Source organism: Bacillus sp. SCT118 (genome assembly GCF_058566435.1).
The window spans coordinates 173015-230685 of sequence record NZ_CP191225.1; the positions used below are offsets into that span (position 1 = coordinate 173015).

The window sequence follows — 57671 nt, forward strand, 5'->3', positions numbered from 1 at the left end:
CTTTTGCCTGCCCGCGGACCGCTGCTTTCCATCGTCAAAAGCTGACCGATGTTGATGAGAATCGTATCAATTTGCTTTGGCATGTCATCACTCCTTTATTTTTGCATCGGCACGATAATGTCCTGTTCCTTCGCTACTTCAACGGCACGTTCATAACCCGCATCCGCATGACGGATAATGCCCATTCCTGGGTCGCTCGTTAAGACCCGCGCGAGCCGCTCGTCAGCCAGCTCACTTCCATCGGCCACTGCAACCATGCCGGCATGCAGGGAATAGCCCATTCCGACGCCGCCGCCATGGTGGAAGGAAACCCAGCTTGCACCCGCCGCCGTGTTGACAAGCGCATTTAGCACAGCCCAATCACCGACAGCGTCACTTCCGTCCTTCATCGCTTCTGTCTCCCGGTTTGGAGAGGCGACAGACCCGCAGTCCAAATGATCTCTCCCAATAACGACAGGCGCTTTTAGCTCCCCGGTTCTAACCAGCTCGTTAATGGCGAGGCCCATCTTTTTTCGTTCTCCATATCCAAGCCAGCAAATACGGGACGGCAAGCCTTGGAAGGTGACTTTTTCCTGTGCCATATCAATCCAGCGGTGAAGGGCTTTATTTGTCGGGAACAGCTCTTTTAATAACGCATCCGTACGGTAAATATCTGCCGGATCTCCGGAAAGCGCCGCCCAGCGGAACGGCCCTTTTCCTTCACAGAATAAGGGGCGGATGTAGGCAGGGACAAACCCCGGAAAATCGAAGGCATTCTCCAGCCCTTCATCCTTTGCGACTTGCCGGATATTGTTGCCGTAGTCAAATACAATAGAGCCCTTTTGCTGAAAGGCCAGCATGGCTTCGACATGTTTTTTCATGCTTTGCTTCGCAAGGCGCACGTAAAGCTCTGGATTGTCTTGACGCAAACGGTCAGCTTCATCAAGTGAATAGCCCTCGGGAACATAACCGATTAAAGGGTCATGGGCAGATGTCTGATCTGTCACAATATCAATTTTGACGCCTCGGTTCAAAAGTGTGTGATGCACCTCAGCTGCGTTTCCGAGAAGTGCAATGGACAAAGGTTTTCCTGCCAGCTTTGCCTCTTCAGCCCAAGCTAGGGCTTCCTCAATCGATGCTGTTTTTCGATCGCAGTATTTTGTTTCGATCCGCTTGTCGATGCGTTTTTCGTCAACCTCGACAGCAATGACGACGCCTTCATTCATCGTGACAGACAGCGGCTGTGCGCCTCCCATTCCGCCGAGACCCGCTGTCAGCGTCAATGTTCCTTTTAAGCTGCCTCCAAAGTGCTGTCGCGCCAGCTCAGCGAAGGTTTCATAGGTTCCTTGCAATATGCCTTGTGAGCCAATGTAAATCCAGCTGCCAGCCGTCATCTGTCCGTACATCATTAACCCTTTTTTCTCAAGTTCATGGAAATGCTCCCAGTCTGCCCACTTCGGAACAAGAACAGAATTTGCTAGGAGCACGCGCGGGGCCTGCGGGTGTGTACGGAACATGCCAACGGGTTTTCCGGATTGCACGAGTAATGTTTCATCATTTTTTAATGTTTTCAAGGAATGCTCAATGGCGTGAAAAGCGTCCCAATCCCGTGCGGCTTTGCCAATCCCGCCATATACGATGAGGTCTTCCGGCTTCTCGGCGACTTCTGGATCAAGGTTGTTTCGAAGCATCCGAAGCACTGCCTCTTGCTCCCATCCTAAGCATTCAAGCTCTGTTCCTCTGTTGGCACGGATTGATTTTTTTACATCAGTCATATGTTCATCCCCCTTAGTTCTTTATTCTGATGATCAGGTATTAAAGATTCTTTCTTCAGCCAGTCAGTCAAGCGTTCAATGTCATAGGAAAAAACACGGTCCTGCTGAATGGACGGCACGACTTTTCTCATTTCCTGAAAAAGCTGTTTCGTATAGGACGCTGCATGTTCTATGCCTCTGTATTCAACCGCCTGCAATGCACAAATGGCTTCGATCGCAATGACTCTCCTTGTATTTGCGATCACCTGATAAGCATGCCGAGCGGCGATGGTTCCCATGCTGACATGGTCCTCTTGATTGGCGGATGACGGAATGGAATCTACACTTGCAGGATGGGCCAGTGTTTTATTTTCAGAAACGAGTGAGGCCGCGGCGTACTGCATGATCATTGCACCGGATTGCAGACCGGGATGAGGGCTCAGGAACGGCGGCAGGTCATTCAGCTGCGGATTCACAAGTCGTTCGATCCTGCGCTCTGCGATATTCGCAAGCTCTGATATTGCGATTTTCAGAAAATCCATGGCAAAGGCGATCGGCTGTCCGTGAAAGTTTCCGCCGGAAATCACTTTGTCACCGTCATTGAAAATGAGTGGATTGTCTGTAGCTGCGTTCATTTCAATCTCTAATTTTTCTTTGACATAGCCTAGTGTCTGCCAAGTCGCACCGTGTACTTGCGGAATACAGCGCAATGAATAGGCATCCTGAACCCGCAGTTCTCCCTGGGAGGTTGTCAGGCCGCTGTCAGATAGATAAAAGCGAATTCGTTCTGCGACATCGATCTGCTCCTGATAGCCGCGTGCTGAGTGAATATCCTCGTCAAATGCATCGATAATTCCCCGCAAACCTTCAATCGTTAAGCTGGCAATTCGCTCTGTTTGATAGGCTAGTTTCTCAGCTTCGATGTAGGCGACCACCCCCATTGCAGTCATGGCCTGAGTCCCGTTAATCAAGGCAAGCCCTTCCTTGGATGTCAACGTTACCGGTTGAATACCTGCTTTTTTCAAGCCTGTCATTGCCGGCATTCTTTCCCCCTCAAAAAAGACTTCTCCTTGTCCGATCAGCGCAAGCGCCAGGTGGGAAAGCGGCGCCAGATCTCCGCTTGCGCCAAGTGATCCCTGCTGGGGGATGACAGGATGGACGCGTTTATTTAAAAAAGCAAGCAACTGTTCGATCAGCTCAGCGCGTACACCGGAAAAGCCTTTTAACAGCGCATTGGCGCGCAAAAGCAGCATTGCCCTGGAAACACACTCAGGAAAAGGGTCGCCGACTCCGCAGGCATGAGAAAGGATTAAATTTAGCTGCAGCGCCGCCGAGTCTTCTTTCTGAATCAGGACATCGCTGAATTTGCCAAATCCGGTGTTGATGCCGTAGATTGTCTTTTCGTCGCGTACAATCCGTTCCACTGCCGCTCTGCTTTTTTTCACGCGCTCCATACTTTCCTCGGAAGCCGCTGCCTCCTCAAAATCAAACAGCACACGAGCGACGTCGGCTGTTGTCAATGAAGAACCGTCTAAAGTCACCATAAGCCCAACTCCTTTTTCTTTACTTTGGTAAAGCGCCCATACAAAAAGGAGCTATGCTGTGAACATCTGTTTTCACGCATAGCCCCCTATCGTCTAAGATCTATGGGCTGTTTCATATGTGATTAATTCCAACACCGAATGTCTCGTGCTCAAGACCTTTAATCGGCGCCCCGATTGTTCCGTAAAGCGAGACAGCAATCCAATCGCCTTCCGCTTCACTTTCATAAGGATTTCCCCTCAAAACGGCAAACCTCAAGCCCACCGTCCGAAGCAGCGATCCCAGCAGCATTTCACCTCTGGTCACGCCATGCAAAGCCTCCATCGTTGCATGATAAAGCGCATGTGACTCCCGATAACCCTCAGATTGAATGACACCGCTCTTTTTGGAAGCGGTTTCAATTGCGGCTACTACTTTATGCGCGTCCATTGATCCTACCTTGCCAAGACAGACCTTCCATCCGTCTCGCTCCAGCTCCTCAACCTGCGTACTCTCTTCCGCCTCATTCAGCAGCAGGAGAACAGACAGCCGGCCGATCCGACGCTCTTTGTGCAGTGTCATATGAATCACTCAATTCCTAAAAATTCTGATAACTATTAACTGAGTATTATATTAATTGGTTCAGCAGCAGAAGTCAAAAGGTTTTTTACAGTCTTTAACAAGTTAGATTGCTATTGTAATAGCGAGACACAGAAAGCCGCACATTGCACACGAATACCCAGACAGAAGTGCAAGCGGCCGCTGTCATATTGCTGACAATGAGAGGTAAAATGCCAAAAAGAGGCGAAGTTGCCGGAGAAAAGTCGACGACTTTACAAGACCGGACAAAGCGTTCATTACGTACGTAAATGAAGAAACAGAAGTAATTGAAGAAGGAGAAACGGCAAAAGGGTTGAACTATGAATAGAGGATATGCAAGCAGCAGTTCTGTGCCAAACAGACATCAGTCTGACAATGTAAGAGAACAGTGAGAAATCACCTATCTGTTTGAATATGAAAACATGCGGCTGTTTTAATAGGCCGGTGTTTCTTCATAGAGAAATGTAAGCGCTTAAAAATTTAATAAAAAAGAGAGGCGAATTGTTTAGATGTTCAACCGATTGTTCCGTGTATGTTTTCTTGCAGCTCTTATCATGGCCTTCACCCTGCCAAACTCCGCTAATGCACAAAAACCCGTATTTAAAGAAGTCAGCGTTCATGATCCTTCCATCATTGAAACAAATGGCACCTTTTATGTTTTTGGATCTCATCTCGCTTCAGCAAAAACAAATGACCTCATGCAATGGCAGCAGCTGACCAACAGCGTAAGCAACGACAACCCACTTATCCCGAATGTCTATAAAGAATTAAAAGAAACCTTCGAATGGGCGCAATCCGATACTCTTTGGGCGGCTGACGTCACGCAGCTGGCGGACGGCAAATACTACATGTACTACAACGCCTGCCGCGGCGACTCGCCTAGGTCCGCCATGGGTGTTGCCGTCGCTGACAACATCGAAGGGCCATACAAAAACAAAGGCATCTTTTTGAAATCAGGAATGGAAGGCACAAGCAGCGATGGAACACCGTATGACGCAACCAAACATCCGAATGTCGTCGACCCGCATACCTTCTTTGATAAAGACGGAAAGCTGTGGATGGTGTACGGATCATACTCAGGCGGCATTTTCATACTTGAAATGAATTCAAAAACGGGCTTCCCGCTTCCTGGGCAGGGATACGGGAAAAAACTGCTCGGCGGCAACCACAGCAGAATCGAAGGCCCGTATGTTCTCTACAATCCAGACACCCAATACTACTACTTATACCTATCATATGGCGGTCTCGATGCAACAGGCGGCTACAACATCCGTGTGGCCCGCTCCAAGAAACCGGACGGCCCTTACTATGATGCAGAAGGCAATCCAATGCTCGACGTCCGCGGCAAGGAAGGCACATTCTTCGACGACCGTTCCATCGAACCATACGGCGTCAAACTCATGGGCAGTTACACTTTTGAAACAGAAAATGAAAAAGGCACCGGGTACGTCTCACCAGGCCACAACTCCGCATACTATGATGAAAAAACCGGGCGTTCCTATTTAATCTTCCACACCCGCTTCCCGGGCAGGGGTGAAGAACACGAAGTCAGAGTCCACCAATTGTTCATGAACAAAGACGGCTGGCCGGTAGCAGCGCCATATCGTTATGCGGGCGAAACACTGAAAGAAGTAAAACAAAAAGATATCACAGGAACATACAAACTCATCCAGCACGGAAAAGACATCTCAGCCGACATCAAAAAAACCATCAACATCCAGCTCAACAAAAACCACACCATTTCCGGGGAAATGACCGGAACATGGAAGAAAACCGGAAAAAACACAGCCGACATCACGTTAGAGGGGAAGAAGTATAACGGGGTATTTTTACGCCAGTGGGATTCGGTGAGAGAGAAGAACGTCATGACGTTTAGTGTGTTGAATGGCAGCGGTGAGGCTGTTTGGGGATCTAAATAAGATGGAGAAGCGCCTTCGAGGGAAGGCGTTTTTTCATTGCTTCTTTACTTTAGAATCCATAGTATTAATATGAGGCGAGAAAAATATTTATCAGAAAGGGAGAAATCTATTGAAAAAAACAATCAAAGTTGCTGCAGCAGTAATTCAAAACGATAAGAATATGATATTATGTGCACTTCGTTCGCCAACCATGTCTTTGGCTAATCTATGGGAGTTCCCAGGAGGGAAACTTGAAGAGGGAGAGAATGCACAAGAAGCTCTTGTGAGGGAAATTCATGAGGAGCTTGGTTGTAAAATTGAAGTCGGTGAAATTATCGCTGACATTCATCACGAATATGAGAAAATCATTATAAATTTGATTTCTATTCAAGCGAAAATTATTGAGGGTGAACCTTTTGCCAAAGAACATTCGGAACTCAGATGGGTGCCCGTGAGTGAACTTGAGTCACTTGAATGGGCACCTGCTGATATTCCAACTGTTAATTTATTGAAAAATGAAACAAAGGGGACCTGTTAATTGTCAATGATTATAACTTTCTTCATAGTAATTTTGGTCATTGCTCTAATAATTTTACTTTCTAAGTATATTATAAATAAAACATTCTTTTTCATTGAGCTTATTAGTAACTATTTGTTTAGGAAATATAAATTAATTGTTTCTACAGGTTATAATCCAATTAAGAAATATATTAGATTTTTGAAGGTTAGTGAGATTATTTTTATAATACTTACATTCATTTTCTTAATAACAACTCTTATGTGGATTATAAAATTCAACACTTCTAAATATTTATATATTTTTTTAATATCAGCTGCTATTGTTATCTTTTATACAATTTTTATTGGTAACTTCAATTTAAATATAAAGAAACAGTTAGATAAAAGCAGCTATAAATATGTTAGCCCAATAGAAACTTTAATAAAGAAAATAGATAAAGAAAGTTATATCTACACGCGAATGAAAGTATTAGTTGAAAGTTTGTTAAGTTTTTATATACATCTACTTATTGTATTTATTTTATATAGTTTCTCATCTTTATTTACGGATATACCTAATACCATTCGCTATGTTTTTTGGATGTCCTTACCATTTGGTTTAGCTAGTTGGGTATATTTTTCTACTTTCAACAGTGCTAAACAAGATGTGCGAAGAATTATGATTTATATTATATTATTAATTATAACTATTAATAAAAGTTACGAAGATTTTAAAATTCTACTGAATTTAGAAGGCCAAAACAAATCTATTGATTACTTTAGTTTCTTAATATTAACTGTTTTTACGGCATTAGATAGACTTCTTAAAAGCGTGAAAGATGATTATAAAAACTTTAAAGATCCAAAAAAGAGTTGTAAATGTAACAAAGCTACTTAAATAAGCATCTTGCCAACAATTGCTTCTTTAATTTATTAAATCAACATACAAGTTTTCTGGGACAGACTGATGGAGCTTCCATATTACATTCATAGGTTTGTCCCCATTGCTTGATACGTAATCAACTTTACCTAGATAAATAAAAGGTAAGGTGATGTCATGCATTTCGCTAAATTTACGCACGAAAAGATGTATTTTATATTCTTTTTGTCTATGGTTAATAAAATTCTGACCTACAGGAGAATCATGTGATGTTTGATTTTGACTTTGCCAGTGAAAATGATGGGGATCTATAAAGTAATCTTTATATAACAAATGGTCCTCAACTTTTTTAGATTTATTTAATGTAATAAAAATTAAGTAGTTATTGTTAACTCTCCTTACACCTTCTCGCCACGTTCCCTCTTGATCAGTTGATTGAAATAAATGTATGAGTTCATTTCTAGTATATGTTTGATACAAGGTGAGTTGTAGTTCACTAGATAAAAGTGCTTCTAAATTATTCATGCGTCTAAATTCGGTTAAACCATACTGGATACGCTCCTTAATATAAGGACCAAACCGAGGATGGCATAAACGTTCAAAAATATTTAATTGTAGTATAAACGTATTTTCCTCCACTGTACCAAAACTCCATTGTTGTTTCTTATGTGGTGTGGATAAACGCTCCATAGATCGTTTAATCAAGTTGTCGTGTATATTAGTATTTTTGATTTTTAAATGAAATGTATCTTCTAAAGACTTTTTAACATCCTCTACAGTGATTCTCTGTATATTAAATCCACATTGTAACAATAATAAATCATAGGGCCACTTAATCGGAAACTGTTGCTCTAACCAGGATACCATTCTTAAAACTAACGTATCATTTAATACTTCTTTATCTAAAGAATGAAGGTCATCCATTTTTCTTTTCGTTTCGACCCAAGACTTATATTTTTTTATAAAAAAGGTAAGACCTGGAGCTTGATCTGAATAAAGAAAATCAAGTAGCTCTGGAGAACGCCCAATATCTCGTTTAAATTGATAATATAATGTTTTTAGCATGGCAGCTGAATTTAATTTAATACTATCAATTTTGTGTAAAATCTCTTTCTTCGTTACAGATGCAAGATCTACATAAGATCCACCTGGTAAGTCTGCAAACTCATGGGTAACCGCAACTCGTAATGAATCTTTATCAAAGGATTTTTGGCTAGTTTGTCCGGAAAGGGCTAGCGGTATAACAAACGATTTTTGATAGTTTCCTATAAAATCAAGTACCGTTACAAACTCTTTATCATCAGTCTTTCTTAATCCTCTTCCTAACTGTTGAATAAATATGGTTGGTGATTCAGTCGGTCTCAAAAAAAGCAGTAAGTTTAATTTTGGTATATCAATGCCTTCATTAAAAATATCTACTGTAAAAATCAGTTCTAAACTATGATGCGGATCTTCAAGTTCTCTAATCACTTTCTGACGTTGTGCTGAGGAATCTTGCCCTGTTAAATAAGTTGTATGGAATCCTAATTGATTAAATTCTTGGCTCATATATTGGGCATGTTCAACGTTAGTACAGAAGCCCAATCCACACATTCTTTCTCCGTCGAAACCGTACATATTTATCATCTTTATTACATAATCGACCCGCTCATGATTTTTCAAATGATTAACCAATGAACGTTCATCGTAGACCCCGTTTGTTATTTTCACTTTATCGTAATCAACAGTATGGTCCGGAATACCAAAATAATGAAATGGGGCAAGCAATTCAGCTTCTAACGCATCTCGAAGGCGGATTTCATAGACAACATTATGATTGCAGATTTCAAGTACATCTTTACCGTCTAAACGTTCTGGAGTTGCAGTTAAACCTAATAAGAATCCAGGTTTAAAGTAATTCAACACTGATTGATAGGTAGAGGCTTCTGCATGATGAAATTCATCAATGGCAATGTAATCAAATTCATCTGGTGCAAACCGTTTTAATGTTTCTTCTTTATACAAGGTTTGAACTGTGCTAAATAAAAACCTTTTATTCCATTCTTTTTTCGATCCAGTTAACAATCCAAAGTTATCATGGTCATTTGTGACTTTTTCAAATGTTTCAATGGCTTTAGTTAGTAACTCCTCACGATGAGCAATAAAAAGATATTTTTTTGGTTGATATTCGGAAAAATCAAATGCTGCAAGATATGTTTTCCCTGTACCAGTTGCAGCGATAATAACAGCCCTTTCCTCACCTTGTTCTCTCGTTTTCTTGAGGTTTTTAAGCGCTATTTCTTGCATGGCATTAGGTTGTATTTTTGTTTGGTAAAGAGAGTTTTGAGAGACGAGAGACGCGCTCATTTTGTGATTAGCTGCTTGAAATTCTTCATAAGCTTTTAAGAACTGGTCATCGACCGGTTGTGTTTTTTCGACCCATACTTTATTAAAGACATCTTTTGTTTGTTGAAAAATTGGAAGATATTTTGTATCTGGTATTCTTGCATTTAGCTCATACCCAGTGGTCAGAGCGGATTGCGAGAGATTTGATGATCCAATAATGACACTATGTTGCCCTGAAAGACGTTCAAATAAGTAAGCTTTTGTATGAAACGATTGACTGTAATCATTTACAATTCTCAAGTCGACATTTTGAAATTTCATGAGCTGTTTAAGGGCTTTAGGTTCAGTAATTCCCATATATGTTGATGTGATAATACGTACTGGCACATTACGCTTATTAAGCTCTTGTAATGGTGGAATAAGAAGTTGGACGCCAGACCATCTTGTAAAACTGACCATAAAATCCACACGATCAGCAGTTAACATTTCATTCTTTAATGCTTTAAAAAAATTATCATCCGCTCTATGGTTTCCGAGTAGATTCAACCGTGATAGCGAAAAGTGCTCTGACACAGGAAGATCCAGGTCACCTACATGATAAAGAACTGAAGAAAGTGGTATTGCAAAGGCAGTATCATTACCAAGATCAGAAGATATTTTTTGGGTTAATTCAACCGCCTGATTATATTGTCCGTGATGAACAAGCGTTTTGATTTTTTCGCCAAATTGTTTTGCTATATGTAAAGTTAAAATTTCTGTATATTCTTTCGGTAAAACAGGCTGAAAACGATGTTCTACTGGATAAAGCTTGTGCTTTTCTTGCAATTCTTCATGAAAACCACTGTTTTTTTTCATTTTTCTCTCTCCATATTTAGATAGATATCCTAATTTTATCATTATTATTGACTATAGGTAACAGATATTTGTAAATGGCATCGCGAATCAAATGAGGACGATTGTACCCGATCTTAAAGTCCTGTGTAAGCAGGATTTTATTCGCAAGAAAGTCGAATGAAAAGGATAATAGATAAATATACTTATTTATATTCTGTGTAAGACAAATCCTTTTACCTATTTATCCAATATGACCCATCATGTAATATGAAAATAGTCTGTATTGTAAAGAATTGACACAGTTTGATAGAAACACGAGGTGTTGCGGCATGCATAGTGAAATGTTGTTACATTCGGTAAAAGCCGACTTACATGAAAAGCAGGAACAGATCCATCAATTAAAACGAGTGCTGCACGAAATTAGGCAAATCAAACACGATTTCTCTGAGGCCCAGCATCTCATTCACCGGCCTCATCTTAACCGGGAGGCATGGAGAGGAACACATGCTCAGCGGTTTGAAGATATTCGTGAAGGAATGAACAAAGCATATCAGCAAATCAAAAGCGATCAAGTCAGCGGAATCATCGAAAGCATAGAAGGAAAAATCCACTCATTAGAGGGCGATGTGTATTCTATAAGACGCCAAATCACGAGGATAGAGCATGAAATAGAGAAGGAAAAACATAAAAAGTGAGGTGAGCACAAATGGCACAGGAAATTAAAATGGTGTATGGCACAGTGAAGCAAGGGCTTTCTCAGCTCAAGAATTCAGCTGAACTCAAGTCCTCCTTGCCCGGCCATCTCTCAGGCAGAAACCATTTGAATGTTGTGAAGTCCATCGAGCAATTAAATAAGGACATCAAAGAGCTCACTGAAGCATATGCGTCTGTTCTGGCCAAGCATATCGCACAAACGGAAAGCGCGGTAAACGCCATGAAGGAAACGGACGAAAACATATCATCTTCCATGAAATAAAGCGCGGGAGGACAAGGGATTGAAAACATTAGATGTCCACGCTCTTCACGAGGGCATTCAGCATACGATTGAGAAACTGGACAAGCAAAAGCAACAGCTGGAGAAGCTGGAAAAAAGCGTTGAGCATCTGGCAGGCATGAAGGATGCGCTGAAAGGAAAAGGCGGAGATGCCATCCGGACCTTTTACGAGGAGTGCCACAAGCCTTTTCTCCTTTTCTTTGGCATGTTTATCGACGAATACAAAAAAGTGCTGAAACAAACACAGCATGCGATTTCCTCTGTAGAATCTGACTCCCATGGCATGATTGCAGAGGCTTTTCTCTCACACGATGCAAGACACGGGGTCAAGCATGCACGAGAAGTGACAGAACAGCTCACAGACGCAGTGAATCGCCAGACATCAGCCATTGATCACATCGTCAGCCTGCCGACAGTCAATGATTCCTTTTTTCGGATGGAAACAGAACAGGCTGAGCGACTGATTTCGGACACCCTGAATAAGCTCTTTCAATTTGACGGCCAGCAAACCCAAGCACTAGAAACCGCAAAATCAGATTTTCAAACGATGAAAAAATACATGGATCAGCTCGAAACGATGTACACAGGGCCGAAAATTGAAATCACAGGCTACAAAACCGGCTCTATTTTGAAATCACAGGAAGAAGAAAACATCAACCAAACCTTCGGCGGCATTAACTCTCAAATGAAGCAGCCGGATGATTCACCGATGGAGATGATGCTGAAGAAACTGGAGAAACATAAGCAATCAAACGTTGATTCTGTGATGATGGATGACAAACAACAGAAGATCGAGCGCGAGATTCATGCTGATGATAGTAATTTAACTGTATTACAGAAAGAAGCAGCAGCACACCCGAAAGTCTATGGAGACATACGGGTGATAAATGATAAAATATATAATCATAAAGGATTAAAAAAGATAGATACGATAGAAGTGATTGACGAACTAACTCGTGATACTGCAAGCATCGACTACGTCGGCGGCAAATATTATATATATGAAAACGGCCAAATTGTGAGAGAACTCTACGCTGGAGGGAAAAAGCGGCTAGAAGAAGTGTCTTACATTCCAGAGGATAAAGTAGGCGGAGCTAAGCCAATTGATTCGTTTCTTGCCGGAACTCAATATGAATTTATTGAGTGGGTAAGCCCTCAGGGTGCTGTTAAAAAATTGGCGGTCCGAGGCGGGAAGCGTGTTGTCACAGATGTGGCTAAACATGTTGCGGGGAAGGAAAGTAAGGGTGAGGTTAATAAGGTTGCTTCAAAGGGTGCGAGTGAAGGTAAGAAATTGGTATCTTCAAAGACGGTTATTAGCTCAGATATGGAAGCGAAAATATTGGAAGGACAACGTAAAGTTCCAAAAAATATTTTAATAGGTGGACATTCCTCAAGTATAAACAACGCTAATGATAATTTCGCAGTGGAAGTACTATCTACTAATGCAGATGGGACGAAAAGTGTTATGTTTACTAAGCAATTTGTAGATGGTAATATTTCTAAAATTAAAAAGAGTACATTATTTCCGGAATCGTGGAATGATGATCAGATTCTTAAGAGTATTATAGAGGTTGGAAATACACCACCTATATCTACAAGGTTGAGGGATAGATCAACTTGGCATAGAGCATCAAAAAATGGAGTGGAAATAGATGTTATCAAAAATGGTGACGAGGTAACTAGTGGTTACCCAACAGGAAAGGTAAATGCGCCTCGTCCATCAGGTTTTTGAGATGTAAATTGAAAGGTGATAAAAAATGTATAGAGAATTGGATAATCTTTTATCTGCTGAAACAACTGAGGACTCATGGTACGATGATGGTTGTATAATTGCAAGTGATATATTGTCAGACTTTAGAGCAGATGATTGGGGAAAATTAAAAAACGAAGCACTTACTAAACCTTTGGAATGGCAAAAAAAACTGGCATACTGTATGGATAATAACGGAAGTTCACATGAATTTTCAATATTACTATCACTACTTAGTATTGATAATGAAGAGCTATTTGAGGTATGCATAGATTCTCTAAGAAGCTTTGTGACTCCCGAGAGTAAACAAATGATATTGAACGATCCATCCATACTTCAGAGAATAAATGATAAGTTGCCAAAAGCAAGTGCCCCAGTAAAGAAAATACTTGAAGACTTCCTTGAGAAGGTTCATTCTTAATAATTTGTTATAGAATTGTTTATACAACAATGCTTAAAAGTCAATGATAACTTTTTAAAGCTTATTCTCACACAGTGATGTGAAGTGGAATAAGCTTTTCCTATTGCAGGATCAGCTTATAATTTTAAAGACTCAGGTAAAATAACCACAAGGAAGAGATAGATGGTGTATACAGTTGAGATAATCAAGAAAAACGAATTTGAATGTAACTGGATTACATTGTTTATTAGTAGGCAGTTTAAGTTAATTTCTTCACAAGAAGTAACAAATTATGCGGTTAATTATCTAGTGAATAATCCTAATATTAAAGATGAGAATATCTTTGAATTGGCGTGGGAACAAACTGAAGAAAGAGCAGATGCATTATTAGACCACATAGTCTCTAATAGCCGTTCTGAAGTCTTGAATAGAGAGTATCATAAGTAGTTATACACTGTTTTGAAGAATATATAATAATTCTTCTGATGATAGTATGTTTAGCGACATTGAAAACATTGCTTATATGTTTAACACAACTGAACATATGAACAATTTTTTTAGAACTGTATCGCCTGTTTTCTATTATCCTTCTGATTTGAAATATACAGTAAAAGAACTACTAAAAGAATTTTTGGAAACTGAGAGGAAAATAATTTCTAATTAATTATGATTGGGAAATACTCATTATATTGCTTGCGTTACCTCACACCATCTACCGGTGAATAAGAAATAACGGAGATAGTATATTGCTCAGATATAAATATGCAATTGAATATATAGATGATTATGATGAAGTCATTTTGGATTTGGAAAAAGAGAAAATACTTAAAAATGGTTACCTTATTAGTAATTCGTTAGGATCTGATATATTTAGTGATTTCGATAGCATAAAGGAAGAAATTGAACAATTATTAAAAGTATTGTCTGGGGAATTACCAATATTCGAAAGTGGCGGGAATTTAAATTTAATTAGTTCTGATAAACATAAAACAGTGATTGAAGATATTTTCGCAGATGAAGATGAAGGAGATTGTATATGCACAATAGAGACGGTGGAATATACCAAGATCATTTTAATCTGGGCAAAAGAAAGTATTAAGTACAAAAACAAAAGAGGCGTTCTATCAGCAGAAGAAGCTGATGAAAGAATAGGTTGGATAAAAGAAAAGTGGAGTGAATTGAATTTTACTAATTGAGGAATAAACAGTGGCGGTATACATTTTATTACTAAAAGAATATGAAGATAATGAAACTGTGGTTTACAAATTGGGGCCTCATGAAAATACTATGGGCAAAATGAAATTAAATAAAATAATTAGGGAATTTTCAGAGTTAGAAGAAATTAAAGACTTCCCGTCAACATTTTATTTTGATCGAGCTGCACATAGATTAGCAGTTTGTTTAGTAAAAGAAGAGGGTGTATTTCCAGAAAAAACGGCTTTTGAGTCTTAGCAAATAATGAAGCTTTTATTGACAACAATGCCCTTCAAGGTTTTAATGCATTCAATATAATAAAAATCAAAGAGGTTCTCCTATGATATATAAAGCACTTATTAAAGGACTTGATCCACATATAGAAGAGGAAGTGATACTCGAAATTGAAGGGGTTGAATTCACAGGTTTTTCATCTGTCTGTCCTTATGAAATTGAAGTGGGGAAAAAATATCCTGTGTTAGTTGGTTTTACGATTTTGGATGAGTTAGTTATTCGTGAAAGTATAGAAAAAACAAAAGAATTAGAACGGATTGGTTTAGGATATCAATATTATATTAGGGGGGTTTTACAAGAGGATTCAATTGATGCAGGAATCGTTCTTACTGATGAAGATGAGTATTTTTCTGAATATCCTTATTTAATTGGGAAAAATGTTGAGATGAAGGTTGACAGGATAAGGAATTTTTAAGGGAGGCTGTTTAAATATAAAAAGTAAAATGATTATAAAAATGGAAACTTAAATTTTTTTATGAGAAGGCTTTGTTCTTGGACATAATCAGAAAAAATTATGAAGGAAACCTTGATTGACACTGCCATAAATAATAGCTGAAGAAATACATAAGGTGATTGTAGAGAGTGAAGAAGATAGATGAGAAATTTTTATTGAGAAAAATAAATGAATCATTATTAATCATTCAGATTGTTTTGCCCCTAGCAGGAATCGTTCTAACTATCACGACAATATGGTTAGCAAATACCAATCAAGTTAACGATATAGAGTTATATGTAATTGCTGGTTTTTCATATGGTGTATTTTTCTTTTTGTTCCCTTTAGGTATTTATATATTTAGGAAAAGAATACTTATAAAAAAATTAAATGATTTAGACGGATATCAATAAGTTTCTAAAACGTGAATGTACAGTCTAAGAGCCATTGGGTTGAAAAAAATCCATTCAAGAAAGTCATCCGGGAATAGGGTTTGAAACTATTATTAGAAGGTCATTTGAAATTATGTTAAAAACATTAGAATGTAGAGATAAAAAGCCTATGAAAGTAGAATTTGATGTCTATACACCAATTAATATAGAATTTGGAAATTGGGATATATCAGAAGATAAAACGGTATACTGGAGAACCGGAGATTTTAAAAAATCATTAATCGAAATAGGATTTGCACAAAAAACAGGAGAAATTCGTTCTATTACATTAACTCTGTGTGAAAGTGTTTATAAATCTAAAGAATGGAATATTGAAAACATTGAACCAATAAAAGGAGTTCCTGTTCTTAGCGTAGACCGACAACAGAATGAAACGTATATCGATGAAAAAGGAATATTAAACGTATATATAACAGATAAGACAGTTTATATTCAATTTTCAGCTCATGAGATAAAATCTCTTATAGAAAATAATCACGTATTATTTTGTTTGGATTGTGATGACAATATTTGTGGTGTCATTATAAACGATGTAGGAGATAATGAAATCAACATATTAGAACAGGCATTAAAATAATAATAAAAGAAAAACCTTGAAGGGTGAACCTTTCACAATTATCATCTTTTTCTAGCAACAACAAATAAAAAGTTAAGGGGCAGTTTAAAAATGTTCACTACTTACAATAAATATGATTTATTAGAACTATTTGAAAGTGAGCCAATAAGCGTGGTGAGTGATCCCCTTGCAGAAATATTCATATACTCTATCCAAGATATGAAAGGCTTTAAACTGATTCTGACAATGGATGTATACGCTTTGGAGTGCAATCTAAGTCTCACCTTCAATGAGTTGCTTGTTTTTGAATCTAAGTTTATAAATGTTACTCAATTAAAAAGATGTAATTCTGATCTATTTATATATATTCATAACTAACCAAAGGTAAAGGTTATATTTAAAAAGCAACTTGGAATTATTTTTGTTTAATGACATATATGAAAGCAAGGATGTTAGAAATTGAAAATCGCCTTAAATACATTCAAAGTATCATGTAAATTACGATTGGAAAACTCTTTACGTTGGGTTGAAGCAAGGGTGGATAAACAAAATTGAAGTAATGAATTATGCTGTTGAATATTTGATGAACCATCCCGGTGTATAACAAGAAGAAATTCTAGAACTGGCTTGGGGAGACAAGGATGATATTGAAGAAGCCATTTTGAATATATTACAAGTTGAAGAAAATAGTTTCTATGCTATTGAAAAAAGAAAATGGAGATATGTTATTCTTCTTGAAGTAAAATCAAAGTATAGTGATCATGGAATTGAACTTTTGAGCAAGCTTGCGGAAGTTTATGCAGATATGAATTACCCTGAAGATATGGCGGGTTTTATTCATTATCATCCTTTTAATAACGGGTGTAACTCGCATTTACATTCCTATGAAAAAAATATAAATAGATTATGCAATTTCAAGATTTTTTAGTAAGGAAAAAACAAAATATACAAAATGGCTTACCGTTATAAAAAATAGTCCTTATTGAGCAATCACCTTAGTCAACACCAAAAATGAAAGCGTTGACATCCCGCAAGTCTAGTGCTAAAGTATACCTACAAACAAATAAAACGACCCGTCAGGATTGTTACTGCGAAAGCAGGCAAAACCTAAATGGTGCAGGTGCAGGAGGAGACTCTCGCAATCTGTGTCATTTAGGTTTTTTTTATTCTCTTTTAGGAGGTGATGCAGCATTTGATAGAAAAAAAGCTGGTGAAAGGCGGCCACCTTTCTTCCAGCAGTCCCCCCATAAAAAGGAGGTATATACATGGATTATGATAAATTATCGAAGGACATATTACAACTCGTAGGCGGTGAAGACAACGTTCAGCGCGTGATTCACTGCATGACGAGGCTGCGTTTTAATCTTCATGACAATTCGAAGGCGGATCGCAGTCAGTTGGAGCAGCTGCCTGGAGTGATGGGCACCAATATCAGCGGCGAGCAGTTTCAAATCATTATCGGAAACGATGTGCCGAAGGTGTATCAGGCGATTGTGCGGCACAGCAATCTCAGTGATGAAAAGAGCGCTGGTTCATCCTCTCAGAAAAAGAATGTGCTGAGTGCGGTCTTTGATGTGATTTCTGGTGTGTTTACCCCGATTCTGCCTGCGATTGCGGGAGCGGGGATGATCAAAGGGCTTGTTGCGTTGGCAGTTACGTTTGGCTGGATGGCGGAGAAGAGCCAGGTTCATGTCATTTTGACGGCTGTCGGTGACGGCGCGTTCTACTTCCTGCCGCTCCTGCTAGCGATGAGTGCGGCGAGAAAATTCGGAAGCAATCCGTACGTAGCGGCTGCCATTGCGGCGGCGATCCTGCATCCGGATTTGACAGCCCTGCTCGGTGCGGGGAAACCGATTTCCTTTATTGGGCTTCCTGTAACCGCTGCCACTTATTCGTCAACGGTCATCCCGATTTTGCTGGCGATTTGGATTGCTTCATACGTGGAAAAATGGATTGACCGTTTTACACACGCATCTCTCAAATTGATTGTGGTTCCGACATTCACGCTATTGATTGTCGTGCCGCTGACATTGATTACAGTCGGTCCGCTTGGCGCTATTTTAGGAGAATACTTGTCTTCTGGGGTCAATTATTTGTTTGATCATGCAGGGCTTGTGGCGATGATTTTGCTGGCTGGTACATTCTCTTTAATCATTATGACGGGCATGCACTATGCCTTTGTGCCGATCATGATCAACAACATCGCTCAAAACGGCCACGATTATTTACTGCCGGCTATGTTTTTGGCGAATATGGGGCAGGCGGGAGCATCATTTGCCGTCTTCCTTCGCTCCAGAAACAAAAAATTTAAATCACTCGCGCTTACCACAAGCATCACGGCGCTGATGGGGATTACAGAACCTGCGATGTACGGCGTGAATATGCGATTGAAAAAGCCGTTTGCGGCCGCTTTGATTGGCGGTGCAGCCGGTGGCGCGTTTTACGGCATGACGGGTGTTGCTTCCTATATCGTCGGAGGTAATGCAGGTCTCCCGAGCATCCCTGTCTTTATCGGCCCAACGTTTATTTACGCGATGATCGGCCTTGTGATTGCGTTTGCGGCGGGAACAGCAGCTGCGTATTTGCTTGGATTCGAGGATGTGCCTTCTGACGGCAGCCAGCAGCCGGCAGTGCATGAAGGCAGCAGAGAGATCATTCACAGCCCGATTAAGGGAGAAGTGAAAGCATTAAGTGAAGTCAAAGACGGAGTGTTTTCTGCCGGGATCATGGGAAAAGGATTCGCCATTGAGCCTGAAGAAGGAGAAGTTGTGTCGCCTGTTCGTGGAAGCGTTACCACCATTTTTAAAACAAAACACGCAATTGGCATTACGAGTGATCAGGGAGCTGAAATACTCATACACATTGGATTGGACACGGTGAAGCTGGAGGGACAATGGTTCACGGCTCACGTCAAAGAAGGCGACAAGGTCGCACCGGGAGATCCGCTCGTGTCCTTTGATCTGGAGCAAATCAAAGCCGCGGGATATGACGTCATTACCCCGGTGATCGTGACCAACACAGACCAATATTCATTTTCGCCGGTAAAAGAGATCGGTAAAGTGCAGACAAAAGAAGCGCTGCTTGCTTTATCTTGAAAAAACTAATGGGGTGATCAATATGAGTTCAAACGCAAAACGATTTCCAGAAGGATTTTTATGGGGCGGCGCAGTTGCTGCCAACCAAGTGGAGGGTGCTTATAACGAGGGTGGTAAGGGGCTTTCGACAGCTGACGTATCTCCGAACGGGATCATGTCTCCATTTGATGAATCAATGACTTCCTTGAATCTGTATCACAACGGGATTGACTTTTATCATCGTTATAAAGAGGATATCGCCTTATTTGCAGAAATGGGATTTAAGGCGTTCCGCACATCGATTGCGTGGACGAGAATTTTTCCGAATGGCGATGAAGAGGAGCCCAATGAAGAAGGCCTCAGCTTTTATGATGATCTGTTTGATGAGCTGTTAAGGCATCATATTGAGCCTGTCGTAACCATCTCTCATTATGAAATGCCGCTCGGTTTAGTGAAAAATTATGGAGGCTGGAAGAATCGCAAAGTCATAGAGTTTTATGAACGCTATGCCAAAACGGTTTTCAAACGCTATCAACACAAAGTGAAGTATTGGATGACGTTCAATGAAATTAACGTGGTGCTCCATGCGCCATTTACCGGAGGCGGCCTTGTTTTTGAAGAAGGAGAAAACAAATTAAACGCGATGTACCAGGCGGCACACCACCAATTTGTGGCCAGTGCTCTTGCTGTCAAAGCGGGCCACGACATCATTCCTGATTCGAAAATCGGCTGTATGATAGCGGCAACGACAACCTATCCGATGACTTCTAAGCCGGAGGATGTCTTCGCGGCAATGGAGAATGAGCGCAAAACACTTTTCTTCTCAGATGTTCAGGCAAGAGGCGCATACCCGGGATATATGAAACGCTATCTGGCAGAAAACAATATTGAAATTGAAATGGCTGAAGGCGATGAAGAGCTCTTGAAAGAACATACGGTGGATTATATTGGATTCAGCTACTACATGTCGATGGCGGCGAGCACAGATCCGGAAGAGCTTGCAAAGTCAGGGGGCAACCTGCTGGGCGGAGTCAAAAACCCTTACCTCAAATCATCAGAATGGGGCTGGCAAATTGATCCGAAAGGCTTGCGCATCACGCTCAACACCTTATACGACCGTTATCAGAAGCCGCTGTTCATTGTTGAAAATGGCCTTGGCGCTGTAGACAAGGTTGAAGAGGACGGCACGATTCAGGACGATTACAGAATCAACTATCTGCGTGATCATTTAATTGAAGCGCGCGAAGCCATTGCAGACGGCGTTGAATTAATCGGATACACATCATGGGGGCCAATTGACCTTGTCAGCGCATCTACCGCGGAAATGAAAAAACGCTACGGCTTCATTTATGTGGACCGGGACAATGAAGGACATGGAACATTTAATCGCATCAAGAAAAAAAGCTTCAACTGGTATCAGCAGGTTATCGCCACAAACGGAGAGAGTCTCTGACAATTTTTTGAAAACTCATGCGCTTCAATTGACAATAACGAAATGCAGGCGGACAATAAAAGAGAAAGATGAACCACCCACAGTCCGAAAGGCGGGAAGAGCATGTTTAACAAAATGTTAGTAGCGATTGACGGATCAGACATGAGTGCAAAAGCGCTTGATGCCGCGGTGCATTTGGCAAAAGAGCAGCAAGCGGAACTAAGCATTCTTCATGTGGGGAGAGAAGCCGTCGTCACGACTTCTTCTCTGACGGGAATTGTCTATGTGCCTGAACACTTTATTGATGAAATCAGGAACGAGGTTAAAAAAGAGGGCCTGAAAATCCTTGAAAATGCAAAAGAAAAAGCAGCCGAAAAAGGCGTTCAAGCTGAAACCATTTACGCGAATGGCGAGCCGGCGCATGAGATACTAAATCACGCAAAAGAGAAAGGCGTCAGCCTGATTGTAGTTGGCAGCCGGGGGATCAGCGGCCTGAAAGAAATGATGCTTGGAAGCGTCAGCCATAAAGTGTCTCAATTATCAACATGCCCGGTTTTGATTGTTCGATAGATTTGTAAAAAAAGCGCCCTCGGGCGCTTTTTTCTATTTAGAATAGAAGTGTTATAATATCCACATGTAAAAAAGAGGAATTCTATGTATAGATTTCTGAATTTATTAAAAACTATTTATGCCATGCAGTACTGGAGGTAGAATACGGTTGATGCAGCAAGATCTCTCAATCACACCAAAACAAAAATCAACAGCCGTAATCAAAATGGTCATCTCCATGGTGATTTTCGGCTCCATCGGCTTTTTCTCAGAGCATACCAATCTGCCGTCATTTGAATTGGTCTTTGTTCGCTGCCTTTGCGCGACGCTGTTTTTAGGCCTTTGCTGGCTGGCGTCCGGCCAGTATAAAACTGAAAAATGGAGCAAGAGAGACGTGCTGCAAACATTGGCGTGCGGTTTCTTTCTTGTATTCAACTGGGTGTTCTTATTTAAGTCTTTTGAAGAAACGTCCGTTACAATTGCCATCTCCGTTTATCATCTAGCGCCGGTGCTTGTTCTTCTTCTGGGGAGCTTCCTCTACAGAGAGAAATTAAATGTGATCTCCGTCAGCTCCATTATCATCTGCTTTCTGGGAACTGCGCTGATTTCCGGGATTAACGGCAGCACTTCATTGACACAGCTGATGGGATCAGGGATCATATGGGCAGTTCTCGCCGCACTGTTTTATGCGTTCACCACTTTATTGGGAAAAGGCATTCACAATCTCAGTCCTTACACGACCACCTTCTTGCAGACGGGTTTAGGGGTTATCATCCTGATTCCGTTTATTCACTTTGGCGCTTTTGCTGATCTATCTCAGGGAAACTGGATTATGGTGGTATCTACCGGCATCATCCATACGGGTATTGTATATTTGTTATTTTTTGACAGTTTGCGATTTTTATCAACGAAATTTATTTCAATCATTGTATTTCTCGACCCCGCTGTCGCGATCGTGCTCGATACCGTCTTCACAGGCTTCCGCCCTGACCTCTATCAAACGCTTGGCATCGTGCTGATCTTTGCGGGCATGGCCTTGACGCTTGTCAGGAGGCAGGGGAAGGCGAATGTGGCAGCTGAGGGTACGGATATTGAACAAATGCAATAATGGAAAATGTAAAAAGGCCTATGCGGCCTTTTTTTGTTTTAGGTCAATTGACTCTCGCTAATCCTTAAAATAAGATAAATTTTCTAGAAAAATATTGTAATAATATTTCAGTCTAGTTAAGATTATTGAGTAAATATTACTTTTATTACAAAAGGAGAGAGAAAATGAAAAAAAGAAAGAGGCGAAACTTTAAAAGGTTCATAGCAGCATTTTTAGTGTTGGCTTTAATAATTTCATTAGTGCCAGCCGATGTACTGGCAAAATCCACAGAAGAAGAGAATGGAGATCGTATTGCTGCCGATGATCCAGAAGAAACTCTTCAGAAAGAACAAACTGAGGAAGCCGTACCTTTTGATCCAAAAGATATAAACAAAGAGGGTGAGATCACCTCTGAAAGAACAGAAAATACAAAACTCTATTATGAAGGTGACGGTGTCTATAAACAGGAAGTATACCTTGATCCTATTCATACAAAGGAAACACCTGATGCCGACTGGGAAGACATTTCTCCTGAGTTAAAAGAGTCGACAAGCAAACAAGTCGAGACAGAGAATGCCATTTTGAATTCAGATTTTCAAAAGCAAATGAAGAACGGGCTTTATGCGACTTTTGAGCATAATGACCATAAGGTTACATATTCACTTGTAGAAGCGAAAGGCCCGAATAAAACTTCACTTACTCCGAAAGATACCTCAGCAGATTATAAGACTGACAGTAATGAGATTGTGTATCCGGATGTTTTTCCGAATATTGATCTTCAGACTTTCACATTCAATGAAAACATAAAAGAAGATTTAGTCCTTCATCAGTATGATGGATACAACACATTTACATTTCAGTTAAAAACCGATTTGCAGGCTAAAGAACAAGAGGATGGATCCATTGATTTTTCTGATGAAAAAGGCAAAGTTGTTTTTTCTGTGCCTAAACCTTTTATGACGGATTCAAAACTAGATGAGCTTTCCGGCGAGGTTGAACGTTCAGACAAAGTCAGCTATAAGCTGGAAAAGAATGAAGGAGGGTATTTGCTTCATCTTACGGCAGACGAGAGTTGGCTGAAAGACCCAGAACGCGTATATCCAGTATCTATCGACCCGTCAACTTCTTTATCTGTTTCATCGGACACGTTTGTCATGAGTGCCTACCCGACGACGAACTATTCGGCCTCCTCACAAAAATGGGATGCTAATTTAAAGGCCTATGTACTGAAAACGGGCTATTATGACAAAACAACAGGCACAAACTATGCGTTCATGAAATTTAACAACCTAAAGCCAATTCAAAATATGACTGTCACTAAAGCTACATTAAAAACATACGTAGCCCATTCCTATTATGGAACAAAGGCAACCGGTCTTTGGCTGGATACGGTCAACAGCAATTATGATAATGCAAAAGTGACATGGAACACCAAACCGGCATCTAAAAATATCGGAAAAGCCGACGTCCATAAAGGACAGTGGGCGAGTTATGATGTGACCGCTGCTGTAAAGTCATGGAACTCCGGCGGGGCCAACTATGGGTTTAAGCTTCATACAAACGGAAACGGTAAGGAATACTGGAAAAAACTAATTTCTTCAGCGAACTCCGCCAATAAACCGTATATTGAAGTGACGTATACCATACCAAAGGGAAACACCCCTACAATTAAAGCCTATCACAATGGTGATTCCACTGGTTATTTCGATATCAGTTGGAAAAAGGTTGAAGGTGCGAAAGGGTATAAGGTATGGATTTACAATGGTAAAGAATATCAAGCGATTTCTACAGGCAACGTCACGTCGTGGAGCACAAAAGGGAAAAAAATCTGGCCTACGAGCGCAGAAATTGCTTCCAAGAGATATAAACTGCATCTGGACGGCAAGGACGGAGCCGAATTGGCACTAGACCCATCCCCGGTCTATAAGAACTCCGGCGGAAGCTATGCCACAAGCAAAAACTATTGGATTGGCGTCAGTGCAATATTTGACCAAGGTGAAGGAGCGATGTCCGCACCGGCAAAACCCGTTATCCCTAATGTAGGAAAAGCACAAACACCATCAGCAAAAGGCTACAACAATGGGAATGCCACAGGGTATTTCGATCTTTCTTGGAAAGCTGTATCTGGTGCAACCGGCTATAAGGTTCAGGTGTTCAATGGGAAAGGCTTTGAGACATTTGATCTGGGAAATCAGACGTCTTGGACCACCAAAGGGAAAAAGATTTGGCCGACAAGTGCTGAAATTAAGGCTGGGAAATATGCTCTTCATCTGAAAGACGGCAATGGTGCAGAGCTGCCGATCAATCCCGGACCAACCTATAAAAACGCCGGGGGAGATGGAGCCAAAAAAAATTACTCGTTTAAAATTATCGCATACAACAAAGATGGCGAAGCCATTGCATCCCCGGCTGCTAACCCGGCACTTCCTGATATCGCTAGGCCAAAGAATTTAACTGGCTATTTGTATACAAATACAAAATCGAGTCAAACGGGTTATGTGAATTTGATATGGGAAAAGGTTCAAAATGCGAAGGGCTATAAAGTTAACATTTACAACGGTAAAGAATATCAGTCCTTTGATGTTGGTGATGCTGATCATTGGACAACCCAAAATAAAAACATCTGGCCGACTTCTGAGGAAATCAAAGCCGGAAGCTATAAGCTTCATACAGATGGAAAAGGCGGGGAATTAGCCCTCGATCCATCACCTGTCTATAACAATGCAAATGGGAATTACAAAGGGAAGAAGAATTATTCTTTCACGCTTGTCGCCTATGATGCGAATGGTGAAACGATTCCAACGGCGCCCTTTAACCCAACGTTCCATGAAGGCGCAGAATTCCTTGGGACAGAAGAATACTGGTCTATCATTGATATCCCAAGCGGCCAGTTAAATGGTGCGACAGGCAATGTCATTGTGAATGAAGAAGATTTGTCAATTGACGGACGCGGTCCAGGACTTGGCTTATCGAGAACCTACAACAGTCTTGACAGCTCTGATCATTTATTTGGGCAAGGCTGGTATGCTGATGCAGAAACATCTGTCATCTCAACGGATGGCGGGGCAATGTATATCGATGAAGACGCTACGACACATCGATTCACGAAAAAAGCCGATGGCACGTATCAGCCGCCGACCGGTGTATATCTTGAATTAACAGAAACAGCTGATCAGTTCATATTAAAAACAAAGGATCAAACCAACGCTTATTTTAATAAAAAAGGCGGCAAACTCCAAAAAGTAGTGGATGGCCACAACAATGCAACTGTCTATACTTACAATGACAAAAATCAACTGACCGCCATTACAGATGCATCAGGCCGCAAGCTTACATTTACCTATGATGAAAACGGCCATGTGACTTCCATCACCGGACCTAAGAATAAGAAAGTCACCTACTCATATGAGAATGATTTGCTGAAGAAGGTTACAGATACAGACGGGACTGTCACAAGCTATGACTATGATGGCGAAGGGCGCCTTGTCAAACAATATTCAGCCAACAGTACCGAAGCAAAGCCTGTCTTTACCGAATATCAGTATAACGGACACCGTCTCGATAAAGCGATCAACGCTAAAAAAGAAACATATGTCTACAGCTATGATGCTGATAAAAAGACGCTTCTCATGACACAGCCAAATGGCCGGAAGGTACAGTATGGCTATAATGAAGCGGGAAATCCGATTCAGGTTATTGATGATGCCGAAGGGCTAAAAATTACAACGAATACAAAATATGAAGGCAATAATGTTGTAGAAGATGTCGATCCAAACGACGTCGGCACCGGAAAAGCAACGGAAAGCTATCAATATGACAAAGATGGCAACGTTACGTCTGTTAAAGACGCATATGGAACTGAGACATACGAATACAACAAAAACAACGATGTCACAAAAATGAAGGATACCGAGGGCAATGTCACGGATATTGCTTATGACGGACTGGATGCTGTATCCGAAACTGATCAGAGCGGAAAATCATCGTCAGCAGCTGTTTATGATAAATACGGAAATCAGATTCAATCCAGCAAAGATTTATCAGCTTCAACTAATATTTTGAAAGATGGAAGCTTTGAAGCACAAAAATCCGGCTGGAATCTGACTGCTTCTAAAGACAGCGGCAAAATCTCAATTATCACCGATAAAAGCGGGGTTCTTTCCGGATCAAAGGCATTGGAAGTCTTGAGCCAATCAACGTCTGCCGGAACAGATCATGGGTATTCGTCAGCAACACAAACAGTTGAGCTGGAGCCGAATACAACCTATACATTAAGCGGGAAAATCAAAACAGATCTAGCGAAATCAAGAGCCTACTTTAACATTGATTTGCGAGACAAAGATCAAAAACGAATACAGTGGATTCACAATGAATACAGTGCATTAGCCGGAAAAAATGACTGGACAAAACGGCAAATCACTTTTACGACTCCAGCGAATGCAGGAAAAGCTGTTGTGTATATGGAAGTCGATCATAAAGATAAAGATGGTAAAGGAAAAGCATGGTTCGATGAAGTCCAGCTGGAAAAAGGCGAAGTATCATCGAGCTATAACCCAGTTCAAAACAGCAGCTTCACATCAGCAACGGAAAACTGGAATGTAAGCGGGGCATCCGTTGATTCTGAAGAAGGCTTTAATGATGAAGTATCATTAAAAGTTGCCCGGACCAGTGCGTCCCAAGCTGGATCAGTAACAAAACAAACCGTTGTCTTAGGGCAAAGCGCAAATGACAAACCGGTTTATCTCACACTGACAGGCATGTCGAAAGCAAGCAGTGTCAAGTTCACAGATGAAAAAGACTATTCTCTGCAGGCTAATGTCACTTACGCGGACGGCAGCACAGGCGTATACAATGCGAAATTCCCTTCTGGAACACAGGAATGGAACCGCGCAGCTGTGGTTATACCAAAAACAAAGCCGATCAATAAAGTCGATATCAGCATACTGTTCCAAAAGAGTGCAACAGGAACCGCGTGGTTTGATGATATCCGTTTGATTGAAGGAAGCCTTCTAACAAAAAGCACGTATGACAGTAATGGTAACTATGTGACTAAGGAAGAAGATGAACTAGGATACTCTACTTCAACTGATTACGATGAAACTGGTAAGAAAACGTCTGAAACGGATGCAAAAGGTGAAAAAACAACCTATACGTATGATCAGGCAGACCAACTGACAAACATGACGCTCTCCAACGGTACGTCTATCCTTCACAGCTATGATAAGGAAGGCAATGAGATAAGCAAAACCATCCGGGCGGGGGCAGATCAAACCTATAAATACGAATATGATGTGATGGGCAAGCTTGTCAAAACAACTGACCCTCTCGGCAATGTGTTAGCAAGCGAATATGATGCCAACAGCAACCTGACCAAAACCATTTCACCGAATGGCAACGAAGTATCTCTTTCTTATGATGGAACAGACCGGGTGAAATCAAAGTCGTATAACGGTACAGAAAAGTACAATTTCACGTATGACAAAAATGGAAATGAAACGTCGGTCGTTAATAAAGAGCAGAACACCACAAAGAAACGGACATTTGACAACAAAAACCGTTTAACCGAATTGACTGACCGCGGCGGCAGCCAAACTTGGACATACCCTAGTGACTCCGATAAGCTGAAAACCTTCTCGTGGACTCATGGGGACCAAAAAGGAACGAATCAATTTACGTATAACAAGCTGGACCAAATGATTGAGATGAAAGACAGTACATCTTCATATTCATTTGATTATGATGAAAATGGAAACGTCCAAACCTTTATTACGGGCAACGGCGGCGGAACAAGTTTTTCATATGACGAAAGAAACCTTGTAAGCTCGCTGCATATCGGTGACAAAAACGGCGGAAGCATTCTGACGGAAAGCTATGAATATGATGCCAACGGCAATCGCACAACGATAAACAGCTCAGCAAGCGGCAAGGTGCAATATGAGTATGGGAAGCTGAATCAGCTTGTCAAAGAAACCCATGAAGACGGTACTGTTATTGAATACACATATGATGGATTCGGAAACCGGAAAACCGTTACAACTATAAAAGACGGCTCAAGCAAAACGGTGAACGCTTCCTTCAACATCATGAACCAGCTGACAAAAGTCAATGATGAAAGCATCTCTTACGATAAAAACGGCAACCGCACATCCGACGGCAAATTCACATATACGTGGGATGCAGAAGATAACCTGACCGCCGTTACCAAAAAAGGCGAAGACAAGCCATTCGCAACATATAAGTATGACGAAAAAGGAAACAGAATCCAAAAAACCGTCAACGGAAAAGTCACGAACTACTTCTACGACGGAGACAGCTTGAACGTCTTGTATGAAACAGACGCGGACAACAACGTCACAAAATCATACACGTACGGAGACAGTGGCCAGCTGTTATCCTACACAGAAAATGGCAAGAAATATTTCTATCACTACAACGCTCACGGCGACATCATCGCGATCTCAGACAGCACTGGAAAAACCGTTGCCAAGTATCAATACGACGCATGGGGAAATCCAACAAAAACCGAAGCAAGCGACGAAGTAAAAGACAACCGCTACCGCTACGCAGGCTACCAATACGATGAAGAAACCGGCCTGTACTACCTCATGGCCCGCTACTACGAGCCAAGAAACGGCGTGTTCCTATCACTCGACCCAGACCCGGGCAGCGACGGAGATTCATTGGATCAGAATGGGTATGCTTATGGAAATAATAACCCAGTGATGAATGTTGATCCGGACGGGCATTGGGTATGGCTTGTGGTAAATGCCGGATTTGCAGCCTATGATGGATATAAGGCATATAAATCAGGTAAAGGATGGAAAGGTGCTGCTTGGGCAGCTGCTTCTAATTTTGGTCCTGGGAAGATATTTAAGGGTGCTAAAAGGGTTTATAGGTTTGCGAAATCAGGTAAAAATTTCAACTGGAAACATATCAAAAAAGATCATGGTCCTAAGTCGAAGGCACGAATGCCAAATGGGCAACCAAAAAGCAAGTTTAGAAGTGCTAAAACTTTAAGAAGAACAACTAAGGCAACAGCAAGAACTAGACCGGCATACGTCCAGAAAGATGGTAGAACAGTTCACTTTAAGAAGTTTAAAAAGCCTATTGGAAGAAAAACGAATGGTCGGCATACTTATACTGTAAAGGTTGTTAAGTCTGGAAGGTATGTTGTAACGAGTTATCCTTATTAAAAAGTGAATAAAAGGAAGAGGGATGATTCTTTCTTCCTTTTAAAAATAGAAAGGATGTCATCTATGCATGAACTAAAATTTAGAGATTTGAATGTCGAAGTAAATGAGGAAGATACAGTATTACTATCGATGACTGAATCAGAAATAATTGTATTGACTAAAAAGGAAATCGATTATGGTGCTAAATATATAAATCATATTGTTCTCTACGGTAACACTGATGGACGATTCTTGAATAGCTTTAGCATACAAACAAACGAACAAGTCATAAATGTACAAAAAGTTGATGATTCATTCTTGTTTTTGATTGATAAAGAGTACGAGGATAGTGTTAGAGACGTTGAACCCAATATATATTTGTGGAATCCGATTGAAGGATTCCATCAATCTTTTTATGCGGGGCGGTACATTAATTCAATGATGATAGATCAAAATAAGAATTTATGGGTCGGCTATGATGAAACGGGTATATTTTCATGCGTGGATCAGGAAATAAGCACGAGAGGGATTAATAAATTCGTTTTTAAAAATGGAAAATATGAATTGTATTCCCACGGTGTTAGTTCTTATGTGATTGACCAATATTATTCTACTTTTGTAAGTGAGGATGCCATCTATTTGTATTACAGATCGATGGGTGAAGATTATTTACAAAAATTGAATTTACTTGGAGAAACATTAGAAAGAGTTGAGGTTGGAATAGAGTGTAGTTCATGCATCAAAAATGGATCATCTATTTATCTTTTCAGTCGTGATGATGACTCTTATAATATTGAAAAAGCATTCAAGACAAATGACATGCAAAATTATGTAGAACAAGAAATTTCAAATGAAAACAATGGAGAAAGTCTATGTTTTACACAAGTAGCTTCCTATAAAGATAAGGTTGCAGGAATTGATCATAATAATAAGCTTTTTCTGTTAAATAATCAAAGCTTATAAAAGGGGATGCTTAACAAGTAGACTCATTATATTTGGTAAGCAGTGAAAGTGAGAAATCTAGATGAAACATAAAAATAGGGGGAATTCATTTGAATATCTCACAATACGAGAAATTGAAAAAGCATCTTTCTGATGAGGATACAGGTCCATTTACATTAAACGAGTTTTCTTTCTATATGAAAGAAGATGATCGTTATATTCAAATTCCTGTGTTTGAATTAAAACTATCAGCTCAAACCTGTGACATTCATTTGCGGTTTGAAGACATTAGTGCATCAAAGCTGGATGACCTTGAATCCATCGATGCGGTTGAGTTGGAGATTGAACCGACTGACGATCAATGGGAAAGACTCCGTTATTATGTGTATGATCAAGAAGATCAGATGAGTTTCTATTGCGGAGGTTGGGATGTGATCAAGTGTGACAAGAAGTCACACTGATTTTCCCCTTTTTTGCTTGAGACCCCCCTTTTTAAATATGGCACATCAATTTTATTTTTCAACGCCATTTTTTTCTGCATTCAGTCATCATAAAGAAACAATCACCGAGTATGCATTAATGTATTCGTTTTCATAGAGGGGGAGTCTTGATGAAAAAATGGATGGCAGCGGTTTTTGTGATGATGCTGATGCTGTGTTTTGGCGGGAATGAGAGGGTGAAGGCAGCGGAGCCGAAGGTGTATCAGTTTGACTTTGGAAGCGGTTCAGTGGAGCCTGATTACATTGGTGTCAGGGCGTCTGATCGGTATGATCGGTCAAAGGGCTACGGTTTTCAAACACCGGAGAATATGAGGGATGTGGCGGCATCCGGGACTGGTGTGAAGAGTGATGCGGTTCAGTTTTTAGCGTATGGGACGAAAAGCAATAACACGTTTAATGTGGATCTCCCGAATGGCCTTTATGAGGTGAAGGTGACGCTTGGCAATACGGCAAGGGCCAGTGTGGCGGCGGAGGGCGTGTTTCAGGTCATTAATATGACAGGGGATGGCGCGGAGGATACGTTCCAAATTCCTGTCACCGACGGGCAGCTGAATCTGCTGGTGACAGAGGGGAAAGCTGGCACCGCTTTTACGCTTAGCGCCTTGAAAATAAAGAAATTGTCTGATCAGCCGGTGACGAACCGAACCATTTATGTCGGCGGCGACTCGACGGTGTGCAATTATTATCCGCTCAACAGCAGCAAGCAGGCGGGCTGGGGGCAGATGCTGCCTCACTATATCGATAAACATACCTTTCAAGTGAGAAACATGGCGTCCGGCGGGCAGATCGCGAGAGGATTCAGAAATGATGGACAGCTTGAGGCGATCCTGAAGTACATCAAGCCGGGAGATTATTTTATGTTGCAGCTCGGCATTAATGACACAAATCCAAAGCATAATGAATCTGAAGCGGAGTTTAAAGAGATGATGCGTGATATGATTCGTCAGGTGAAAGCGAAAGGAGCCGACGTCATCCTATCAACGCCTCATGGCCGGGCGACCGATTTTACTTCTGAAGGCATCCATTCGTCTGTAAACAGATGGTACAGGGCCTCTATTTTAGCTTTGGCCGAAGAGGAAAAAACACATCTCATTGACTTAAATGTCCTCAGCTCGGCATACTTTACATCGATCGGTCCGGAAAAAACACTCGGGCTTTATATGGATGGAGATACGCTGCATCCGAATCGCGCGGGGGCCGACGCACTGGCGCGATTGGCTGTTCAGGAGCTAAAACGCCAGGGAATCGATGGCTTTTAACACGTCATATTTTCGACAAAACACATATGCCTTCGTCAATTAGAGTATAATGAGAACATCTGCAAGAGACAGGAGTTTATACATGAGTCATTTTAAAAACTATCAAATCAGTCATGACATTTTACGAGCACTGGAAGGACTAGAATATACAGAACCGACCAAGGTGCAGCAGAGCGTGATCCCCGCTGCCCTTGAACGAAAGGATCTTGTCGTCAAATCACAGACGGGAAGCGGGAAAACAGCTTCGTTCGGAATTCCTCTCTGTGAGCTGGCGGATTGGGATGAAAACAAGCCGCAGGCGCTTATTTTAACTCCAACCCGTGAGCTTGCGGTGCAAGTAAAGGAAGATATCACGAACATCGGACGATTTAAACGGATCAAAGCGACAGCCGTATTTGGAAAATCCTCCTTTGATAAACAAAAAGCTGAGCTTAAGCAAAAAAGCCACATTGTTGTCGGTACGCCGGGACGTGTTCTGGATCATATCGAAAAAGGCACGCTGCCGTTGGATCGTCTCTCTTATTTGGTCATTGATGAAGCGGATGAGATGCTGAATATGGGCTTCATTGAGCAGGTGGAGGCGATTATCAAGCATCTTCCGACTGAGCGCACGACGATGCTGTTTTCGGCGACGCTTCCGCAGGATATCGAGAAGCTGAGCCGTCAATATATGCAGAACCCCGAGCATATCGAAATCAAAGCGGCCGGGCTTACCACAAGAAATATTCAACATGCGGTGATTCAAGTAAGAGAAGAGAATAAGTTATCATTGCTGAAAGATGTGCTGATGACGGAGAATCCCGACAGCTGCATCATTTTCTGCCGAACGAAGGAGCACGTCAATCAGCTGACCGATGAATTGGATGACTTAGGATATCCATGCGATAAAATTCACGGCGGAATGATTCAGGAAGACCGATTCGACGTCATGAATGAATTTAAACGTGGCGAGTACCGTTACTTAGTCGCGACGGATGTCGCCGCGCGCGGGATTGATATTGAAAATATCTCCCTTGTCATCAACTATGATCTGCCGCTTGAAAAGGAAAGCTATGTCCACCGCACGGGCCGAACGGGACGCGCAGGGAACAAAGGAAAGGCCATTTCGTTTGTCACGGCCTTCGAAAAACGGTTTTTAGCCGACATTGAAGAATATATCGGATTTGAAATCCAAAAAATAGAAGCACCTTCTCAAGAGGAAGTGGCAAGGAAGAAACCAGAATTTCTAGCTAAAATGAATGACCGTCCGGAAAGCAAAAAGGACAAAAGCGAAGAGCTGAATAAAGACATTATGAAGCTGTATTTTAACGGCGGAAAGAAAAAGAAAATCAGAGCCGTTGATTTTGTAGGAACGATTGCCAAAATAGACGGTGTGTCAGCTGACGACATCGGCATCATCACGATCATGGATAACGCCTCATACGTTGAGATTTTAAATGGTAAAGGCCCTCATGTTCTCAAAGTGATGAAGAACACAACCGTCAAAGGGAAAAAGCTGAAGGTGAATAAAGCGAATAAATGATGAATGACCTGCTCCCAGTTAAAGGGGCAGGTCATTTTGCTGCTGGCTGACATCGGTGCTGGTCTCCTCCGGAACAAAGGCAAGAATCACAATGCCAATTACAAACAAAATGATCAGACTGAACACCGCAGTTGAGGATTTCCCGGTCAGCTGGGCGGTCACGGCAATGAGCAGCGGCCCCATAATTGAGGCGAATTTTCCAAAAATGTTGTAAAAACCGAAGAATTCATTAGCGTGGCGCTTTGGCACAAGCTTGGCGAAATAGGAACGGCTGAGGGCTTGAATACCGCCCTGCGAGGTGGCGACAAGCATAGCCAGTATCCAGAAATCAAGCGTTGTCTCCATAAAATAGGCATACACGCAAACGATCATATAAATGACGATCCCGACGTACAGCATGGTCTTCCCCGTGAAGCGTTCTGCCAGTTTTCCGTATATAATCGAAAACGGCGCAGCGACCACCTGGGTGACAAATAGGATGATCAGGAGGCTTGAGGAACCGATCCCTAAATCTGATCCATAGGATGTCGACATCGTAATAATCGTGCCGACTCCGTCGATATAAAAGAAATAAGCGAGCAAAAAGAGGAAAAGTGCCCGGTATTGCCTGATCCGTTTCATCGTCTGGCCGAGCCGCTTAAAGCTGTTGATGACAATATGAGGTTCTCTTTTGATGTAATAGCGTTGATGGACATGTTTAATCATTGGGATAGTGAACAGCCCCCACCAGGCAGCCGTTATGAAAAAGGACAGCTGGCTTGCTGCCGATACAGACACTGGAATAGTCTCTGCTTGTGCGAGCAGGATGACAGCAATACTGATGATAAATGGAATCGTGCTGCCAATGTATCCTAAGCCAAAACCCCGTGCCGAGACGAGATTCATCCGCTTCTCAGGCGTGACGTCCACGAGAAAGGCATCATAAAACACATTGGCGCCGGAAAAACCGATAGCCGATATCGTATAAAACAGCAGCAATAGCAGCCAATGCTCACTTGGGATAAAGGCGAGCATCGCGGTGCTGGCGACACCGGCTGACACAAAGAAACCGAAGAACTTTTTCTTGCACCCTTCATAGTCGGCGATTGTGCCTAAAATAGGGCCGAGCATCGCAAGAATAAACGTTGAAATCGCAATGGTATAGCCCAGATAGGCAGTCGATTGAGCGGCGCTGACACCGCTTTCCGCAGCTGCTGATTTATAAAATAACGGAAATACCGCGGTGGTCACGACAATTGAGTAAGCAGAATTTGCCCAGTCATATAATACCCAGCTGTTTTCTTGTTTCGTAAATCGTTTCATCATCAGAGCCCCTCTCCGGTAACGATACTTCTATTGTACGAGAAATGGGCCTGAAAAGAATGGAATGCACGTCAATTTTTACAAAATATTTATGTTTTTTCGCTTCAAATCATACTTTTGATTTATTGCTGGGGTTAGGTGCATCTGGTACCATTTAACTATATTTTATGGTATTTTCCAGAAGGGATTCAGCAGAGAGGAGACAGAGCATGAGGCAAATAGGCTTGTGTATAAGCCTGCTGGTCACAGTTCTTGTGATGAGCGCATGCGAAAGTGAAGGTGAGGCTCAGATGTTCGCAGACTGTGATCAAAAGACAGTAAAACAAACCGCAGCCAAACCGATGAACAGTAAGAAAAAGCAGGATTTCCAAGCCCTCGCAAGCGACAGGCAGCTGGCCATTGTGTTCAGTTCCATGATACAAGTGAGCGAAGCATTTGATTATGGGATCGGCAATCCAGAATACTTCGTGAGAAGCAGCATGACTGAAGAAGAAGCAGACATTGCGAAGGAGAATCTCGAATCGATTAAGCTTGAGAACAAATCACTCAAAAATCAAAACAGCGAGGCGGTCGCCTTGCTACAAAAAACGCGTAATCAAGACATGAGCCGCATCGAAATTCAGCAGCTGACAGAAAATAGAGCTGCTTTTTTTGAGACCGCAGACAGTATGATCAAACTCATCGGCCAAGTCACACCGAAAAACGCGAAGAAGACAAGACAGCAGCTGGATCAGCTGAAAAAACAATATACACAATACAGCGCCGAAAGCATCAAAATCATGAACAGCATTGTCAAAAAGCAGAAAGCTGACAAGGCAACATTTGAACGCCATCTGGAGGCGCTGCTTCAAAAACAGCCCGGACAGCAGGTACGGAGTGAATTGTACTGACCAGCTTCCGTCTTTCCCTGATGATATTGACCTAGTACAAAAAGAATGTACAATCAAGATATAGTCTGTTCTTAGTTGATTGGAGGGACATGTCATGAAAATTGCGAAGGTGATCAATAATAATGTGATCAGCGTGGTCAATGAACAGGGGAAAGAATTGGTCGTAATGGGCAGGGGGCTCGCGTTTCAGAAAAAGTCCGGCGATGATGTCGATGAAGCCCGCATTGAGAAAGTGTTCACGCTCGATAACAAGGATGTATCAGAAAAGTTCAAAACCCTTTTGTATGATATACCGATCGAGTGTATGGAGGTATCCGAAGAGATTATCAGCTACGCAAAATTACAGCTCGGCAAAAAGCTCAACGACAGCATCTATGTGTCGCTGACCGACCATATTAACTTTGCCATCCAGCGCAACCAGAAAGGGCTTGATATCAAAAACGCCTTGCTGTGGGAAACAAAACGGCTGTACAAAGACGAATTTGCGATCGGCAAAGAAGCGTTAATCATGGTAAAAAATAAGACTGGTGTGTCTCTGCCAGAGGATGAAGCAGGCTTTATTGCTCTGCATATTGTAAATGCCGAGCTGAATGAAGAGATGCCCAATATCATCAACATTACAAAAGTCATGCAAGAGATTTTGAGTATTGTAAAATACCATTTTAAGATTGAATTAAACGAAGAATCGCTTCACTATTATCGGTTCGTCACCCACTTAAAGTTTTTCGCGCAGCGTCTTTTTAACGGCACTCACATGGAAAGCCAGGACGATTTTTTGCTGGATACAGTGAAAGAAAAGTATCATCGCGCGTATGAATGCACGAAGAAAATCCAAACCTACATTGAGCGGGAGTATGAGCACAAGCTCACAAGTGACGAGCTGCTGTATTTAACCATTCACATAGAAAGGGTAGTTAAACAAGCATAATGAGAGCGCTGACATTTTTATTTTCGTGTGTTCGTTTTTTTCTTACATTTCCATATGATGATGGTAGGATTGTTACTGATAAAGCAGGCAAAACCTAAATTACAATGAGTGCGGATCATCTCTGTCTGTGCTGATGGTAATTTAGGTTTTTATTTTTTTCAGGGGGAGGGTGATGATAGTTACAGGATTCAAGTAAGTAAGGTTCGGTATTATCATTATTTTGACCGATGTTCCCTTTTAAAAGAATCATGTAAGATCAACATAGAAAACGCTTTCAATGAAAGGGGAATGCCAATATGCCTTATCTGAAACGAGTGTTGTTGCTTCTAGTCACTGGATTGTTTATGAGTTTGTTTGCAGTCACTTCTACTGCCTCGGCTCAAACAGGTGGATCGTTTTTTGACCCTTTTAACGGCTATAACTCCGGTTTTTGGCAAAAAGCAGATGGTTATTCGAATGGAAATATGTTCAACTGCACTTGGCGGGCTAATAACGTATCAATGACGTCATTGGGTGAAATGCGTTTAGCGCTAACAAGCCCATCTTATAACAAGTTTGACTGCGGGGAAAACCGTTCTGTTCAAACATATGGCTATGGACTTTATGAAGTCAGAATGAAACCAGCTAAAAACACAGGGATCGTTTCATCGTTCTTCACTTACACAGGTCCAACAGATGGAACTCCTTGGGATGAGATTGATATCGAATTTTTAGGAAAAGACACAACAAAGGTTCAATTTAACTATTATACAAATGGTGCAGGAAACCATGAGAAGATTGTTGATCTCGGGTTTGATGCAGCCAATGCCTATCATACGTATGCATTCGATTGGCAGCCAAACTCTATTAAATGGTATGTCGATGGGCAATTAAAACATACTGCAACAAACCAAATTCCGACAACACCTGGAAAGATCATGATGAACTTGTGGAATGGCACGGGTGTCGATGAATGGCTTGGCTCCTACAACGGTGTAAATCCGCTATACGCTCATTATGACTGGGTGCGCTATACAAAAAAATAATGCCAAATGTGAAAGAGCCTGCTGCAATATAGCAGGCTCTTATCATTGTAATGAGGAGTTGTTGGCATGAATCTTCTATTTACTCATAATATCCTATTTGATCTTCTCCCCTCTGTAAATCACGTACTCACTCAATGCTACGATCAAGCTCATACATTTAGAAAGAAATAATCCCAATCAAAAGTGCGGCAATCGTCATCACAATCGTTGTTCCCACGGCCCATTTAATAGTGAATTTTTGATGGTCTCCAAAGCTGACGCCTGCCATTCCTACCAATAGATAGGTGGAAGGCACAAGCGGGCTGAGCAGATGAACAGGCTGCCCCAGCAAGGAGGCCCTTCCGATTTCAGCGGCGTCTATTCCGTAAGCGGAAGCGGCTTCGGCGATGATGGGAAGGACACCGAAGTAAAAGGCGTCATTCGACATGAAAAAGGTGAAGGGCATGCTGACGATCGCAGTGATCAACGGCAGGTGCGGACCCATGGCGTCAGGGATAAGTGAAACGAGAGAATGCGCCATGGCATCCACCATTTTTGTGCCGGAGAGAATGCCTGTGAATATGCCCGCAGCAAACACCATTGAGACAACGTTTAACGCATTACCCGCATGCGCCGAGATACGTTTCTGCTGTTCTTTGACATTTGGATAGTTGACCATCAAGGCGACGGCGAACGCAGTCATAAAAAGAACAGGGAGCGGCAGCAGGCTGGTGATCAGTGCGGCCATCAGGACGACAGTCAGCAGCAGGTTAAACCATTGAAGAGCGGGACGCTTGAGCGGTGCGGCCTCCGGATCGGAAGACGGTGCGTGATCAATCGAAATGACGCCGAGCCGCTTCCGCTCTTTCTTTCCAAGGATATAAGCAACGGCGATCACCCAGAGAATGCCGGCGATCATAGCGGGAATCAGCGGCGTGAAGACTTCTGACGTGTCCAATTTTAAGGAAGCCAAAACCCTCGCTGTCGGCCCGCCCCACGGGATAATATTCATAACCCCCGAACCGAGCATTGCTATTCCCGCTAACACCAAACGGTTCATGCCGAGCCGTTTGTAAAGAGGCAGCATCGCTGCAATGGTAATCATATAGGTTGTTGTCCCATCTCCGTCCAGCGAAATGGTCATTGTCAGAACCGCTGTGCCTACGGCGATTTTTAACGGGTCTCCTTTGACAAACGATAAGATTTTGGCAATGAGAGGATCAAACAGACCTGAGTCAATCATAATGCCGAAATACAGGATGGCGAATAACAGCATGATACCGGTAGGGGCGAGGTCTGTAACGCCCTGAATCATCATCTCGCCGAGATCTTTGCCAAATCCGCTGATCAGGGCGAACACAATAGGAACGACAATCAAAGCAATAAGAGCGGAAAGCCGGTTAGACATAATAAGGTACATAAAGACAATCATCATCACAAAACCGAGTATGGCAAGCATGATATGACCTCCCCTATTCAACAGCTATTTTGGTAAGCGCTTCCATCCTTTCTTTCTGTGAAGAAGGCTTATTTCAAATGTGTATGACCGCATATTTATATGTAGACCAAAAATCCTAATGAGCGGATTAGCAGTTTATATGAAGAACGCCACGGGTAAATATGCTGTAGAATGTTTCGTTTTAAAAAGGGGGAAGAGACATGAGTGATGACCAAAACAAACGTGTAAATGAACACTCAAAGGACGAGCAGCTTGAGCAGTACAGGGCCGATAACAGCGGGAAGAAAATGACGACAAACCAAGGCTTGCGGGTGTCAGAGGATGAGCATTCGTTAAAAGCCGGGGTTCGCGGCCCGACGCTGATGGAGGATTTTCACTTCCGGGAGAAAATGACGCACTTTGACCATGAGAGGATTCCGGAGCGCGTTGTGCATGCGCGCGGATTTGGCGTGCATGGCTTTTTTCAGGTTTACGAGCCGATGACCGAGTACACACGGGCCAAATTTCTTCAGGACCCTTCGGTGAAGACACCGGTATTTGTCCGTTTCTCTACGGTTGCGGGTTCTAAAGGCTCCGCAGACACGGTGCGGGATGCCAGAGGCTTTGCGACTAAATTTTATACTGAAGAAGGAAACTATGACCTTGTGGGAAATAACATTCCGGTGTTTTTCATTCAGGATGCGATCAAATTCCCGGATTTGGTTCACGCGTTTAAGCCTGAGCCACACAATGAAATGCCTCAGGCCGCGACCGCTCACGATACGTTTTGGGATTTTGTCGCCAATAACCCTGAGTCGGCTCACATGGTAATGTGGACGATGTCGGACAGAGGCATCCCGCGCAGCTACAGAATGATGGAAGGCTTCGGCGTTCACACGTTCCGTTTTGTCAATGAACAAGGAAAGGCACGTTTCGTGAAATTTCACTGGAAGCCGGTGCTCGGTGTGCATTCTCTCGTATGGGATGAAGCGCAGAAAATTGCCGGGAAAGATCCGGATTTCCATCGCCGTGACCTGTGGGAAACAATTGAAAACGGCGGCAAGGTTGAATACGAGCTCGGCGTGCAGATGATTGATGAGGAAGATGAATTCAAGTTTGATTTTGATATTCTTGACCCGACTAAGCTGTGGCCGGAAGAGCTTGTGCCGGTGAAAATCATTGGGAAAATGACGCTGAACCGCAACCAGGATAATGTGTTTGCGGAAACAGAACAAGTCGCATTCCACCCGGGTAATGTCGTGCCGGGCATCGACTTTACAAATGACCCGCTCCTGCAGGGACGGCTTTTCTCTTATACAGACACACAGCTCATCCGTCTTGGCGGTCCGAACTTCCATGAGATACCGATTAACCGGCCTGTATGTCCATTCCATAACAATCAATACGACGGCTATCATCGGATGACGATCAATAAGGGGCCTGTCGCTTATCATAAAAACTCACTGCAAAACAATGATCCGTCGCCTGCGACAGCTGAAGAAGGCGGCTACGTCCACTATCAGGAAAAAGTCGAGGGCAAAAAAATCCGCCAGCGTAGCGACAGCTTCAACGATTATTACTCACAGGCGAAGCTTTTCTGGAACAGCATGTCTCCTGTGGAGAAACAGCACATCATTTCTGCTTTCTGCTTCGAGGTCGGGAAGGTCAAAAGCAAGGACGTACAGCGGCAGGTCGTTGATGTCTTCAGCAATGTCGATGCAGATTTAGCGGAAGAAATCGCCAAAGGAGTAGGCGTGGCGACGCCCGCGAAGCGTAAAGCATCTAAAGAAATCCTTACTTCGCCTGCGTTAAGCCAAGCCCGTACAGTGAAAACCGCGTCAACCAGAAAAGTCGCTGTACTCGCCGGAAACGGATTTTATGAAAAAGAACTGCAAACAGTGCTGGAAGCCTTAAAGCAAGAAGGAATCACAGTGGATATCATCAGTCAAAATCTGGGGTATATGACAAGCGGCAGCGGACAGCAGCTTGAGGCCAGCGGCACGTTCCTGACGGTTGATTCTGTTCTGTATGATGCCGTCTATGCCGCAGGAGGGCCGGAGTTAAAAGACAACAAACAAGCGATGGCGTTTATCAGAGAAGCTTACAATCACTACAAGGCGATCGGTGCGGCAAATGAAGGAATTGACCTTCTTCAATCCTCTGTCGGGACAACAGAGGGACCAGGCATCGTAACGGCTGAAGAAGAACCTGACTACACCGCTTTCAGCAAGGCATTTATCGATGCGGTTGCTGCTCATCGCCATTGGGATAGACGAATTTGATCGGCTCCTGTATCTTTAAGGAAGATACTTTTCATAAGGAGCATGGCAAATGAACGAAAAACAGCTCGCTGAAGCTTACGAACGCGATGAAAATATGATGATTTTGGTGTTTGCCCAATGGTGCGTGAACCATGACCTTGACCCGGTGGAGATGTACGCCAAAGCGTATCCGCAGCAAAAGCTGAATGAAAGCTTGAAAAAAACCATGGACGATCTGGTCGTGCCAAAACACGAAGCAGAGCACATTCCGGACCAGACTGTCATTGCGGTATTAGAGATGTTCGGAAATACAGATTTGGCACAAGCCGTTCATGAAGCGATTTCTGGGCGCAAACAGTAAAAAAAGAGACATCCTGTGTCTCTTTTTTTATTGGGAAAATCATGCTGTTAGACCTAGAAACTTCTTTCGATTTAATCAGTCTATAAAAGTGTGTATTGCTTAAATAAGGGAATGATAAACAACGACATCAAAGGAGGAGATTGTATGAAATGGAATAAAATGCTGAAAGCCGCGGGGATTGCAGTCTTGCTTTTTTCCGTAGTTGCATATGCGGCCCCATCTTTAAAAGCAGTTCAAGCGAAAACACCGACTGTCAGCACCCATACGTACAAAAAGATCAAGGAGTTAACGTATCCACAAGTGCATCACGTCGGGAATGCCGCGTTTGAAAAGAAAATCAATCAAGAGCTGAAAGCCTACATTGAACAATCGTATCAGGAATACCTGAAAAACAAAAAAGCAGGCGAACAGCAGGGCTTTAAAACGGAATATCAAACATCCTTCAGCGTCAAATACAATGCGGCAGGCAAGCTCAGCATTCAAACACTCAATTATATCTATTCAGGCGGCGCCCACGGTTTAACGTCTGTCCAGTCCTTCAACTATGACTTGAAAACACAAAAGCGGGTGACGCTGGATCAGATTCTGAACACCAAAACAAAAGTCAGCAAAACGAGAGATTATCTATATAGCTATATCAAAAAACACGATGAGCTGTTTTTCCCTGATGTTAAGAAAGAGGATATAACCCTAAACAAAGACACAATGTTTTACTTTACGGCAAACGGGATCGCCATCGTCTTTGGCCAGTATGACTTGGGGCCTTATGCAGCGGGAATCCGGGATGTGCAGGTTCCAGCCTCTATTTATCAATAATCAAAAGAGCCATATCCGAAAAGGGATATGGCTCAATGTTTCTACCACACAAACAGGCCGACAATCGCAGCACTTAATAAAGATACCGCAATTCCGCTGACGAGCAGTTTCCACACGTTTCTCCCGATGACCGTTGACTTTTCTCCGTCAAGGATCGAATTGTACGTGCCGTAAATCATGCCGACAGTACTGAAGTTTGCAAAGGATGTCAGGAATGTCGTCGCCACCGCAACGGTGTGAGGCGGAAGGGATTTGAGATTGTTTTTCAAGTCAAGCATCGCAACAAACTCGTTCGTTGCTAATTTCATGCCCATCAGCTGAGCAACATACATCGCATCGTGCACTGGCAATCCAAGCAGGAATGCGAACGGACTGAACAGATAAGCAAAAATCGTCTGGATGGTCAGGCCGTGTACGAAAACGCCAAGAATGCCATTAACTGCTGACGTTAATGCGACATATCCGATCACCATTGCCAAAATAACGATAACCATGTTCATGCCGACAAGCATACTGTTAGAAATCGTAGAGAAAAAGTCTTTCTTCTCTTCTTTAGGCGGTGTATAGATGATATCTTCATCCTCCGGCACGTGAACAGGATTCAGCAGGTTTGCGATAATCAGCGCGTTTAAGCAGTTCAAAGGAATGGCTGTAAACACGTATGTCGCAGGCACCATTGAAAGATAAGATCCGATAATGGAGCCGCTGATGCTGCTCATGCTCATTAAGCCGAATGTGAGCAGGCGGTTGTTGCTTAAAACCGTTAGCTGCTGGCGGATAACCGCAAGTGCTTCGGTATTTCCCAGAAACATCATTTGAATAGAGAAAAAGCTTTCTAATTTCGGCAAGCGGGAAGCCTTTGAAATCACCCATCCGATTTTATCAATCAGCCAAGGCAAAATGCCGAAATACGTTAAAATATCAAAGAATGTGACGATAAAGATAATTGGAAGAAGCGCACTAAAGAAAAAGTCTACTGTTTCATTCGCCATCACTGACGGAAAGGCAAACGCGATACCGTCACTGGCGCAAGCAATCAGCCAAGTGAAGAAATCACCGATTTTACCGATGGCCCAGCTTCCGACTTTTGTTCCCAGCATAAACCAAGTAATCAGCAATTCCAGAACAATTAACGTCATGATCGGGCGCCACTTGATTTTCTTTTTCTGCGGAGAACATAGGAATACAACTGCCATAATCACAATGAGACCGACAAGGTTTAGTAAAAAGTACATGATAGCAACTCCTATGAGGGTTATTATGGAAACAAAAAAAGCTCTTATCCTTCACAAATTCTGGAAGTGCAGAAAGTGTGAAAAATAAGAGCAAACAGAAAAGAACTTGTCCTTTTCAACTCGTTCAAATTTATTCAAACTTTCTTGTAGTCTAGTTTTTTACGGTTACTAGGTAGAAACAATCAGACCATATTACTGATCATATACAAGAATGTCTTTTTTCTAAGATGATAGCAGTATTTTATCCTTTCACTTTTTGAAAATCAACCTTTTTAACTATTTTCACAATAATAAAATTTATATTCTAAAATGAGAAAATAAAGGAAAAACATGCTGGATTGCTATGCTGATATGATGTTGGCGGGATACCAGCATGTCAGTACTGATTTTTCTTCACTATAAGGTTCCAGCTCCTGGATATTTGTTGTATGATGGAAACGGGGAAACCCATACAGCAGAAAGGGAGTTTTTTTCATGATTATCCAATTCATTCGTTATAGATAATGACAGGTGTAGACAAACTGCCAGACCTGGCCAATTTTTGAGATAGGCCTAGGTTTATTTGTCTATGCCTTTTTCATTTATCTAAAAATGAATGAATGAGGTGTTTTTATCATGAAGCGAACAGTTGATTTCAGCATGTTTCGATGCCCGCTCTGCGTTTCTTCTATGGATGCGGCATCAGGGAAAAGCTTGATTTGTACAGAACGAGGACATACATTTGATCTATCTCGGCACGGCTACGTGAACTTTCTGACGAAGCCGGTCAAAACCAGTTACGGTGCTGAGCTTTTTGAAGCGAGGAGCAGGCTGATTGGAGAATGTGGTTTTTTTGACCCGCTCCATGATGCGATTGCAGAACTCATCAGTCATCCCACATCTGGTCATGAGGCATTCACCATCCTGGACAGCGGTTGCGGTGAGGGTTCTCATTTGAATGCGCTTTGCGGGTTTGATTATGCAGGGAAAGCAGCGATAGGAACCGGCATAGATCTTTCGAAAGATGGGATCTTAAAAGCTTCTAAGGCATTCAAAGATCAGATGTGGGCTGTTGCCGATGTGGCGCGTGCTCCTTTTCATGATCGCCAATTTGATATTGTTCTGTCTATTTTTTCGCCGTCCAATTATGCAGAGTTTCATAGACTGCTGAAGAATGATGGCATGCTCGTAAAAGTAGTGCCGCGAAGCGATTATTTAATAGAATTAAGGCAATTTTTATATGCTGATTCACCAAGGCGCACGTATTCCAATGCGGCAGCTGTTGAGCGTTTTACAGCAAATGCTGCACACAGCCGTCCTGTCAGGCTGCGCTATGTTAAAACGCTTGACCAGCAGGCGATCCACTGGCTTCTCAAGATGACGCCGCTTGCCTGGTCGGCGCCGAAAGATCGAATCAGCCTGCTGAAAGAGATGAAATCAGCCGATATTACGGTTGATGTTGATATCCTAATAGGAATGAAATGAATAGCAGAGGAAAGCTCCGAAAAAAGGAGCTTTCCTTTTTTAATCGGAATAGTTGGCCCACGCTTCTCGTACATATGGAAAGGGGACGGAAACAGCCGATGCGGACAGGTTTTTTGTAAACGCTTTCTAGTTCGCGGAAACGGGGGATGTGTGTGTGGAACTGATCATCATTCTATTGGCGTTAGGTTTGCTGATGTTTACGGCGTATCGGGGATTTTCTGTCATATTGTTTGCGCCGATTTGCGCGTTATTCGCGGTGCTGCTGACAGATCCAAGCCATGTGCTTCCTTTTTTTTCATCAATTTTTATGGAGAAGATGGCGGGTTTTATTAAACTGTATTTCCCAGTGTTTTTGCTCGGTGCCATTTTTGGAAAGGTCGTTGAAATGGCAGGGCTTGCGGCATCAATCGCGAAAACAATTGTCCGGCTTGTCGGGGCAAAAAGAGCGATACTTGCCATTGTGTTGATGGGTGCTGTCTTGACGTACAGCGGTGTCAGCCTGTTTGTTGTCGTATTTGCCGTATATCCTTTTGCGAAAAACATGTTCCAAGAAGCAAACATACCCAAACGCCTCATCCCGGGAACGATTGCTTTAGGGGCTTTTACGTTTACGATGGACGCGCTTCCGGGAACGCCGCAAATCCAAAATGTCATCCCGACGTCGTTTTTCAAAACAGACATTTATGCCGCCCCTTGGCTGGGCTTGATGGGCGCAGTGATTGTGCTGGCAGCTGGGATGCTCTATTTGGAATCAAGGCGGAAAAAAGCGCAGGCATCTGGCGAAGGCTATGGCGGTTTTGATACGCAGAATGCTGCTCCTGAATCGATTGAGTCCGCGGCTGAACCGGACAAAAGCCCGATTCGGCACGCGCTTGCCTTTGTCCCGCTTATTCTCGTCGGTGCAGTGAATAAATATTTCACCATTTACCTGCCAAAGTGGTATCCGAATGGATTTGATTTTTCTTCCATAGGATTAAAGGAGTTCGGCAGGCTTGATATTTCTTCAGCGGCTGCTATTTGGTCGGTGGAGATTGCTTTAGTGATTGGCATCATCACAACAATTTTATTTGATTGGAGAAGTGTGTTTGCCCAATTGAAGGAAGGGCTGAATGAAGGGATTGGCGGCGCCTTGCTGGCATCTATGAATACGGGTGCCGAGTACGGGTTCGGCGGCATTATCGCCGCGCTGCCGGGGTTTCATAAGCTGAGCAGCGGAATTTCACATACTTTTACCGATCCGCTTGTAAATGGCGCCGTTACGACAACTGCGCTGGCGGGAATCACCGGCTCGGCTTCAGGAGGAATGGGCATTGCATTAAGCGCGATGTCAGAACAATACTTACAGGCGATTCAGGCTTACAATATTCCGCCAGAGGTGATGCATCGGGTCATTTCAATGGCATCAGGCGGGATGGATACACTGCCGCATAATGGCGCCGTTATCACGCTTCTGGCCGTGACGGGTTTGACCCACCGGCAATCCTATCGCGATATTTTTGCGATCACGCTCATTAAAACGGCTGCCGTATTTGCTGTGATCGCGATTTACAGCCTGACTGGTCTAGTGTAGAAGAAAACGAAAGGGGCATCAATATGGGAAAAGTGCTGTCATCAAGCAAGGAAGCTGCGAAATTGATTCATGATGGGGATACGCTGATCGCGGGAGGGTTTGGGCTGTGCGGCATCCCTGAACAGCTCATTTTGTCTATAAGAGATCAGGGAGTAAAGGATTTAACCGTTGTCAGCAATAACTGCGGAATCGATGACTGGGGGCTGGGTTTGCTTCTGGCTAACAAGCAAATCAAGAAAATGATCGCTTCCTATGTCGGTGAAAATAAAATTTTTGAGCGGCAGTTTTTAAGCGGAGAGCTTGAGGTCGAGCTTGTTCCCCAAGGAACGCTCGCTGAGAGAATTCGTGCAGGCGGTGCAGGCATACCAGGATTTTATACGGCGACAGGCGTCGGCACCTCCATAGCCGAGGGAAAAGAACATAAAACATTCGGCGGCCGGACTTATGTGCTTGAGCGAGGCATTACCGGCGATGTGGCGATCGTCAAAGTGTGGAAAGCGGACACCATGGGCAATTTGGTTTTTAGGAAAACGGCGAGAAATTTCAATCCCATTGCCGCCATGGCAGGCAAGATCACGATTGCCGAGGCGGAAGAAATCGTGGAAGCAGGAGAGCTCGATCCAGATCACATCCATACGCCGGGAATTTACGTACAGCATGTTGTGCTTGGCGCGAGCCAAGAAAAACGGATTGAAAAACGAACAGTTCAGCAAGCATCGGGAAAGGGTGAGGCCAAGTGAAGGAAGCGAGAAAACGAATGGTCAAACGGGCTGTACAAGAAATCAGGGACGGCATGAATGTGAATCTCGGGATTGGAATGCCGACGCTTGTCGCAAATGAGATACCTGATGGCGTTCACGTCATGCTTCAGTCGGAAAACGGCTTGCTCGGAATCGGCCCCTATCCTCTGGAAGGAACGGAAGACGCGGATTTGATCAATGCGGGAAAGGAAACGATCACTGAAGTGACGGGCGCCTCTTATTTTGACAGCGCTGAGTCATTCGCGATGATAAGAGGCGGGCATATCGATTTGGCTATTCTTGGCGGAATGGAGGTTTCGGAGCAGGGGGATTTGGCCAATTGGATGATCCCGGGCAAAATGGTAAAAGGGATGGGCGGCGCTATGGATCTCGTCAACGGGGCGAAACGAATCGTTGTCATCATGGAGCACGTCAATAAGCATGGTGAATCAAAGGTGAAAAAAACATGCTCCCTTCCGTTGACAGGCCAGAAAGTCGTGCACAGGCTGATTACGGATTTGGCTGTATTTGATTTTGTGAACGGCCGCATGACACTGACGGAGCTTCAGGATGGTGTCACAATTGAAGAGGTTTATGAAAAAACAGAAGCTGATTTCGCTGTAAGCCAGTCTGTACTCAATTCTTAATGGGAAGGTGTTTGACATGAGAAAACAAGTCGCCTTGGTGACAGGGGCTGCCGGCGGAATCGGATTCGAAATGGCAAGAGAATTCGCCCGTGAAGGCGCTAGCGTCATCGTTTCAGACCTCCGTCCGGAAGCATGTGAACAAGCAGCCTCCAAGCTTGCAGAAGAAGGCTTGGACGCGGCGGCCATTCCGTATGATGTGACAAAGGAAGCGCAAGTTGCTGATACGGTGAACGTCATCCAAAAACGATACGGCCGCTTGGATATTTTGGTGAACAATGCCGGTATTCAGCACGTCGCTCCGATTGAAGAGTTTCCGACAGAAACCTTTGAACAGCTGATCAAGGTCATGCTGACGGCGCCCTTTATTGCAATGAAGCATGTTTTTCCGATCATGAAAAAACAGCAGTTTGGCAGAATCATTAATATCGCGTCTGTTAATGGATTAGTCGGCTTTGCAGGGAAATCCGCTTATAATAGCGCCAAGCACGGCGTCATTGGACTCACAAAAGTCGGGGCGCTGGAAGGCGCGCCCCACGGCATAACAGTCAATGCGCTCTGCCCGGGTTATGTCGATACCCAGCTTGTACGCAATCAGCTTAGCGATCTGTCGAAAACGAGAAATGTCCCTTACGACTCTGTACTTGAACAAGTCATTTTTCCGCTTGTGCCGCAAAAGCGACTGCTTTCCGTCAAGGAAATTGCGGATTATGCCGTGTTTTTGGCAAGCGAGAAGGCGAAGGGCGTCACTGGGCAGGCTGTCGTCCTTGATGGGGGCTACACCGCACAGTGACATAAAAAAACACACTTGCTCCGCTAGGGAATCAAGTGTGTTTTTTCTTTGCTTATTTCCAAACATCATTAGCGATCTCAACCACATGGCGGAGCTTCGCCCATTGCTGTTCTTCAGTCAGCTTGTTGCCTTCCTCAGTTGAAGCAAATCCGCATTGAGGGCTGAGGCAAAGCTGGTCTAAGCTTACATAACGGGACGCTTCTTCGATTCGGCGTTTCACGTCATCCGGATTTTCAAGCTCACCGAATTTAGATGTCACTAAGCCAAGAACAAGCTGAAGATCAGATCGTTTTACATAACGGAGCGGCTCAAAACCGCCTGAGCGTGAATCATCATACTCTAAGAAAAGTCCGTCAAGATTCAAACCGTCAAAAATGGTTTCGGCGGCTGCGTCATAGCCGCCTTCCGCTGTCCAAGTGGACTGGAAGTTGCCGCGGCAAATATGCATGGTTACCGTCAAGTCATCCGGGCGGTCTGCAATCGCGTCGTTAATCGATTTCGCAAACAGCTGGCGAAGCTCATCAGGCGTTGTTCCGAACGCTTCGATTTGTTTTAAGCCTTTTTCTGATAAGAAAACGGCCCACGCTGTATCATCAAGCTGGAGGTAGCGGCAGCCTCTGTCATAAAACGCTTGAATCGCTTTTTTATATGCTTTGGATACATCATGCTGGAAAAGGTGATAATCTTTTTTATACGCATCCTTTTCCAGTTTTCCGCGGAAAAACAGCATATTCGGGCTTGGAATCGTCATCTTTGGCGTCGCGTCACCGGCAATGCTATGGAGAAACGAATAATCTTCAAGCATTGGGTGAGTTGAAAAGTCGATATCGCCTGTGACTTTAATGCCGCGTGCTTTTGTCTGTACGTTATGGAATTGAATGCCTTGCTCAGGAGTAAACGGCTCAACGCCATCTAAGTTTTCCAGGAAATCAAAGTGCCACCATGCTCTGCGGAATTCACCGTCTGTCACGACGTTCAGGCCGGTTTCCTTCTGTTTTTCCACAATGCGGATGATTTCATCGTTTTCAATTTGGCGAAGCTGCTCAGCGGTCATTTCGCCGGCCGCTTTTTGCAGCCGCGCTTTTTTAACGGGCTCAGATCTCAACAGGCTTCCGACTTGATCCGCGCGAAACGGCGGTTTTTTTCTTTGAAGTGATTTTTGTTCTGCGGGTGTTGTTTGGTGTGACATGTTGTCCATTCCTTCTTTCCATTCAAATATAAAAAAGCTCTTCCTTTGGATAAGGAAGAGCTTGCGTGACAATCTCAACCTTATCTTCAAGAGCAATCATTGCTCTAAAGGATTTAGCACCATTCTGTTAAACAGCGGTTGCCGGGTATCGCAGGGCCAGTCCCTCCACCTCTCTTGATAAGGAAAACCTTTTTATGAAATTTTCTGATAGTATCTATTATTCACACATTTTCTATTTCTGTCAATGATAGATTATCTCCACACATCGTTGGCAATGTCGATGACATGGCGAAGCTTTGCCCATTGCTGCTCCTCTGTCAGAAGGTTGCCTTCTTCTGTAGAGGCGAAACCGCACTGCGGGCTCAGGCATAGCTGGTCCAAGCTGACAAAACGCGCGGCTTCATTGATGCGGCGTTTCACATCCTCAGGATTTTCAAGCTCGCCGTATTTCGATGTGATCAAGCCGAGCACAATTTGCAGATCCTTGCGTTTCACAAAACGGAGCGGATCAAAATTTCCTGAGCGGTCATCATCGTATTCCAAGAAAAGGCCGTCAAGGTTTAAGCCGTCCAAAATCGTTTCCGCTACAGCGTCGTACCCTCCTGATGCCGCCCAGGTTGAGCGGAAGTTGCCGCGGCAAATGTGCATTGTGATCGTTAAATCGTCAGGCCGGTCTGCGACGGCATCGTTAATTGTTTTGGCAAATATGGCTGGCAATGTTTCTGGATCACCGCCGAGCGCCCGGACAACCTCTCTGCCTTTTTCCTCAAAGAAGAGAGACCATGACGTATCATCAAGCTGGAGATAACGACAGCCAGCATCATAGAAGGCTTTGATTGCTTTTTTGTACGCTTGGGCCAGATCATGAAAGTATTCCTCTTGATCGTCATAAATCCCTTTATCCGCCTTTTCGCCAAAAAACAGCATATTTGGGCTGGGAATGGTCAATTTTGGCGTCGCGTTACCGGCAATCTCATGTAAAAATTGATAATCAGCAAGCGCTGGGTGGCTCGTAAAATCGAGTTTTCCCGTCACTTTGATGCTGCGCGCTTTCGTTTTTGTGTTATGGAACTGAATCCCCTCAGCCGGGATGAACGGTTCCACACCGTCAAGCCCTTCCAGGAAGTCATAATGCCACCAGGAACGCCGGAATTCCCCGTCTGTTACCACGTTGAGACCGATTTCTTTTTGTTTTTCCACGATGCGGGTGATCTCTTGATTTTCGATATCACGAAGCTGTTCCGCTGTCATCTCACCAGTCGCTTTTTTTTGCCGGGCTTCCTTCACCGGAACGGAACGAAGCAAACTGCCGACATGATCGGCGCGGAAAGGTGCTTTGCGTTGTTTTTCTGTTTTTTGTCCTGCAACATTCGTTTGTTGAGCCATGTTATTCGCCTCTTTTCTGAAATATTGAGCATGTAAAAAGCTCTTCCTTTGTGAAGGAAGAGCTTGAACGATCAAATCTCCGCCTCATCTGCAAGAACGCAATGTTCTTAAGGATTTAGCACCATTCTGTTTGAAACAGCGGTTGCCGGGTATCATAGGGCCAGTCCCTCCACCTCTCTTGATAAGGTACAACTTCATATTCAGATTTCAATTATCTTAATATTATTACTTTTGGATCAATTGTCAATGCTTTTTAGAAAATACTTTCATCTTCATCGTTATATAAAACCATATCAAGCACGATAGCGATGGCAGTGCAAATCAGAACATCTTCCTCGTTTGCAATCTGCAAGTGATAGGAATCACCCCAGCTGAGCCACTTTTTGCTCACTGACATCCGGACATTTTCCCCGTCCGTCAGCTGGAATTCATCCCTCCATAAATCACCATCGATTTCCCAGTTAAGCCCGGAAATCACAAATTTCGGTTTGAAAAACGTTACTTTCTTCGTTACCTCACAAACTGTTTTCCCGCCAATTGAAATCTCATAGCGCGGCAATAAAGACATTAGTTTTTGTTCTATGGAAACGAGCGTTTTTCCGGATGTATCTGTCATTTGTAATGAGTCTCCTAACGAGAAAAAACGCCCCTCCACCTTGAATGTTTCTTGTTCGTTCCGGTCATAAATGTGAAATGCATCTTTAAATGAGAACATTTTTTGTTTCATAAATAACTCGATCATTGCTGAAGTCTCCTTTGGATTTGCCTTGTATGAAATTACGGATAGAGGGCGAAAAGGTTTCAGGCTCTAATCAAAACAATTTTAAAAGGCTGCGTGATTCAGCAGCCTTTTCGTTTGAAATATAGAATTAGGAAAGATGCATCCGGCGTTTTTGGCGGATGGCGTCAAGGTCGATTAGGTTGTTTTGATGAGGTGCGGCTGCTGGCAGAGGGCTTGTCTTTTGCGGTTTGCGGCGATTGTCCTTGCTGAAAGAAAAAAGAAGATAGCCGCATAATGCGATGATAATAAATAGGATCATATTACATACCTCCCAAAAAAAGTTTTGGTACTCTCTATTGTACGGATAAAATGCCAAAAAGTATTCAAAAAATTCTAAATCAATAAATAACAAGAAACTGTCCCTCTGAAACAGTATAACCTGATGACCTGAAAATAGTCTTGAATCACGCTGTTTGCTCTTGTTGATGAGTGGTTCTATAGTTACTATCGACGGTAAAATAAATTCCTTTATATAACTTTTAACCTAAGTTTACATAATTCGAATTACCTGTTTATGGGTGCTGTTTTCTTGCTTGTTTGGTTTATACCCTATTTTTCGGAATTGAACACAAAAAACCCAAATTACGGAGCATTTGGGCGGTACGGGTGAATACGGATTGTATTTAGGGGATTTGAATGTTTTATTTGAAGAAGCGTTTGAACATTTTTCTGATTTTTTGAAATGGGCTGGATTTCTTTTGCATGTTAAGCGGCCTGGAAATGATCCATTTTTTCAAGAGACTCTTTGCAGCGATTGCATGTTTTGTCATTGTTTTTCCTCCTCATTTATTGATACTTGTTTTACGGAGGACGCGTTTAAAATGTTTCATTTTCACACAAAAAAACCAGTCCTTTTTTGGACTGGCTTTTGGCATTACGCTTGCGCTTCAAACTGCTTTGCGATCTCAACGATGACATTTACGGCTTTGACCATGTTGTCAACTGAGATGTATTCAAATTTGCCGTGGAAATTTTCCCCGCCTGTAAAGATGTTTGGCGTTGGAAGCCCCATGTAGGACAGCTGCGATCCGTCGGTGCCGCCGCGGATGGGAGAAATCTTCGGTTCGATGCCGAGGTTTTCCATCGCTTGCTTGGCGATGTTGACGATTTCGATGACAGGTTCAATTTTCTCTCTCATGTTGTAGTATTGGTCGTTCATATCCAGCAGAATCCGGTCTTGCCCGTATTCGTTTTGAAGTTCTTCAACGGCACGCTTCATTGTTTCTTTTCTGTTTTGGAAATTCTCTTTGTCAAAGTCTCTGATAATGTAGTGGAGCTTTGTTTCCTCTACGTCTCCTTGAATCGACAGCAGGTGGTAGAAGCCTTCATAGCCTTCTGTATATTCAGGCGCTTCGTCTGCCGGCAGCAGGCTGTTCAGCTTCATCGCGATTTTCGCAGAGTTGATCATTTTCCCTTTAGCTGTTCCGGGATGTACGTTGTTGCCTTTAATCGTAATTTTTGCGGCAGCGGCATTGAAGCTTTCATATTCAAGCTCGCCGAGCGGCCCGCCGTCAACCGTGTAGGCAAAGGAAGCATTGAACCGTTTCACATCAAATTTGTGCGGCCCTCTTCCGATTTCTTCATCAGGCGTAAAGGCGACCCTGATTGTGCCGTGCTTGATTTCAGGGTGTTTGATGAGGTAATCCATGGCTGTCATGATTTCAGCGATACCGGCCTTATTGTCTGCGCCGAGAAGGGTGGTGCCGTCTGTGGTGATGAGTGTATGGCCCTTATAGCCAGACAGCTCAGGGAATTGATCAGGTGACAGGGTGACCTGCAGCTGTTCGTTAAGAACGATGTCTTTTCCATCATAGCTTTCGATGATTTGCGGATTCACGTTTTTGCCGGTAAAGTCTGTAGCGGTGTCGACGTGAGCGAGAAAGCCGATTGTCGGCACGTCTTTTTCAGTATTGGAGGGAAGAGTTGCCATGACATAGCCGTTTTCATCAATGGCTGCATCCTGCATGCCGATGGACTTCAATTCATCAACGAGCATGTTTCCTAATGTCAATTGGCCGGGTGTGGAAGGACAAGTGTCAACGGATTCATCGGACTGTGTGTCGACTTTTACATATGTAGTAAACCGTTCAATGATTTCTTCTTTCATTTCCAATCATCTCCTTTGTCTTATTTTAGCATGGCGGGATGAGAGATTTCTATTGCACAATACCGTTTCGAATGGCAAAAACGACTGCCTGTGTCCGGTCTTGGGCATTGCATTTTTGCAGGATGCGGTGCACGTGGGTTTTCACAGTGCTTTCACTGACGAAAAGCTTTTCAGCAATATCCTCATTTCTCAGTCCGTAGGCCATTTGCTGAAGAACCTCAAGCTCTCTTTTGGTGAACGGCTCTGCCAGTTCTTCGGCATGAGGCTGTTGCTTCGCCCGAAATGTCTCACTGATAATTTTAGCAGCTGTGACTGTACGAAAAATCGCCTCGCCTCTCGCCGCAGCGCGAATCGCATCTATCAACTCTTCAGGAAGTGTATCCTTCAGCAGATAGCCGACTGCGCCCGCACGGATGCCTTCAAATACGTATTCTTCCGTGTCAAAGGTGGTTAAAATGACTATCTTTGTATTTGGAAGTGCGGACATAATGTCTTTTGCCGCTTCGATGCCTGAGCAATGCGGCATCTGGACATCCATGAGGATGACATCGGGTTTTGTTTGTTTTGCGAGTGCTATAATATCGTGACCGTCGCCGGCCTCGCCAGAAACCGTCATATCCATCTGTGCGTTGATGACGTAGCGGAAGCCTTCACGCACAAGCGGCTGATCATCGGCAAGCGCGACGCGTATTTTATCTTTGTTCATCTTTTTGCTCCTTATTCGTTGTCATGAGCGGCAATGACAGCTCAATTTTCAGGCCGCTCGGCTGTACGGCACTGAAAGTAAGGGAACCGCCTGCTTTTTCTGCGCGCTCTTTCATTCCTGTCAGGCCAAATCCATAAGTAAGGCTGCCGGTGAATTGTCCGTCGTCGGTGATTGTGACATAGAGATGGGACTTGTCGTTAGAAATGACGGCCGCCGCATGAGAAGCGTCAGCGTGACGAATGATATTGGTCAGCGCTTCCTGCAAGATGCGGTAGATCGTTTCGCTCACGTTTGGAGGCCAAGACTCTTCTGACAGTCCTGCAGTATCTAAAGAAACGTGCAAGCCACTCCGTTCCTCCACTTGATGAATGAGCCCCCGCAAAGCGGTAAGCCCCACCATCGATTCACTACGGCCCATTTGGTGAACGACAGACCGTACTTCTTGAAGACATTCCCTGGCGACACTCAGTACATTTTGAATGACTTTTTCTGAATCCTCCTTGCTGCTTTTAAGGATATAGGGAAGGGATTGAAGCTGAACAATCACAGAAGTCAGCTCGTGACCAATGCTGTCATGAATGTCGCGGGCAATTCTTGTACGCTCCTCAAGGACCGCGTACCTTAATGAAAGAACAGAAGCCTCCTGCAGCTCTGCATGCGCTTTCTGGAGTTCTTTATGAGCATGCTCCAGCTGCACATGCATTTTTGCCAATTCAGCATGATTCCGTTCAGCCTCCTTTCTCGCTTCTCGTCTGAAACGCATGGAGGAGAAGAAGACGTAGAGCCCGATCATGATCGAGATGTTGCTGATGATATCGTCCCAGCTGCTGTCAAAAACAGAATACAAAAAGAAAGCATTGCCCCCAATTAGGCACACTGTAAGGATCAAAGACAGCCGTGCAGGAAGCTTTATGGCTGCATAAACCATTAAAAATACGAGTAAAAAAAAGGCGGCTCCCTGCTCTTGGCCGGAAACAGCCCAAAGAAAAACGGTCAGGATCCAAAGCCCGACGAATATGCTCAAACTAACAGCGGTGGATGCCACATAGGGAATGATCCAAATGAATGCTAAGTATACCGCAAATACAAATGCTAACAAAATGGGATCAGCCTTAGTTGGATGAGATAAAAATTGTATGCAATTCAAAATGAGAATAAGGCTCGGCACAAGCTTCTTGTAGTGCCGAGCCGGAGATTGTCCGTTCATGCTGGTCCTTCTTTCGGTTATTGAATGGATACTTTGCCGGCGGTCAGCCGTCTGTATGCTTTGTAAAGCATGATGTTGCGGGCTGTAATGGTGCCGAGGGGAACGAAGAACATAGAATGAATAATGGCAATAAACATCTCGTTGCTCTCAGGCAGCCATGTTCTCGCGGCCATGCGCAAAGAAAGTATCACTAGAATGAGGATAACACTCCCAAGTGAGCCGCGTGAAGTGACCTTTCCTGTTTCCGGGTGAATCCGCACATTTACCATCTTCCCAATGCCAAACCCGCAGGCCAGCCCGATCAGTAATAAAATGCCGCTGATGGCCACATGTAATACGGAATGAAAATACGCCGGCTGAAACGATGCTGATACGCCCCATAAGAGCAGCAGCGGAATGATCAGCAACTTCCCGGGCTTTACCGTTCTTTCTCGATACATCGATAAAATAATAAGAATCAATACAATAAAAATATAAGGGCTCATCGCCATGTCATCAAATCCTTTCTGGATTAAGCATAGCGAAAATAGGAAAGGAAATCGTCAACCGGCAGATTGATTTTTCAGCTGCTATACTTGTTCGCGCTGCATAAAGTCATGTAACATGGCGTGAAAATGCTGAATGTCTTCGTTGTTTCTTTTCCACATCATAAACGTTTGGGACGCAGGCAATTCTAGATGTGCAGGCGTGCTGACAGCCATCAGCTTTTTTTCGGCTTCTTCCTGTTTGATAATGTAGGTAGGGAGGAAAGATGCCCCCATTCCCGCTTTCATCATGTGGACAGCCGTATCCGTCTGCCCGACAGCCATCATTTGAAGATACGGGTAATGTGATCGGATGTTATCTAAAAAGGCATTCCCATATGACGGATGATCATGTGTTAGCAGCCGATAGCGGGTTAAGACGGCTGCAGCATCCGGCCTGTTTTCTTGGAAAGGAGCCGCCAGACA

At 43.1% G+C, this 57671-nt stretch carries 51 protein-coding genes, 3 pseudogenes and 3 riboswitches (2 of these 57 running past the window's edge); of the genes and pseudogenes, 36 read left to right on the top strand and 18 right to left on the bottom strand.

All coding sequences use genetic code 11. From position 1 onward, the window contains the following. The 4 genes from hutI to hutP form a co-directional block, all read right to left on the bottom strand. On the bottom strand, nucleotides 1-83 hold the beginning of the coding sequence (gene hutI / locus ACQVGT_RS00915; RefSeq protein WP_015385087.1) for an imidazolonepropionase. The gene continues 1183 nt to the left of window position 1, outside the view; the window shows 83 of its 1266 coding nt (coding positions 1-83); the start codon lies at nucleotides 81-83; its stop codon lies off the left edge, out of view. Nucleotides 84-95: 12 nt separating this feature from the next. Beyond that, nucleotides 96-1754, bottom strand: a complete 1659-nt coding sequence (hutU, locus tag ACQVGT_RS00920; RefSeq protein WP_014478453.1) for a urocanate hydratase — start codon at nucleotides 1752-1754, stop codon at nucleotides 96-98. Further along, nucleotides 1751-3277 carry a histidine ammonia-lyase gene (hutH, locus tag ACQVGT_RS00925; protein ID WP_015385086.1) on the bottom strand — a complete coding sequence of 509 codons (1527 nt, stop codon included), beginning with the start codon at nucleotides 3275-3277 and terminating at the stop codon, nucleotides 1751-1753. Before hutH ends, hutU begins: the two co-directional genes overlap by 4 nt. A gap of 112 nt (nucleotides 3278-3389) precedes the next feature. After that, nucleotides 3390-3836 carry a histidine utilization transcription antiterminator HutP gene (gene hutP / locus ACQVGT_RS00930; RefSeq protein ID WP_003243875.1) on the bottom strand — a complete coding sequence of 149 codons (447 nt, stop codon included), beginning with the start codon at nucleotides 3834-3836 and terminating at the stop codon, nucleotides 3390-3392. Nucleotides 3837-3979: 143 nt separating this feature from the next. On the opposite strand from hutP, the gene ACQVGT_RS00935 reads away from it, so the two are divergent. The 4 genes from ACQVGT_RS00935 (at nucleotide 3980) to ACQVGT_RS00950 (ending at nucleotide 7148) form a co-directional block, all read left to right on the top strand. Further along, a complete protein-coding gene (locus tag ACQVGT_RS00935) occupies nucleotides 3980-4123 on the top strand; it encodes a hypothetical protein (protein ID WP_236822443.1) in 144 nt (47 codons plus the stop codon). 240 nt (nucleotides 4124-4363) lie between these two features. After that, entirely contained in the window at nucleotides 4364-5773 is a 1410-nt protein-coding gene (gene abnB / locus ACQVGT_RS00940; RefSeq protein ID WP_046340292.1) for an arabinan endo-1,5-alpha-L-arabinosidase AbnB, read from the top strand. A 109-nt stretch (nucleotides 5774-5882) separates the two neighbouring features. Then, nucleotides 5883-6290, top strand: a complete 408-nt coding sequence (gene mutT, locus ACQVGT_RS00945; RefSeq protein WP_014478449.1) for an 8-oxo-dGTP diphosphatase MutT — start codon at nucleotides 5883-5885, stop codon at nucleotides 6288-6290. Nucleotides 6291-6296: 6 nt separating this feature from the next. Further along, a complete protein-coding gene (locus ACQVGT_RS00950; protein ID WP_015385082.1) occupies nucleotides 6297-7148 on the top strand; it encodes a hypothetical protein in 852 nt (283 codons plus the stop codon). A gap of 27 nt (nucleotides 7149-7175) precedes the next feature. Here ACQVGT_RS00950 and ACQVGT_RS00955 read toward each other — a convergent pair whose 3' ends face one another. Next, nucleotides 7176-10310 (bottom strand): DUF3427 domain-containing protein, encoded by a 3135-nt coding sequence (locus ACQVGT_RS00955; protein ID WP_015483916.1) that lies wholly within the window; start codon nucleotides 10308-10310, stop codon nucleotides 7176-7178. A 308-nt stretch (nucleotides 10311-10618) separates the two neighbouring features. On the opposite strand from ACQVGT_RS00955, the gene ACQVGT_RS00960 reads away from it, so the two are divergent. The 21 genes and pseudogenes from ACQVGT_RS00960 to dbpA all read left to right on the top strand — a co-directional run bounded on the left by ACQVGT_RS00960 (nucleotide 10619) and on the right by dbpA (nucleotide 33899). Beyond that, on the top strand, nucleotides 10619-10984 hold the full coding sequence (locus ACQVGT_RS00960) for a YwqH-like family protein (protein WP_014478447.1): 366 nt from the start codon (nucleotides 10619-10621) through the stop codon (nucleotides 10982-10984). Nucleotides 10985-10995: 11 nt separating this feature from the next. Next, nucleotides 10996-11265 (top strand): YwqI/YxiC family protein, encoded by a 270-nt coding sequence (locus ACQVGT_RS00965; RefSeq protein ID WP_003218942.1) that lies wholly within the window; start codon nucleotides 10996-10998, stop codon nucleotides 11263-11265. A gap of 19 nt (nucleotides 11266-11284) precedes the next feature. Then, entirely contained in the window at nucleotides 11285-13015 is a 1731-nt protein-coding gene (locus ACQVGT_RS00970; protein ID WP_015385079.1) for a T7SS effector LXG polymorphic toxin, read from the top strand. Between the two features lie 25 nt (nucleotides 13016-13040). After that, nucleotides 13041-13454 (top strand): hypothetical protein, encoded by a 414-nt coding sequence (locus ACQVGT_RS00975; protein ID WP_015483915.1) that lies wholly within the window; start codon nucleotides 13041-13043, stop codon nucleotides 13452-13454. Nucleotides 13455-13616: 162 nt separating this feature from the next. Next, the gene (locus ACQVGT_RS00980) at nucleotides 13617-13880 is read left to right on the top strand and encodes a DUF2247 family protein (RefSeq protein WP_015483914.1); all 264 of its coding nucleotides are present in this window, start codon (nucleotides 13617-13619) and stop codon (nucleotides 13878-13880) included. Nucleotides 13881-14179: 299 nt separating this feature from the next. After that, nucleotides 14180-14629, top strand: a complete 450-nt coding sequence (locus ACQVGT_RS00985; protein ID WP_015385077.1) for a hypothetical protein — start codon at nucleotides 14180-14182, stop codon at nucleotides 14627-14629. Nucleotides 14630-14639: 10 nt separating this feature from the next. Further along, the gene (locus tag ACQVGT_RS00990; RefSeq protein WP_015483913.1) at nucleotides 14640-14885 is read left to right on the top strand and encodes a hypothetical protein; all 246 of its coding nucleotides are present in this window, start codon (nucleotides 14640-14642) and stop codon (nucleotides 14883-14885) included. An 82-nt stretch (nucleotides 14886-14967) separates the two neighbouring features. Beyond that, a complete protein-coding gene (locus ACQVGT_RS00995; protein ID WP_015385075.1) occupies nucleotides 14968-15336 on the top strand; it encodes a UCP019853 family protein in 369 nt (122 codons plus the stop codon). Nucleotides 15337-15503: 167 nt separating this feature from the next. After that, nucleotides 15504-15767 (top strand): hypothetical protein, encoded by a 264-nt coding sequence (locus ACQVGT_RS01000; RefSeq protein ID WP_014665973.1) that lies wholly within the window; start codon nucleotides 15504-15506, stop codon nucleotides 15765-15767. 112 nt (nucleotides 15768-15879) lie between these two features. Next, nucleotides 15880-16383 carry a hypothetical protein gene (locus ACQVGT_RS01005; protein WP_015483912.1) on the top strand — a complete coding sequence of 168 codons (504 nt, stop codon included), beginning with the start codon at nucleotides 15880-15882 and terminating at the stop codon, nucleotides 16381-16383. A 505-nt stretch (nucleotides 16384-16888) separates the two neighbouring features. After that, nucleotides 16889-17290: pseudogene (locus ACQVGT_RS01010) on the top strand (DUF2247 family protein). Between the two features lie 337 nt (nucleotides 17291-17627). Further along, the gene (gene bglP / locus ACQVGT_RS01015; RefSeq protein ID WP_041518130.1) at nucleotides 17628-19457 is read left to right on the top strand and encodes a PTS beta-glucoside transporter subunit IIABC; all 1830 of its coding nucleotides are present in this window, start codon (nucleotides 17628-17630) and stop codon (nucleotides 19455-19457) included. Between the two features lie 22 nt (nucleotides 19458-19479). Continuing rightward, on the top strand, nucleotides 19480-20889 hold the full coding sequence (bglH, locus tag ACQVGT_RS01020) for an aryl-phospho-beta-d-glucosidase (protein WP_015483909.1): 1410 nt from the start codon (nucleotides 19480-19482) through the stop codon (nucleotides 20887-20889). 102 nt (nucleotides 20890-20991) lie between these two features. Further along, nucleotides 20992-21438 carry a universal stress protein gene (locus tag ACQVGT_RS01025; RefSeq protein WP_003227162.1) on the top strand — a complete coding sequence of 149 codons (447 nt, stop codon included), beginning with the start codon at nucleotides 20992-20994 and terminating at the stop codon, nucleotides 21436-21438. Nucleotides 21439-21589: 151 nt separating this feature from the next. Then, the gene (locus ACQVGT_RS01030; RefSeq protein ID WP_015385070.1) at nucleotides 21590-22525 is read left to right on the top strand and encodes a DMT family transporter; all 936 of its coding nucleotides are present in this window, start codon (nucleotides 21590-21592) and stop codon (nucleotides 22523-22525) included. A 164-nt stretch (nucleotides 22526-22689) separates the two neighbouring features. After that, nucleotides 22690-29697 (top strand): tRNA nuclease WapA, encoded by a 7008-nt coding sequence (wapA, locus tag ACQVGT_RS01035; protein ID WP_015483907.1) that lies wholly within the window; start codon nucleotides 22690-22692, stop codon nucleotides 29695-29697. A 22-nt stretch (nucleotides 29698-29719) separates the two neighbouring features. After that, nucleotides 29720-30639 (top strand): annotated as a pseudogene (gene wapI, locus ACQVGT_RS01040) (immunity protein WapI). A gap of 89 nt (nucleotides 30640-30728) precedes the next feature. After that, nucleotides 30729-30857, top strand: a pseudogene (locus ACQVGT_RS01045) (hypothetical protein); the annotation flags it as partial. Next, nucleotides 30849-31079, top strand: coding sequence for a hypothetical protein (locus ACQVGT_RS01050; protein WP_489581905.1), 231 nt, complete (start codon nucleotides 30849-30851; stop codon nucleotides 31077-31079). The pseudogene ACQVGT_RS01045 and the gene ACQVGT_RS01050, both read left to right, overlap by 9 nt. Nucleotides 31080-31228: 149 nt before the next feature. After that, entirely contained in the window at nucleotides 31229-32377 is a 1149-nt protein-coding gene (locus tag ACQVGT_RS01055; protein WP_015385066.1) for a rhamnogalacturonan acetylesterase, read from the top strand. An 82-nt stretch (nucleotides 32378-32459) separates the two neighbouring features. Next, complete coding sequence (dbpA, locus tag ACQVGT_RS01060) at nucleotides 32460-33899, top strand: ATP-dependent RNA helicase DbpA (protein WP_015385065.1); 1440 nt, start codon at nucleotides 32460-32462, stop codon at nucleotides 33897-33899. Between the two features lie 18 nt (nucleotides 33900-33917). Here the strand turns inward: dbpA and ACQVGT_RS01065 are convergent, their stop codons facing one another. Further along, on the bottom strand, nucleotides 33918-35204 hold the full coding sequence (locus ACQVGT_RS01065; RefSeq protein WP_015385064.1) for an MFS transporter: 1287 nt from the start codon (nucleotides 35202-35204) through the stop codon (nucleotides 33918-33920). A 206-nt stretch (nucleotides 35205-35410) separates the two neighbouring features. Between ACQVGT_RS01065 and ACQVGT_RS01070 the strand changes: the two genes are divergently transcribed. The 3 genes from ACQVGT_RS01070 to bglS all read left to right on the top strand — a co-directional run bounded on the left by ACQVGT_RS01070 (nucleotide 35411) and on the right by bglS (nucleotide 38044). Further along, nucleotides 35411-36091 (top strand): hypothetical protein, encoded by a 681-nt coding sequence (locus tag ACQVGT_RS01070; RefSeq protein WP_015483905.1) that lies wholly within the window; start codon nucleotides 35411-35413, stop codon nucleotides 36089-36091. Between the two features lie 94 nt (nucleotides 36092-36185). Continuing rightward, nucleotides 36186-37019, top strand: a complete 834-nt coding sequence (licT, locus tag ACQVGT_RS01075; protein WP_015483904.1) for a transcriptional antiterminator LicT — start codon at nucleotides 36186-36188, stop codon at nucleotides 37017-37019. A 296-nt stretch (nucleotides 37020-37315) separates the two neighbouring features. Continuing rightward, nucleotides 37316-38044, top strand: a complete 729-nt coding sequence (gene bglS, locus ACQVGT_RS01080) for a beta-glucanase (protein WP_015483903.1) — start codon at nucleotides 37316-37318, stop codon at nucleotides 38042-38044. Between the two features lie 157 nt (nucleotides 38045-38201). Here the strand turns inward: bglS and citH are convergent, their stop codons facing one another. Further along, on the bottom strand, nucleotides 38202-39482 hold the full coding sequence (gene citH, locus ACQVGT_RS01085; RefSeq protein ID WP_015385060.1) for a citrate transporter CitH: 1281 nt from the start codon (nucleotides 39480-39482) through the stop codon (nucleotides 38202-38204). Nucleotides 39483-39682: 200 nt separating this feature from the next. On the opposite strand from citH, the gene ACQVGT_RS01090 reads away from it, so the two are divergent. The 3 genes from ACQVGT_RS01090 to ACQVGT_RS01100 all read left to right on the top strand — a co-directional run bounded on the left by ACQVGT_RS01090 (nucleotide 39683) and on the right by ACQVGT_RS01100 (nucleotide 42899). Then, a complete protein-coding gene (locus ACQVGT_RS01090; protein ID WP_015385059.1) occupies nucleotides 39683-41743 on the top strand; it encodes a catalase in 2061 nt (686 codons plus the stop codon). A gap of 49 nt (nucleotides 41744-41792) precedes the next feature. Then, a complete protein-coding gene (gene yxiS / locus ACQVGT_RS01095; RefSeq protein ID WP_015385058.1) occupies nucleotides 41793-42083 on the top strand; it encodes a protein YxiS in 291 nt (96 codons plus the stop codon). A 144-nt stretch (nucleotides 42084-42227) separates the two neighbouring features. Further along, nucleotides 42228-42899, top strand: coding sequence for a DUF3298 and DUF4163 domain-containing protein (locus ACQVGT_RS01100; RefSeq protein WP_015483902.1), 672 nt, complete (start codon nucleotides 42228-42230; stop codon nucleotides 42897-42899). A 41-nt stretch (nucleotides 42900-42940) separates the two neighbouring features. On the opposite strand, the gene ACQVGT_RS01105 is transcribed toward ACQVGT_RS01100, so the two are convergent. Next, nucleotides 42941-44134, bottom strand: coding sequence for a NupC/NupG family nucleoside CNT transporter (locus tag ACQVGT_RS01105; protein WP_014478419.1), 1194 nt, complete (start codon nucleotides 44132-44134; stop codon nucleotides 42941-42943). Between the two features lie 127 nt (nucleotides 44135-44261). Continuing rightward, nucleotides 44262-44363: riboswitch (purine riboswitch) on the bottom strand. Nucleotides 44364-44749: 386 nt separating this feature from the next. On the opposite strand from ACQVGT_RS01105, the gene ACQVGT_RS01110 reads away from it, so the two are divergent. From ACQVGT_RS01110 to ACQVGT_RS01130, 5 genes are all read left to right on the top strand, one after another. After that, nucleotides 44750-45598 (top strand): methyltransferase domain-containing protein, encoded by an 849-nt coding sequence (locus ACQVGT_RS01110; protein WP_041518126.1) that lies wholly within the window; start codon nucleotides 44750-44752, stop codon nucleotides 45596-45598. Nucleotides 45599-45752: 154 nt separating this feature from the next. Beyond that, nucleotides 45753-47168 (top strand): GntP family permease, encoded by a 1416-nt coding sequence (locus tag ACQVGT_RS01115; protein ID WP_015385055.1) that lies wholly within the window; start codon nucleotides 45753-45755, stop codon nucleotides 47166-47168. 23 nt (nucleotides 47169-47191) lie between these two features. Next, on the top strand, nucleotides 47192-47908 hold the full coding sequence (locus tag ACQVGT_RS01120) for a CoA transferase subunit A (RefSeq protein WP_015385054.1): 717 nt from the start codon (nucleotides 47192-47194) through the stop codon (nucleotides 47906-47908). Beyond that, on the top strand, nucleotides 47905-48555 hold the full coding sequence (locus tag ACQVGT_RS01125) for a CoA transferase subunit B (RefSeq protein WP_015385053.1): 651 nt from the start codon (nucleotides 47905-47907) through the stop codon (nucleotides 48553-48555). Before ACQVGT_RS01120 ends, ACQVGT_RS01125 begins: the two co-directional genes overlap by 4 nt. Nucleotides 48556-48571: 16 nt before the next feature. After that, nucleotides 48572-49345, top strand: coding sequence for a 3-hydroxybutyrate dehydrogenase (locus ACQVGT_RS01130; RefSeq protein WP_015483900.1), 774 nt, complete (start codon nucleotides 48572-48574; stop codon nucleotides 49343-49345). Between the two features lie 52 nt (nucleotides 49346-49397). Here the strand turns inward: ACQVGT_RS01130 and ACQVGT_RS01135 are convergent, their stop codons facing one another. The 10 genes from ACQVGT_RS01135 to ACQVGT_RS01180 form a co-directional block, all read right to left on the bottom strand. After that, nucleotides 49398-50534: a 5-methyltetrahydropteroyltriglutamate--homocysteine S-methyltransferase gene (locus ACQVGT_RS01135; RefSeq protein WP_015483899.1), complete on the bottom strand. Its 1137-nt coding sequence runs from the start codon at nucleotides 50532-50534 to the stop codon at nucleotides 49398-49400. Between the two features lie 77 nt (nucleotides 50535-50611). Next, nucleotides 50612-50718, bottom strand: a riboswitch (SAM riboswitch). Nucleotides 50719-50786: 68 nt separating this feature from the next. After that, nucleotides 50787-51920 (bottom strand): 5-methyltetrahydropteroyltriglutamate--homocysteine S-methyltransferase, encoded by a 1134-nt coding sequence (locus tag ACQVGT_RS01140; RefSeq protein WP_015483898.1) that lies wholly within the window; start codon nucleotides 51918-51920, stop codon nucleotides 50787-50789. 81 nt (nucleotides 51921-52001) lie between these two features. Further along, nucleotides 52002-52108, bottom strand: a riboswitch (SAM riboswitch). 65 nt (nucleotides 52109-52173) lie between these two features. Continuing rightward, nucleotides 52174-52662 carry an LURP-one-related/scramblase family protein gene (locus tag ACQVGT_RS01145; protein ID WP_015385049.1) on the bottom strand — a complete coding sequence of 163 codons (489 nt, stop codon included), beginning with the start codon at nucleotides 52660-52662 and terminating at the stop codon, nucleotides 52174-52176. Nucleotides 52663-52789: 127 nt separating this feature from the next. Then, nucleotides 52790-53053, bottom strand: a complete 264-nt coding sequence (locus ACQVGT_RS01150) for a hypothetical protein (protein ID WP_041518123.1) — start codon at nucleotides 53051-53053, stop codon at nucleotides 52790-52792. 289 nt (nucleotides 53054-53342) lie between these two features. Then, nucleotides 53343-53471 carry a hypothetical protein gene (locus tag ACQVGT_RS01155; RefSeq protein WP_003227241.1) on the bottom strand — a complete coding sequence of 43 codons (129 nt, stop codon included), beginning with the start codon at nucleotides 53469-53471 and terminating at the stop codon, nucleotides 53343-53345. A gap of 104 nt (nucleotides 53472-53575) precedes the next feature. Then, entirely contained in the window at nucleotides 53576-54808 is a 1233-nt protein-coding gene (gene pepT, locus ACQVGT_RS01160) for a peptidase T (RefSeq protein WP_003244314.1), read from the bottom strand. Between the two features lie 49 nt (nucleotides 54809-54857). Beyond that, a complete protein-coding gene (gene yxjL / locus ACQVGT_RS01165; protein ID WP_015385047.1) occupies nucleotides 54858-55514 on the bottom strand; it encodes a two-component system response regulator YxJL in 657 nt (218 codons plus the stop codon). Then, nucleotides 55501-56721, bottom strand: coding sequence for a sensor histidine kinase (locus ACQVGT_RS01170; protein WP_015483897.1), 1221 nt, complete (start codon nucleotides 56719-56721; stop codon nucleotides 55501-55503). The genes yxjL and ACQVGT_RS01170 overlap by 14 nt, the downstream gene beginning before the upstream one ends. 17 nt (nucleotides 56722-56738) lie before the next feature. Then, nucleotides 56739-57212, bottom strand: a complete 474-nt coding sequence (locus ACQVGT_RS01175; protein WP_003243313.1) for a CcdC protein domain-containing protein — start codon at nucleotides 57210-57212, stop codon at nucleotides 56739-56741. Between the two features lie 78 nt (nucleotides 57213-57290). Next, nucleotides 57291-57671 carry the end of a LysR family transcriptional regulator gene (locus ACQVGT_RS01180; protein ID WP_015385046.1) on the bottom strand. Its footprint extends 495 nt past the window's final position, so 381 of the gene's 876 nt are visible here — the last part of the coding sequence; the start codon falls outside the window, past its right edge; it ends in the stop codon at nucleotides 57291-57293.

Bases quoted from the DNA above. Each gene is read 5' to 3' on its own strand.
- hutU (WP_014478453.1), bottom strand. From the start codon at position 1,754: ATGACTGATGTAAAAAAATCAATCCGTGCCAACAGAGGAACAGAGCTT.
- hutH (WP_015385086.1), bottom strand. From the start codon at position 3,277: ATGGTGACTTTAGACGGTTCTTCATTGACAACAGCCGACGTCGCTCGT.
- hutP (WP_003243875.1), bottom strand. From the start codon at position 3,836: ATGACACTGCACAAAGAGCGTCGGATCGGCCGGCTGTCTGTTCTCCTG.
- abnB (WP_046340292.1), top strand. From the start codon at position 4,364: ATGTTCAACCGATTGTTCCGTGTATGTTTTCTTGCAGCTCTTATCATG.
- ACQVGT_RS00950 (WP_015385082.1), top strand. From the start codon at position 6,297: ATGATTATAACTTTCTTCATAGTAATTTTGGTCATTGCTCTAATAATT.
- ACQVGT_RS00955 (WP_015483916.1), bottom strand. From the start codon at position 10,310: ATGAAAAAAAACAGTGGTTTTCATGAAGAATTGCAAGAAAAGCACAAG.
- ACQVGT_RS00960 (WP_014478447.1), top strand. From the start codon at position 10,619: ATGCATAGTGAAATGTTGTTACATTCGGTAAAAGCCGACTTACATGAA.
- ACQVGT_RS00965 (WP_003218942.1), top strand. From the start codon at position 10,996: ATGGCACAGGAAATTAAAATGGTGTATGGCACAGTGAAGCAAGGGCTT.
- ACQVGT_RS00975 (WP_015483915.1), top strand. From the start codon at position 13,041: ATGTATAGAGAATTGGATAATCTTTTATCTGCTGAAACAACTGAGGAC.
- ACQVGT_RS00980 (WP_015483914.1), top strand. From the start codon at position 13,617: ATGGTGTATACAGTTGAGATAATCAAGAAAAACGAATTTGAATGTAAC.
- ACQVGT_RS00995 (WP_015385075.1), top strand. From the start codon at position 14,968: ATGATATATAAAGCACTTATTAAAGGACTTGATCCACATATAGAAGAG.
- ACQVGT_RS01005 (WP_015483912.1), top strand. From the start codon at position 15,880: ATGTTAAAAACATTAGAATGTAGAGATAAAAAGCCTATGAAAGTAGAA.
- bglP (WP_041518130.1), top strand. From the start codon at position 17,628: ATGGATTATGATAAATTATCGAAGGACATATTACAACTCGTAGGCGGT.
- bglH (WP_015483909.1), top strand. From the start codon at position 19,480: ATGAGTTCAAACGCAAAACGATTTCCAGAAGGATTTTTATGGGGCGGC.
- ACQVGT_RS01025 (WP_003227162.1), top strand. From the start codon at position 20,992: ATGTTTAACAAAATGTTAGTAGCGATTGACGGATCAGACATGAGTGCA.
- ACQVGT_RS01030 (WP_015385070.1), top strand. From the start codon at position 21,590: ATGCAGCAAGATCTCTCAATCACACCAAAACAAAAATCAACAGCCGTA.
- wapA (WP_015483907.1), top strand. From the start codon at position 22,690: ATGAAAAAAAGAAAGAGGCGAAACTTTAAAAGGTTCATAGCAGCATTT.
- ACQVGT_RS01055 (WP_015385066.1), top strand. From the start codon at position 31,229: ATGAAAAAATGGATGGCAGCGGTTTTTGTGATGATGCTGATGCTGTGT.
- dbpA (WP_015385065.1), top strand. From the start codon at position 32,460: ATGAGTCATTTTAAAAACTATCAAATCAGTCATGACATTTTACGAGCA.
- ACQVGT_RS01065 (WP_015385064.1), bottom strand. From the start codon at position 35,204: ATGATGAAACGATTTACGAAACAAGAAAACAGCTGGGTATTATATGAC.
- ACQVGT_RS01070 (WP_015483905.1), top strand. From the start codon at position 35,411: ATGAGGCAAATAGGCTTGTGTATAAGCCTGCTGGTCACAGTTCTTGTG.
- licT (WP_015483904.1), top strand. From the start codon at position 36,186: ATGAAAATTGCGAAGGTGATCAATAATAATGTGATCAGCGTGGTCAAT.
- bglS (WP_015483903.1), top strand. From the start codon at position 37,316: ATGCCTTATCTGAAACGAGTGTTGTTGCTTCTAGTCACTGGATTGTTT.
- citH (WP_015385060.1), bottom strand. From the start codon at position 39,482: ATGCTTGCCATACTCGGTTTTGTGATGATGATTGTCTTTATGTACCTT.
- ACQVGT_RS01090 (WP_015385059.1), top strand. From the start codon at position 39,683: ATGAGTGATGACCAAAACAAACGTGTAAATGAACACTCAAAGGACGAG.
- yxiS (WP_015385058.1), top strand. From the start codon at position 41,793: ATGAACGAAAAACAGCTCGCTGAAGCTTACGAACGCGATGAAAATATG.
- ACQVGT_RS01100 (WP_015483902.1), top strand. From the start codon at position 42,228: ATGAAATGGAATAAAATGCTGAAAGCCGCGGGGATTGCAGTCTTGCTT.
- ACQVGT_RS01105 (WP_014478419.1), bottom strand. From the start codon at position 44,134: ATGTACTTTTTACTAAACCTTGTCGGTCTCATTGTGATTATGGCAGTT.
- ACQVGT_RS01110 (WP_041518126.1), top strand. From the start codon at position 44,750: ATGAAGCGAACAGTTGATTTCAGCATGTTTCGATGCCCGCTCTGCGTT.
- ACQVGT_RS01120 (WP_015385054.1), top strand. From the start codon at position 47,192: ATGGGAAAAGTGCTGTCATCAAGCAAGGAAGCTGCGAAATTGATTCAT.
- ACQVGT_RS01130 (WP_015483900.1), top strand. From the start codon at position 48,572: ATGAGAAAACAAGTCGCCTTGGTGACAGGGGCTGCCGGCGGAATCGGA.
- ACQVGT_RS01135 (WP_015483899.1), bottom strand. From the start codon at position 50,534: ATGTCACACCAAACAACACCCGCAGAACAAAAATCACTTCAAAGAAAA.
- ACQVGT_RS01140 (WP_015483898.1), bottom strand. From the start codon at position 51,920: ATGGCTCAACAAACGAATGTTGCAGGACAAAAAACAGAAAAACAACGC.
- ACQVGT_RS01145 (WP_015385049.1), bottom strand. From the start codon at position 52,662: ATGATCGAGTTATTTATGAAACAAAAAATGTTCTCATTTAAAGATGCA.
- ACQVGT_RS01155 (WP_003227241.1), bottom strand. From the start codon at position 53,471: ATGACAAAACATGCAATCGCTGCAAAGAGTCTCTTGAAAAAATGGATC.
- pepT (WP_003244314.1), bottom strand. From the start codon at position 54,808: ATGAAAGAAGAAATCATTGAACGGTTTACTACATATGTAAAAGTCGAC.
- yxjL (WP_015385047.1), bottom strand. From the start codon at position 55,514: ATGAACAAAGATAAAATACGCGTCGCGCTTGCCGATGATCAGCCGCTT.
- ACQVGT_RS01170 (WP_015483897.1), bottom strand. From the start codon at position 56,721: ATGAACGGACAATCTCCGGCTCGGCACTACAAGAAGCTTGTGCCGAGC.
- ACQVGT_RS01175 (WP_003243313.1), bottom strand. From the start codon at position 57,212: ATGGCGATGAGCCCTTATATTTTTATTGTATTGATTCTTATTATTTTA.